The sequence below is a fragment of the Variovorax sp. P1_G12 genome, assembly GCF_056405555.1.
Genome location: NZ_JBFUBW010000005.1, coordinates 223,894 through 280,795, shown reverse-complemented (window position 1 = coordinate 280,795; position 56,902 = coordinate 223,894). Strand labels below are relative to the sequence as shown.

General features: G+C 67.6%; 47 protein-coding genes and 4 tRNA genes (1 of these 51 cut by a window edge). 24 read left to right on the top strand and 27 right to left on the bottom strand.

Annotation, left to right across the window (positions count from 1 at the left end):
* Positions 1-83: 83 nt before the first annotated feature.
* Positions 84-701: a YqhA family protein gene (locus tag AC1D2O_RS08340; RefSeq protein WP_478090567.1), complete on the top strand. Its 618-nt coding sequence runs from the start codon at positions 84-86 to the stop codon at positions 699-701.
* A 13-nt stretch (positions 702-714) separates the two neighbouring features.
* Here AC1D2O_RS08340 and fumC read toward each other — a convergent pair whose 3' ends face one another.
* Positions 715-2,118, bottom strand: a complete 1,404-nt coding sequence (fumC, locus tag AC1D2O_RS08335; RefSeq protein ID WP_478156701.1) for a class II fumarate hydratase — start codon at positions 2,116-2,118, stop codon at positions 715-717.
* Between the two features lie 499 nt (positions 2,119-2,617).
* Between fumC and proV the strand changes: the two genes are divergently transcribed.
* The 6 genes from proV (at position 2,618) to AC1D2O_RS08305 (ending at position 9,305) form a co-directional block, all read left to right on the top strand.
* Positions 2,618-3,859, top strand: a complete 1,242-nt coding sequence (gene proV / locus AC1D2O_RS08330; RefSeq protein WP_478156699.1) for a glycine betaine/L-proline ABC transporter ATP-binding protein ProV — start codon at positions 2,618-2,620, stop codon at positions 3,857-3,859.
* Between the two features lie 17 nt (positions 3,860-3,876).
* Positions 3,877-5,055: a glycine betaine/L-proline ABC transporter permease ProW gene (gene proW / locus AC1D2O_RS08325; protein ID WP_478156698.1), complete on the top strand. Its 1,179-nt coding sequence runs from the start codon at positions 3,877-3,879 to the stop codon at positions 5,053-5,055.
* Between the two features lie 35 nt (positions 5,056-5,090).
* Complete coding sequence (gene proX, locus AC1D2O_RS08320; protein WP_478093496.1) at positions 5,091-6,101, top strand: glycine betaine/L-proline ABC transporter substrate-binding protein ProX; 1,011 nt, start codon at positions 5,091-5,093, stop codon at positions 6,099-6,101.
* 71 nt (positions 6,102-6,172) lie between these two features.
* Positions 6,173-7,723: a fumarate hydratase gene (locus AC1D2O_RS08315; RefSeq protein ID WP_478093498.1), complete on the top strand. Its 1,551-nt coding sequence runs from the start codon at positions 6,173-6,175 to the stop codon at positions 7,721-7,723.
* Positions 7,720-8,532 (top strand): glutamate racemase, encoded by an 813-nt coding sequence (gene murI, locus AC1D2O_RS08310; protein ID WP_478093500.1) that lies wholly within the window; start codon positions 7,720-7,722, stop codon positions 8,530-8,532. The genes AC1D2O_RS08315 and murI overlap by 4 nt, the downstream gene beginning before the upstream one ends.
* A complete protein-coding gene (locus AC1D2O_RS08305) occupies positions 8,532-9,305 on the top strand; it encodes a PA3715 family protein (protein WP_478093502.1) in 774 nt (257 codons plus the stop codon). Before murI ends, AC1D2O_RS08305 begins: the two co-directional genes overlap by 1 nt.
* Positions 9,306-9,437: 132 nt before the next feature.
* On the opposite strand, the gene AC1D2O_RS08300 is transcribed toward AC1D2O_RS08305, so the two are convergent.
* From AC1D2O_RS08300 to AC1D2O_RS08240, 13 genes are all read right to left on the bottom strand, one after another.
* On the bottom strand, positions 9,438-10,736 hold the full coding sequence (locus tag AC1D2O_RS08300; RefSeq protein WP_478156696.1) for an MFS transporter: 1,299 nt from the start codon (positions 10,734-10,736) through the stop codon (positions 9,438-9,440).
* An 87-nt stretch (positions 10,737-10,823) separates the two neighbouring features.
* Positions 10,824-11,456 carry a DUF6806 family protein gene (locus AC1D2O_RS08295; RefSeq protein ID WP_478156694.1) on the bottom strand — a complete coding sequence of 211 codons (633 nt, stop codon included), beginning with the start codon at positions 11,454-11,456 and terminating at the stop codon, positions 10,824-10,826.
* 22 nt (positions 11,457-11,478) lie between these two features.
* Positions 11,479-11,571, bottom strand: a tRNA-Leu gene (locus AC1D2O_RS08290).
* An 86-nt stretch (positions 11,572-11,657) separates the two neighbouring features.
* Positions 11,658-11,731, bottom strand: a tRNA-Cys gene (locus AC1D2O_RS08285).
* 65 nt (positions 11,732-11,796) lie between these two features.
* A tRNA-Gly gene (locus AC1D2O_RS08280) sits at positions 11,797-11,872 on the bottom strand.
* A 54-nt stretch (positions 11,873-11,926) separates the two neighbouring features.
* The gene (gene lon, locus AC1D2O_RS08275; RefSeq protein ID WP_478156693.1) at positions 11,927-14,368 is read right to left on the bottom strand and encodes an endopeptidase La; all 2,442 of its coding nucleotides are present in this window, start codon (positions 14,366-14,368) and stop codon (positions 11,927-11,929) included.
* 122 nt (positions 14,369-14,490) lie between these two features.
* Positions 14,491-15,756, bottom strand: a complete 1,266-nt coding sequence (clpX, locus tag AC1D2O_RS08270) for an ATP-dependent Clp protease ATP-binding subunit ClpX (protein WP_478094807.1) — start codon at positions 15,754-15,756, stop codon at positions 14,491-14,493.
* 136 nt (positions 15,757-15,892) lie between these two features.
* Positions 15,893-16,501: an ATP-dependent Clp endopeptidase proteolytic subunit ClpP gene (gene clpP, locus AC1D2O_RS08265; protein ID WP_442282646.1), complete on the bottom strand. Its 609-nt coding sequence runs from the start codon at positions 16,499-16,501 to the stop codon at positions 15,893-15,895.
* A 92-nt stretch (positions 16,502-16,593) separates the two neighbouring features.
* Entirely contained in the window at positions 16,594-17,907 is a 1,314-nt protein-coding gene (gene tig, locus AC1D2O_RS08260; RefSeq protein WP_478094219.1) for a trigger factor, read from the bottom strand.
* 31 nt (positions 17,908-17,938) lie between these two features.
* Positions 17,939-18,025 (bottom strand) — tRNA-Leu (locus AC1D2O_RS08255).
* Positions 18,026-18,151: 126 nt separating this feature from the next.
* Positions 18,152-21,319 (bottom strand): efflux RND transporter permease subunit, encoded by a 3,168-nt coding sequence (locus AC1D2O_RS08250; protein ID WP_478156691.1) that lies wholly within the window; start codon positions 21,317-21,319, stop codon positions 18,152-18,154.
* Between the two features lie 10 nt (positions 21,320-21,329).
* Entirely contained in the window at positions 21,330-22,466 is a 1,137-nt protein-coding gene (locus AC1D2O_RS08245) for an efflux RND transporter periplasmic adaptor subunit (RefSeq protein ID WP_478094860.1), read from the bottom strand.
* A 259-nt stretch (positions 22,467-22,725) separates the two neighbouring features.
* Positions 22,726-24,564: a potassium transporter Kup gene (locus AC1D2O_RS08240; RefSeq protein WP_478090933.1), complete on the bottom strand. Its 1,839-nt coding sequence runs from the start codon at positions 24,562-24,564 to the stop codon at positions 22,726-22,728.
* Between the two features lie 120 nt (positions 24,565-24,684).
* On the opposite strand from AC1D2O_RS08240, the gene hpnC reads away from it, so the two are divergent.
* From hpnC to hpnE, 3 genes are all read left to right on the top strand, one after another.
* The gene (gene hpnC, locus AC1D2O_RS08235; protein WP_478090932.1) at positions 24,685-25,581 is read left to right on the top strand and encodes a squalene synthase HpnC; all 897 of its coding nucleotides are present in this window, start codon (positions 24,685-24,687) and stop codon (positions 25,579-25,581) included.
* 13 nt (positions 25,582-25,594) lie between these two features.
* A complete protein-coding gene (gene hpnD, locus AC1D2O_RS08230; protein ID WP_478090931.1) occupies positions 25,595-26,434 on the top strand; it encodes a presqualene diphosphate synthase HpnD in 840 nt (279 codons plus the stop codon).
* 268 nt (positions 26,435-26,702) lie between these two features.
* Entirely contained in the window at positions 26,703-27,983 is a 1,281-nt protein-coding gene (gene hpnE / locus AC1D2O_RS08225) for a hydroxysqualene dehydroxylase HpnE (protein ID WP_478090930.1), read from the top strand.
* Between the two features lie 18 nt (positions 27,984-28,001).
* Here hpnE and AC1D2O_RS08220 read toward each other — a convergent pair whose 3' ends face one another.
* Positions 28,002-29,510, bottom strand: a complete 1,509-nt coding sequence (locus AC1D2O_RS08220; protein ID WP_478090929.1) for a sigma-54 interaction domain-containing protein — start codon at positions 29,508-29,510, stop codon at positions 28,002-28,004.
* Positions 29,511-29,532: 22 nt separating this feature from the next.
* The gene (locus AC1D2O_RS08215; RefSeq protein ID WP_478090928.1) at positions 29,533-30,735 is read right to left on the bottom strand and encodes an acetate kinase; all 1,203 of its coding nucleotides are present in this window, start codon (positions 30,733-30,735) and stop codon (positions 29,533-29,535) included.
* 687 nt (positions 30,736-31,422) lie between these two features.
* Between AC1D2O_RS08215 and AC1D2O_RS08210 the strand changes: the two genes are divergently transcribed.
* From AC1D2O_RS08210 to AC1D2O_RS08195, 4 genes are all read left to right on the top strand, one after another.
* Positions 31,423-32,781 carry a hypothetical protein gene (locus tag AC1D2O_RS08210; protein ID WP_478156706.1) on the top strand — a complete coding sequence of 453 codons (1,359 nt, stop codon included), beginning with the start codon at positions 31,423-31,425 and terminating at the stop codon, positions 32,779-32,781.
* Between the two features lie 94 nt (positions 32,782-32,875).
* Entirely contained in the window at positions 32,876-33,247 is a 372-nt protein-coding gene (locus AC1D2O_RS08205) for a hypothetical protein (RefSeq protein ID WP_478093389.1), read from the top strand.
* Between the two features lie 12 nt (positions 33,248-33,259).
* The gene (locus tag AC1D2O_RS08200; RefSeq protein ID WP_478093390.1) at positions 33,260-33,940 is read left to right on the top strand and encodes a C39 family peptidase; all 681 of its coding nucleotides are present in this window, start codon (positions 33,260-33,262) and stop codon (positions 33,938-33,940) included.
* Entirely contained in the window at positions 33,940-34,470 is a 531-nt protein-coding gene (locus tag AC1D2O_RS08195; RefSeq protein WP_478093392.1) for a hypothetical protein, read from the top strand. Before AC1D2O_RS08200 ends, AC1D2O_RS08195 begins: the two co-directional genes overlap by 1 nt.
* A gap of 12 nt (positions 34,471-34,482) precedes the next feature.
* Here the strand turns inward: AC1D2O_RS08195 and AC1D2O_RS08190 are convergent, their stop codons facing one another.
* Positions 34,483-35,214 (bottom strand): HAD family hydrolase, encoded by a 732-nt coding sequence (locus AC1D2O_RS08190; protein ID WP_478093394.1) that lies wholly within the window; start codon positions 35,212-35,214, stop codon positions 34,483-34,485.
* Positions 35,215-35,229: 15 nt separating this feature from the next.
* Between AC1D2O_RS08190 and hemH the strand changes: the two genes are divergently transcribed.
* Complete coding sequence (gene hemH, locus AC1D2O_RS08185; protein ID WP_478093395.1) at positions 35,230-36,267, top strand: ferrochelatase; 1,038 nt, start codon at positions 35,230-35,232, stop codon at positions 36,265-36,267.
* Between the two features lie 79 nt (positions 36,268-36,346).
* On the opposite strand, the gene AC1D2O_RS08180 is transcribed toward hemH, so the two are convergent.
* The 10 genes from AC1D2O_RS08180 to AC1D2O_RS08135 all read right to left on the bottom strand — a co-directional run bounded on the left by AC1D2O_RS08180 (position 36,347) and on the right by AC1D2O_RS08135 (position 45,865).
* Positions 36,347-36,904: a thioredoxin family protein gene (locus tag AC1D2O_RS08180; RefSeq protein WP_478093396.1), complete on the bottom strand. Its 558-nt coding sequence runs from the start codon at positions 36,902-36,904 to the stop codon at positions 36,347-36,349.
* Between the two features lie 2 nt (positions 36,905-36,906).
* Entirely contained in the window at positions 36,907-37,611 is a 705-nt protein-coding gene (locus tag AC1D2O_RS08175) for a cytochrome c biogenesis CcdA family protein (protein ID WP_478156689.1), read from the bottom strand.
* A gap of 120 nt (positions 37,612-37,731) precedes the next feature.
* On the bottom strand, positions 37,732-38,238 hold the full coding sequence (locus AC1D2O_RS08170) for a DUF1993 domain-containing protein (protein ID WP_478094834.1): 507 nt from the start codon (positions 38,236-38,238) through the stop codon (positions 37,732-37,734).
* A gap of 51 nt (positions 38,239-38,289) precedes the next feature.
* Positions 38,290-39,165, bottom strand: coding sequence for an alpha/beta fold hydrolase (locus AC1D2O_RS08165; RefSeq protein WP_478156687.1), 876 nt, complete (start codon positions 39,163-39,165; stop codon positions 38,290-38,292).
* A gap of 144 nt (positions 39,166-39,309) precedes the next feature.
* Positions 39,310-40,374 (bottom strand): branched-chain amino acid ABC transporter permease, encoded by a 1,065-nt coding sequence (locus tag AC1D2O_RS08160; RefSeq protein ID WP_478094864.1) that lies wholly within the window; start codon positions 40,372-40,374, stop codon positions 39,310-39,312.
* 10 nt (positions 40,375-40,384) lie between these two features.
* Entirely contained in the window at positions 40,385-41,368 is a 984-nt protein-coding gene (locus tag AC1D2O_RS08155; RefSeq protein WP_478156685.1) for a branched-chain amino acid ABC transporter permease, read from the bottom strand.
* Positions 41,365-42,090 carry an ABC transporter ATP-binding protein gene (locus AC1D2O_RS08150; RefSeq protein ID WP_478094087.1) on the bottom strand — a complete coding sequence of 242 codons (726 nt, stop codon included), beginning with the start codon at positions 42,088-42,090 and terminating at the stop codon, positions 41,365-41,367. The genes AC1D2O_RS08155 and AC1D2O_RS08150 overlap by 4 nt, the downstream gene beginning before the upstream one ends.
* Positions 42,087-42,851, bottom strand: a complete 765-nt coding sequence (locus tag AC1D2O_RS08145; RefSeq protein ID WP_478094085.1) for an ABC transporter ATP-binding protein — start codon at positions 42,849-42,851, stop codon at positions 42,087-42,089. Before AC1D2O_RS08145 ends, AC1D2O_RS08150 begins: the two co-directional genes overlap by 4 nt.
* 137 nt (positions 42,852-42,988) lie before the next feature.
* Positions 42,989-44,179 carry a substrate-binding domain-containing protein gene (locus tag AC1D2O_RS08140; RefSeq protein ID WP_478094083.1) on the bottom strand — a complete coding sequence of 397 codons (1,191 nt, stop codon included), beginning with the start codon at positions 44,177-44,179 and terminating at the stop codon, positions 42,989-42,991.
* 150 nt (positions 44,180-44,329) lie between these two features.
* A complete protein-coding gene (locus tag AC1D2O_RS08135; protein WP_478156683.1) occupies positions 44,330-45,865 on the bottom strand; it encodes a sigma-54 interaction domain-containing protein in 1,536 nt (511 codons plus the stop codon).
* Between the two features lie 367 nt (positions 45,866-46,232).
* Between AC1D2O_RS08135 and AC1D2O_RS08130 the strand changes: the two genes are divergently transcribed.
* The 9 genes from AC1D2O_RS08130 to AC1D2O_RS08090 all read left to right on the top strand — a co-directional run.
* The gene (locus tag AC1D2O_RS08130) at positions 46,233-46,961 is read left to right on the top strand and encodes a glycosyltransferase (RefSeq protein ID WP_478093039.1); all 729 of its coding nucleotides are present in this window, start codon (positions 46,233-46,235) and stop codon (positions 46,959-46,961) included.
* 158 nt (positions 46,962-47,119) lie between these two features.
* A complete protein-coding gene (locus AC1D2O_RS08125; RefSeq protein ID WP_478093041.1) occupies positions 47,120-47,656 on the top strand; it encodes a glycosyltransferase family 2 protein in 537 nt (178 codons plus the stop codon).
* Between the two features lie 135 nt (positions 47,657-47,791).
* The gene (locus tag AC1D2O_RS08120) at positions 47,792-49,282 is read left to right on the top strand and encodes an MBOAT family O-acyltransferase (protein WP_478093044.1); all 1,491 of its coding nucleotides are present in this window, start codon (positions 47,792-47,794) and stop codon (positions 49,280-49,282) included.
* A gap of 62 nt (positions 49,283-49,344) precedes the next feature.
* Complete coding sequence (locus AC1D2O_RS08115; protein ID WP_478156681.1) at positions 49,345-50,472, top strand: hypothetical protein; 1,128 nt, start codon at positions 49,345-49,347, stop codon at positions 50,470-50,472.
* Positions 50,473-50,724: 252 nt separating this feature from the next.
* Positions 50,725-52,215 (top strand): efflux transporter outer membrane subunit, encoded by a 1,491-nt coding sequence (locus AC1D2O_RS08110; RefSeq protein ID WP_478156680.1) that lies wholly within the window; start codon positions 50,725-50,727, stop codon positions 52,213-52,215.
* Entirely contained in the window at positions 52,212-53,366 is a 1,155-nt protein-coding gene (locus AC1D2O_RS08105; RefSeq protein WP_478092776.1) for an efflux RND transporter periplasmic adaptor subunit, read from the top strand. Before AC1D2O_RS08110 ends, AC1D2O_RS08105 begins: the two co-directional genes overlap by 4 nt.
* 12 nt (positions 53,367-53,378) lie before the next feature.
* Positions 53,379-56,483 carry an efflux RND transporter permease subunit gene (locus tag AC1D2O_RS08100; protein WP_478092775.1) on the top strand — a complete coding sequence of 1,035 codons (3,105 nt, stop codon included), beginning with the start codon at positions 53,379-53,381 and terminating at the stop codon, positions 56,481-56,483.
* A 31-nt stretch (positions 56,484-56,514) separates the two neighbouring features.
* On the top strand, positions 56,515-56,868 hold the full coding sequence (locus tag AC1D2O_RS08095; protein ID WP_478092773.1) for a hypothetical protein: 354 nt from the start codon (positions 56,515-56,517) through the stop codon (positions 56,866-56,868).
* Positions 56,869-56,888: 20 nt separating this feature from the next.
* On the top strand, positions 56,889-56,902 hold the start of the coding sequence (locus AC1D2O_RS08090; protein WP_478156679.1) for a DUF2946 family protein. The gene runs 343 nt beyond the window's last position; the window shows 14 of its 357 coding nt (coding positions 1-14); it begins with the start codon at positions 56,889-56,891; its stop codon lies off the right edge, out of view.

Here is a 56,902-nt window from a genome sequence, read left to right as displayed (position 1 = left end):
ACCCCAGCCTGCACAAGGCCTCATGGGGCAGCCCCTAGAATCGCGCGTTTACAGTTGTTGGCAAGTCCCGCCGAAACCTTTCGATGTCAAACGACGACACCCTTCTTCCGAATCGCGGCAAAGTCTCGCCGCTGCGTCCGCTCCCCAACCTGATCTTCGCCAGCCGCTGGCTGCAGCTGCCGCTGTATCTGGGCCTGATCGTCGCCCAGGCCGTGTACGTGATGCATTTCCTGGTCGAGCTCACGCATCTGGCCGAGGCCGCCTTCGGCAGCACGGATGCGCTCGAAGCCCTGGTCACCAGCATCGGCTACAAGACCGCCGCGCCGGTCACGACGCTGAACGAAACCGTGATCATGCTGGTGGTGCTGGCGCTGATCGACGTGGTGATGATCTCCAACCTGCTGATCATGGTGATCGTCGGCGGCTACGAGACCTTCGTCAGCCGCCTGAACCTCGAAGGCCATCGCGACCAGCCCGAATGGCTGAGCCACGTCAACGCCTCGGTGCTGAAGGTCAAGCTGGCCACCGCCATCATCGGCATCAGCTCGATCCACCTGCTCAAGACCTTCATCAACGCGGACAACTACACCGACCGCGTGCTGATTGCGCAGACCGCGATCCACATCACCTTCCTGCTGTCGGCGATTGCGATTGCCTACACGGACAGGCTGATGTCCCGGACCCTCGAAGACGCCCACTGACCTGCGGGAGCGCTCACGGCAGGCGCCCCGTCATGTTCTCCGGCACCACCCACTGGTCGAACTGCTCGGCCGTGAGGTGACCGGAAGCGATCGCCGCCTCGCGCAGGCTGCTGCCTTCCTTGTGCGCCTTTTTCGCGATGAAAGCCGCCTTGTCGTAGCCGATGTGGGTGTTGAGCGCGGTCACCAGCATCAGCGAGCGCTGGACCAGTTCGCTGATGCGCTCGCGGTTCGGCTCGATGCCCACGGCGCAATGGTCATTGAAGCTCACCATGCCGTCGGCCAGCAGGCGCACGCTCTGCAGGAAGTTGTGCGCCACCATCGGACGGAACACGTTGAGCTCGAAGTTGCCGGAGGCACCGCCGAAGTTGATCGCGACGTCGTTGCCGAACACCTGGGCCGCGAGCATCGTGACCGCCTCGCTCTGCGTCGGGTTGACCTTGCCCGGCATGATCGAGGAGCCGGGCTCGTTCTCGGGAATGCTGAGCTCGCCGATGCCGCTGCGCGGCCCGCTGGCAAGCCAGCGCACGTCGTTGGCGATCTTCATCAGGCTCGCAGCGAGGGTCTTCAAGGCGCCGTGCGCGTGCACCAGCGCGTCGACGCTGGCCATCGCCTCGAACTTGTTCGGTGCCGTGACGAAGGGCAACCCGGTGCGCTTCGCCAGTTCGGCCGCCACCTGTTCGGCATAGCCCTTGGGCGCATTCAGCCCGGTGCCCACCGCGGTCCCGCCCAGCGCCAGTTCGCACAGGTGCGGCAGCGCGGCGCGCACATGCGCCTCGCCGTGCGCAAGTTGCGCGACATAGCCTGAGAACTCCTGCCCCAGCGTCAGCGGCGTGGCATCCTGCAGATGGGTGCGGCCGATCTTCACGATGTCGGCGAAGTCGGTCGATTTCTTTTCCAGCGTCCCGCGCAGCCTGGCGATCGCCGGCAGCAGCTTGTGCGTGATCGCCTCGACCGCCGCGACGTGCATCGCGGTCGGGAACACGTCGTTCGACGACTGGCTGCGGTTGACGTCATCGTTCGGATGCACGAGGCGCCCCTCTCCGCGCTCGCCGCCCAGCAGTTCGCTGGCGCGGTTGGCCAGCACCTCGTTGACGTTCATGTTCGTCTGCGTGCCCGAACCGGTCTGCCAGACCACCAGAGGGAACTCGTCGGCGTGCCGGCCGGCGATCACTTCGTCGGCGGCGGCGGCGATGGCCTGGGTCTTCCTTTCGTCCTGGAGGCCCAGCGCATGGTTCACCACCGCCGAGGCGCGCTTGACCTGCGCCAGGGCGCGGATGATCTCGCGCGGCTGCCGCTCGCCGGAGATGTCGAAGTTCTGCAGCGAGCGCTGGGTCTGCGCGCCCCACAGCTTGTCCGCAGGGACCTCGATCGGGCCGAAGGTGTCGCGTTCGACGCGGGTCTGAGGGGATGTCGTCATGAAGGAACTCCTCTGTCAGGGATAGGGGATCGGCCGTTCACCGGGCGCTATGCCGAGTATCGCCTCGAACAAGAATGGCTCGCATTTGATCTGGCTGCGCAGCCTTGACTCTTCATGTCAAAAAGTTATAATCCACCTTCCCAGACGATCAACAAGTCATGTTGATCAGCCTGCACTACTCGCGGATCTCCGAATCCCGTCGCGGTGCAGGATCCTCTTGCGCCGGGTCCAGCCCGGCAACCGGCCGGTTTTTTTCCGGCCCCATTGCTACGCCACGCTCATCCAGGCGGCGCCCCTCGACCAGGCCCGCTGTTCTGCGAATGAAGCATCCGGTGGGCACGGGTTTCGTCGCCATGTCGTCTTCAGTGCCCATCGGCAGCCCTTGAGGCTCGCCGGGCCGCTGCGCGCGCGCTCCGGGGGACCCATCGGCTGATGGCGCGGCCGCCGTCGCCCTCGTGGGCGACGCCCTGTCCACCCTTCCTACAAGGAGCCCCGGCGTATGGCCAAAGGAATTCTCATCGATCACGTGTTCAAGGTCTTCGGCGACGAGCCGGAACAGGCCCTGGACCTGGTCCGCCAAGGCCTTTCCAAGAAGGAGATCCTGGCGCGCACCGGCCAGTCGATCGGCGTGTTCGACGCCACCTTCGAGATCCAGGCTGGCGAGATCTTCGTCATCATGGGCCTCTCGGGCTCGGGCAAGTCGACGCTGGTGCGGCTGCTCAACCGGCTGATCGAGCCGACCGCCGGCCGCATCGTGATCGACGGCGCGGACATCAACGAGCATTCCGACGCGAAACTGCGCGCGCTGCGCCGCAAGGACATCAGCATGGTGTTCCAGTCCTTCGCCCTGATGCCGCACATGACGGTGCGCGAGAACACCGCCTTCGGCCTCGAGCTCGCCGGCACCGGCAAGAAGGAACGCCTCGACCAGGCCGACCAGGCGCTGGCGCAGGTGGGGCTCGCCGGCTGGGGCGACAGTTACCCCGACGAACTCTCGGGCGGCATGCAGCAGCGCGTGGGCCTGGCGCGCGCGCTGGCCTCGGATCCGTCCATCCTGCTGATGGACGAAGCCTTCTCGGCGCTCGACCCGATCATCCGGACCGAGATGCAGTCGGAGCTGCTGCGCCTCCAGCAGGCCCAGCGCCGCACCATCGTCTTCATCTCCCACGACCTCGACGAGGCCATGCGCATCGGCGACCGCATCGCCATCATGAAGGACGGCCACGTGATCCAGGTCGGCACGCCGGACGAGATCCTGCGCAGCCCGGCCGACGACTACGTGCGCAGCTTCGTGCGCGGCGTCGATGCCGCGGCGGTCTTCAAGGCCGCGGACATCGCGCGCAAGTCGCTCACCGTGGTCTCGGAGCACGCCGACCGCGGCGCACGCGCGGCGCTCAAGCTGCTCGAGGACCAGGACCGCGACCACGCCTACGTGGTGAGCGCCGGCAAGCGCTACCTGGGCACGGTGTCGGCCGACACGCTGCGCGCGGCCCTCGACGGGCATTCGGGCCCGCTGGGCCTGCAGCACGCGTTCCTGGATGCGCTGCCGCCGATCGCGGCGGATGCGCCCGTGGCCGGCCTGTTCGGGCAAGTGGCACAGGCGCCGTGCGCCGTGCCGGTGGTGGCCGGCGACGGCCGCTTCTGCGGGGCCATCAGCAAGACCACGCTGCTGAAGTTCCTCGACCGCGACACGCCGCCGATGGAGCCCGCGACTGCCGTCGCCATCGCCGAAACGCTCTGACCCCGAAGGACCTCTTGATGAACGACACCGCACTTCCTTCCGAACTCGCCCCGTTGAATGACGCCGTGGCGTCGCCGCCGTCGCTGCCGCCGCAGACATCCATCGACCCCTGGGCCAGCGTCTCCGCGACGCCCGATGCGTCGGCGACCAGCAACTGGCTCGATGCACCGGCCCCGATCGACGCGGCCCGGCAACTGGCCGGTTCGGCCGATCCCGCGGCCGGCGGCTTCCAGCTGCAACGCCTCTGGGATGGCTCCATGCCCGTCGAGTCCTGGATCAATCAGGGGCTCGGCTGGGTGGTCGAGCACTTCCGCCCCTTTTTCCAGACCGTGCGGCTGCCCATCGACGGCACGCTGACCTGGGTGCAGGGCCTTCTCAACGGTCTCCCGGCACTGGCCATGATCGCGCTGATCGGCCTGCTGGCCTGGCAGTTCGCCGGCCGCAAGCTCGCCATCGGCACCGCCGTGTCGCTGCTGCTGGTGGCGCTGCTCGGCATCTGGTCCGAAGCGATGGTCACGCTGTCGCTGGTGCTGACCTCGCTGGTGTTCTGCTTGGGTGTCGGCCTGCCGATGGGCGTGCTGCTGGCCAGCAGCGACCGGGCCCAGCGCCTGATGCGCCCGGTGCTCGATGCGATGCAGACCACGCCCGCCTTCGTCTACCTGGTGCCGGTGGTGATGCTGTTCGGCATCGGCAACGTGCCGGGCGTGATCGTGACCATCATCTTCGCGCTGGCGCCGCTGGTGCGCCTGACCAACCTGGGCCTGCGCCAGGTGCGGCCGGACCTGATCGAGGCCGCCCGCGCCTACGGGGCATCGCCCTGGCAGATGCTCGTGAAGGTGCAGTTGCCGCTGGCCATGCCCTCCATCATGGCGGGCATCAACCAGGCGCTGATGCTCTCGCTGTCGATGGTGGTGATCGCCTCGATGATCGCCGTCGGCGGGCTGGGCCAGATGGTGCTGCGCGGCATCGGCCGGCTCGACATGGGCCTGGCGACCGTCGGCGGCCTGGGCATCGTGCTGCTGGCCATCACGCTCGACCGCCTGACCCAGGCCATGGGCCGGTCGCGCCGCAGCAGCGCGCGCCGCTGGTGGCAGACCGGCCCGGCCGGCCTCGCGCTGCGCCTGCTGCATCGCCTGGTGCGCCCGTCGCGCGGCGAGAACGACCCCGTTGCGGCCTTGTCCACGCAAGTGCAGTGAAGGGCCTGGCCATGACCTTCGAAGGAATCCAACGCATGAGAAGAACCCGCCCCGTCGCACGCAGCCTGCTGGCCATCGGCCTGCTGGCCCTCGGCCTCGCCACCCAGGCCCGCGCCAACACTGATCTGCCGGGCAAGGGCGTCACGGTTCAGCCGCTCAAGAGCTCGCTGGCGGAAGAGATGTTCCAGACGCTGCTGGTGTCCAGGGCCCTGGAGAAGCTCGGCTACGCGGTCGAACCGATGAAGGACCTCGAACCCGCCACCGAGCACCTGGCGATCGCCAACGGGGACGCCACCTTCATGGCCAACCACTGGAACCTGCTGCACGCCGACTTCTACAGGAACAGCGGCGGCGATGCCCGTCTGTTTCGCCAGGGGGTCTATGCGGACGGTGCGGTCCAGGGCTACCTGATCGACCGGAAAACGGCCGACCAGTACGGCATCACCAGCATCGACCAGTTGAAGGACCCGGCGATTGCGAAGCTGTTCGACACCGACGGCGACGGCAAGGCGGACCTGACCGGCTGCAACCCCGGCTGGGGCTGCGAACTGGCGATCGAGAACCACCTCGCGGCCTACCAGCTGCGCGACAGCGTGACCCACAGGCAAGGCAGCTACGCGGCGCTGATGGCCGATACCATCGCGCGCTTCAAGCAAGGCCAGCCGATCCTCTACTACACCTGGACGCCCTATTGGGTCAGCGCCGTGCTGCGGCCGGGCACGGACGTGGTCTGGCTGCAGGTGCCGTTCTCGTCCTCGCAGGGCGACAGCGTCGACACCCGGCTCCCCAACGGCAGAAACTACGGCTTCCTGGCCAACCGGCAGCAGATCGTCGCCAACAAGGACTTCGTCGCGAAGAATCCTGCGGCCGGCCGCCTGTTCGAGACCATGAAGCTGCCGATCGCCGACATCAACGCCCAGAACCTGCGCATGAGCCAGGGCGCCAACACCCAGCGGGACGTCGAGCGCCATGTCGACGGCTGGATCCGGGTCCACCAGACGCTGTTCGACGGCTGGATCCAGGAGGCGCGGGCCGCGGCGAGGTGAGGCGCCCGCGGGTTTTTACCGGCTGAGATAATCGCGGGGCGTCCCCCCACTCACAAGAACGTTTCCCCACCATGACCACCATTCAGCAAGCCGACCTGATCGAGTCGGTTTCCGCCGCGCTGCAATACATCAGCTACTACCACCCGGCTGACTACATCGCCCACCTGGCCCGCGCCTACGAGCGCGAGCAGAGCCCGGCGGCCAAGGACGCGATGGCGCAGATCCTGACCAACAGCAAGATGAGCGCGACCGGCCACCGCCCGATCTGCCAGGACACCGGCATCGTCAACGTGTTCCTGAAGGTGGGCATGGACGTGCGCTGGGGCGGCTTCACGGGCAGCCTGGACGACGCCATCAACGAAGGCGTGCGCCGCGGCTACAACCACCCCGACAACACGCTGCGCGCCTCGGTCGTGGCCGACCCGCAGTTCGACCGCAAGAACACCAAGGACAACACGCCGGCCGTGATCTTCACCGAGATCGTCCCCGGCAACACGGTCGAAGTGACCGTCGCGGCCAAGGGCGGCGGCAGCGAGAACAAGAGCAAGCTCGCGATGCTGAACCCGGGCGACAGCATCGTCGACTGGGTGCTCAAGACCGTGCCGACCATGGGCGCCGGCTGGTGCCCGCCGGGCATGCTGGGCATCGGCATCGGCGGCACCGCCGAGAAGGCCGCGCTGATGGCCAAGCAAAGCCTGATGGACGACCTCGACATGCACGAGCTGCAGGCCAAGAAGGCCTCGGGCGCCGAGCTGACCAAGGTCGAGGCGCTGCGCATCGAGCTGTACGAGAAGGTCAACGCGCTGGGCATCGGCGCGCAAGGCCTGGGCGGCCTCTCCACCGTGCTCGACGTCAAGATCCAGATGTACCCCACGCACGCGGCCAGCAAGCCGGTGGCGATGATCCCGAACTGCGCCGCGACCCGCCACGCGCACTTCGTGCTCGACGGCTCGGGCCCGGTCTACCTCGAGGCGCCCTCGCTCGACCTCTGGCCGAAGATCGACTGGCAGCCCGACTACAACAAGAGCAAGCGGGTCGACCTCGACCAGCTCACGCCGGCCGAAGTCGCCAGCTGGAAGCCCGGCGACACGCTGCTGCTCAACGGCAAGATGCTGACCGGCCGCGATGCCGCCCACAAGCGCATCTCCGACATGCTGGCCACGGGCGAGAAGCTGCCGGTGGACTTCACCAACCGCGTCATCTATTACGTCGGCCCGGTCGACCCGGTCGGCAACGAGGCCGTCGGCCCCGCCGGCCCGACCACCGCCACCCGCATGGACGGCTTCACCGAGATGATGCTGGCCCAGACCGGCCTGATCGCGATGATCGGCAAGGCCGAGCGCGGCCCGGTCGCGATCGAGGCCATCAAGAAGCACCAGAGCGCCTACCTGATGGCGGTCGGCGGCGCCGCCTACCTGGTGAGCAAGGCCATCAAGACGGCCCGTGTGGTCGGCTTCGCGGACCTCGGCATGGAAGCCATCTACGAGTTCGACGTGGTCGACATGCCGGTCACGGTGGCAGTCGATGCCGGCGGCACCAGCGCCCACATCACGGGCCCGGCCGAATGGCAGAAGCGCATCGCCAGCGGCGAGTTCAAGACCATCACGCTGGAACCGGTTTGAGCCTGGCGCGCGTCGACGGGCCCGTGCATGCCGACGATCCGATCGGCGTGTTCGACAGCGGCGTCGGGGGCCTGAGCGTCCTCAACGCGCTGCGCGAGGCCTTGCCGCGCGAGCGCTTCGTCTACTTCGCCGACACCGCCCATGCGCCTTACGGCGAGCGCGGCGACGCCTTCGTTGCCGAACGCAGTGCCACCGTGGCGCGCCACCTGCTCGATGCGCACCGGATCAAGGCGCTGGTGGTGGCCTGCAACACCGCCACCGCGGCCGCGATCCACCGGCTGCGCGCCGACCACCCGGCGCTGCCCGTGGTCGGCGTCGAGCCCGCACTCAAGCCCGCGGTGGCGCTGAGCCGAACCGGGCACATCGCGGTGCTGGCGACCCGCGTGACCGTCGAGAGCCGCAAGTTCCAGACGCTGCTCGCCTCGCTGGCCGGACAGGCCACCTTCAGCATCGTGGCCTGCGACGGCCTGGCCGGCGCCATCGAGCGCTCCGACGCGGCGCGGATCTCGGCGCTGTGCGAACAGTATTCGGCCGCCGCAGGGCGCTTCGGCCGCGGCGACGGCCAGCTCGACACGCTGGTACTGGGCTGCACCCACTACCCCTTCATCGCCGACGAATTGCGCCGCCACACCGGGGAAGCGGTCCGCTTCATCGATACCGGCGCCCCAGTGGCGCAGCAGACGCTGCGCTTGCTTGCCCAGGCCGGCACGCAGCGCACCGAAGGCATCGGCGACCTGTGCCTGCTGAGCAGCGGCGCCCCCGAATCGCTGAACGCCGCGGCCGCCCGCTGGCTCGCGGCGCCCGCCTGATGCGCCGCCTGCGCCGCGCGCTGCTTCTTGGCGGGCTGCTGGGCAGCTTCGGCATCGCCTCCCAGGCAGCCTGCGACACCGGCCTGGCGGAGCGCATGCATGCCAAGCTGCATCCGAAGCGCACGCTCGACCACGAACGCGCCGTTTGCGAACCGTGGCGCGGCGTCCCGGGCCGCTTCATCGTCGTGCTGCCTCTGCCGCGCCCGTCGACAGAGCCCGGCCCCCGCCAGTTCGATCTCGACGTGCTCGTGGTCCAGCAGGCCGACAACGGCAACACCGAGCGCGCCAAGGTCGTGAGCCGGCTGTTCGAGGAAGACGTGCTGACCGAGGACGCGGTGCGCATCGGCGAGATCCGAGTCGACGGCACGCGCTATGCGCTGGCGCCCGACGCGCGCGCCTTCGGGCTGCGCATCCTGCGCCAGGGCTCCTCGCGCGCCAATCCCTATTCGAACGAGAGCCTGTCGCTCTATGTGCCCCAGGGGCCGAAGCTCGCGAAAGTGCTCGACGGGCTTGAACTCGTGCTCGAGCAAGGCGAATGGGACACCAGTTGCACCGGCAGCTTCGAGACCGTGCGCGGCAGCCTCTCCGTGGCCCGTAGCAGCACCGGCGGCTATGCCGACCTGCTCCTGCACCAGGCCCGCTCCGAAAGCCGCTCGAGCCCGCTGGGAGACGAATGCGTCACGCAGGCGCAGCGGCAGACCTTCAAGTCACGCGTGCTGCGCTACGACGGCACGCGCTACCGCCTGGCCAAGGGCGCCGCGCCGATGGATTGAGCCCCCACGCTCCCTCACTGCGTGTGGTCGCTGCCCCCCGAGAGGGACGCTGCAGGCCGCCCGTCCGTGCGAAGCGCGGACTTCGCCGCCCTGGCGGTCCGGCGCCGGCCTGGCCTCAGGCGCACGCGAAGCTCAGGCCCGCAGCGCCGCTTCCCGCCCGCGCCGCATGTCGATCGGCAGCAGAAGCAGCAGCCCCCCGATGAAAAGCACCGCCGTCGAGAGGATTGCGATCCGCTGGTTGCCGCCGGTCGCCCAGGTGATCGCGCCGTAGCTCAGCGGCCCCACGATGCTCGCGAGCCGGGTGGCGAAGGTCCAGAGACCGAAGAACTCGGCCAGTTGGCGCGGCGGCGCCAGGATGCCGGTCATGGCGCGCCCGGCCGACTGGCTGGACCCCATGGCCAGGCCGGCGATCGCGGCGGCCCACCAGAAGCCGCCCTTGGTGCTCACCGAGGCGGCGATCAGGCAGACCGCGATCCAGGCGACCAGCGTGCCCGCCAGCGAGCGCCGATGGCCGATCCGGTCCTGCAGGTAGCCGAAGCCGAAGGCGCCGAGCGCCGCCGCGATATTGAGCACGAAGATCAGCACCATCGTCTCGCTGGGCACGAAGCCGATCACCTGCTCGGCGTAGATCGCCGCCAGCGTGATCGCCACCGCCACGCCCCCCTGGTAGCAGACGGTGCAGGCCAGCAGCCACATGAAGTCGCGATAGGCGCGGGCCTCCCGGAAGGTGTCGCGCAGCTGCAGCCAGGCGCTCTGGTCGGGGCCGCGCTGCTGCGGCAGCGCGCGCTCGGGCAGCAGCGCGAAGGTGACGCAGGCCGCCGCGCCATAGATCGCTGCCGTGATCAGCATCGTGACCGGCACGAAATGCGCGGCCGGCAGTCCGCGCGCCTGGGCCGAGAGCACATAGGCCAGGCACAGGCCCAGCGCCAGCATGCCGCCGAGGTAGCCGAAGGCCCAGCCCCAGCCGCTGACCTTGCCCATGCCCTCGGCGGTGGCGAGTTCCGGCAGGAAGGCGCCGGTGAGCGACTCGCCGTAGGAATAGAAGGCGTTGGAGACGATCACCAGCGCCATCGCGAGCGCCACGGCGTAGGGCCCCGTCAGGCGCGGCGTCAGGGCCAGCGCCGCGGTGCCCGCCACGCAGGCCAGGGTCACGGTGACCAGCACCCGCTTCTTGGCCGCGTGCAGGTCGGCCCAGGCGCCGATCGCGGGCATCGTGACCATCACGATCGCGTACGAGATGCTGAGCGCCACGGTCCAGGCGAAGGCGCCCCAGGGCGCGCCCTGGGCGATGCCGCCGACGAAATAGGCGGCGAACACGGCGGTGATGACCACCGTGGTGTAGCCCGAATTGGCGAAGTCGTACATCGCCCAGCCGAACACTTCGCGCTTGCGCACGCCGGGCTGGAGGGCGGATTGGGGAAACAGGGCCAAGCGAGGACTCCGTGAAAGGAAGGTCGCCGAGCATAGCGGAGCGGCGTGGCCGCCCCGCGTCAGGAACGCGTGGGCCTGTGAACAGGCCTAGTGCAGGTGGCGCGGACGGCGGCCGCCGCCGTGGCCGCCGCTGCCGGGACCGCCGGTGCCGCCGCGCGGGCGCTTGCCGATCTCGAGCGAGTTCACCAGCGCGTCGAAGCGGTCGCCGAAGAGCTTGTCGATCTCGGCCACCACGCCGCCGAGCTCGGCGCCGTCGAAATGGCGTTCCATCAGGTTCACCACGTCCTCGACCAGCAGGTCGCGCTGAACTTGCATGATCGCCGCCGGATTCGGACCGACGAAGAGCATCAGGAAGTCGTCGCGCGACTCCTCGTCGGGGTCGCCCTCTTCCTCGTCGAAGTCGGTGTCGTAGAAGGTGACCTCGAGCGCCGCGCCCTGCTCGGACAACTCGTTGAGGGCCATGCACATCTCGTCGAGCGCCTGGCGGAAGTCCTCGTCGCCGGCCACGGTCCAGCAGATCTGGAGCATGTGCTCCTTCTGCTCGAAGCGGATGCCGGGCTCTTCTTCGTAGACGCTGGTGGCGCCATCGGCCAGCGACTTGGCGCCGGCGTATTTCCAGAGCGGGGCGAGCGCTTCCTGGATCTGCTCGAAGCTCACGTCGGAACGCAGCGGCACATCGCCGTGCACATGGATTTCGAACGGAGCGTTGTAGCGAGGCATGTCTTGCTCCCTTGTAGTGTGGTGGTGCCCGGAACCGGGGTCGAACCGGTATGCCCCTTATTCAGGAAGCGGCGGATTTTAAGTCCGATGTGTCTACCAATTTCACCATCCGGGCTTCCGGTCGGACAACGACGATACCGCAAACGAATACAGCCCCGGCAACGTGGGTTGGCGGGGCTGCATTTTCGGTATCGATGTCGGTGGAGGCGCGACCCGGAGTCGAACCGGGCTAGACGGATTTGCAATCCGTTGCATAACCGCTTTGCTATCGCGCCACGCTTTACTAATTCTTCTTGGACTCGAAAAAAAGGGAAGCTTGAAGCTTCCCTTTTCTTAAAACTGGAGCGGGAAAAGAGTCTCGAACTCTCGACCTCAACCTTGGCAAGGTTGCGCTCTACCAACTGAGCTATTCCCGCGTTTCGAGCCTCGAATTATATAGCAATTTTTCGAGGCCCCGCAACTCTCGAAGCTCAATGCTTCACTGAACCTTCCACCGGCGTCGCTGCGCGCTGCTTGGCCAGTTCGGCCACCGCAGCCGCAGAGGCGGCAACCTCCTCGTCGGACAACGGCGTCGGCATCTTCTCCAGGGCGATCTCGAGCACCTTGTCGATCCACTTCACGGGCACGATCTCGAGGCCGTTCTTCACGTTCTCCGGGATGTCCTGCAGGTCCTTGGCGTTCTCTTCCGGAATCAGCACCGTCTTGATGCCGCCGCGCAACGCCGCCAGCAGTTTTTCCTTCAGGCCGCCGATCGCCGTGACCTCGCCGCGCAGCGTGATCTCGCCGGTCATGGCGACGTCGCCGCGCACCGGGATGCCGGTCAGCGCCGAGACGAAGGCGGTGGTCATCGCCGCGCCTGCGCTCGGGCCGTCCTTGGGCGTCGCACCATCGGGCACGTGGATGTGGATGTCGCGCTTCTCGAACACTTCATCCTTGATGCCGAGCCGGCGGGCACGGCTGCGCACCACGGTGCGCGCCGCTTCCACCGATTCCTTCATCACGTCGCCGAGCGATCCGGTGCGGCTGATCACGCCCTTGCCGGGCATGGTCACCGCCTCGATCGTGAGCAGGTCGCCGCCGACCTCGGTCCACGCGAGGCCCACCACCTGGCCGACCTGGCTCTGCTTCTCGGCCAGGCCGAAGCTGTACTTGCGCACGCCGAGGAAGTCGTTGAGGTTCGCGCCGGTGACCAGCACCTTGGGCTCCATCTTCTTCAGCAGCAGGCCCTTGACCACCTTGCGGCAGATCTTCGAGAGCTCGCGCTCGAGCGAGCGCACGCCGGCCTCACGGGTGTAGTAGCGCACGATGTCGCGCACCGCTTCCTCGTTGATCAGCAGCTCTTCTTCCTTCACGCCGTTGTTCTTCATCTGCTTGGGCAGCAGGTACTTCAGCGCGATGTGGGTCTTCTCGTCCTCGGTGTAGCCCGCCAGGCGGATCACTTCCATCCGGTCCAGCAGGGCCGGCGGGATGTTCATCGAGTTCGAGGTGGCGACGAACATCACGTCGGAGAGGTCGAAGTCGACCTCGACGTAGTGGTCGCCGAAAGTGTGGTTCTGCTCGGGGTCGAGCACCTCGAGCAGCGCGCTCGACGGGTCGCCGCGGAAGTCGGTGCCCAGCTTGTCGATCTCGTCGAGCAGGAACAGCGGGTTGCGCGTGCCGACCTTGTTCAGGCTCTGCAGCACCTTGCCCGGCAGTGCGCCGATGTAGGTGCGGCGATGACCGCGGATCTCGGCCTCGTCACGCATGCCGCCCAGCGCCATGCGGGTGTACTTGCGGCCGGTCGCCTTCGCGATCGACTGCCCGAGCGAGGTCTTGCCGACGCCCGGAGGGCCGACCAGGCACAGGATCGGCGCCTTGACCTTGTCGACGCGCTGCTGCACCGCGAGATATTCCAGGATGCGGTCCTTGACCTTCTCGAGGCCGTAGTGATCCTCGTTGAGCACCGCTTCGGCGTTCGCGAGGTCGTGCTTGATCTTGGTCTTCTTGCTCCAGGGCAGGCCGATCAGCACGTCGATGTAGTTGCGCACCACGGTGGCCTCGGCCGACATCGGCGACATCAGCTTGAGCTTCTTGAGCTCGCTCTCGGCCTTCTTGAGCGCGTCCTTGGGCATCTTGGCGAGCTTGATCTTCTTCTCGATCTCCTCGATGTCCGCGCCCTCCTCGCCCTCGCCGAGCTCCTTCTGGATCGCCTTGACCTGCTCGTTCAGGTAGAAGTCGCGCTGGTTCTTTTCCATCTGGCGCTTCACGCGGCCGCGGATCTTCTTGTCGACGTTGAGGATGTCGACCTCGCGCTCGAGCTGGCCGAACAGGTTCTCGAGCCGGGCCTTGATGTCGTCCAGGTCGAGCACCGCCTGCTTGTTGTCGAGCTTGAGCGGCAGGTGCGCCGCGATGGTGTCGGCCAGCCGGCCCGGATCGTCGATGCTCGAGATCGAGGTCAGTATCTCGGGCGGGATCTTCTTGTTGAGCTTCACGTACTGGTCGAACTGCTGCATCACGGCACGGCGCAGCGCCTCGACCTCGGTGCCCTTCTGGGCCGCCGCCTCGGCCGCCTCGACCGGCGTCACGTTGGCCGAGAAATGGGTCTCGCCGTCGTCGATGCGGTTCACGCGGGCGCGTTGCTGGCCCTCGACCAGCACTTTCACCGTGCCGTCGGGCAGCTTCAGCATCTGCAGGATGGTCGAGATGCAGCCGACCTCGAACATGTCCTCGACCGAGGGCTCGTCCTTGGCGGCGGCCTTCTGCGCCACCAGCATGATGCGGCGCTCGGCTTCCATCGCCAACTCAAGCGCCTTGATGCTCTTGGGCCGGCCGACGAAAAGCGGAATCACCATGTGAGGGAACACGACCACGTCGCGCAGCGGCAACAGCGGCAGGTCGAGCTCGGAAGCAGGCAGGGGGGTATGACCGGACATGGAAATCCTTTACTTGATCATGGAAAGATGGTCGGCCGCGCGCACTTTTCAAGTGGGCGGGCACGGTCTTCGTCGAAGACGCCGGACGCCTGGCGGGAAGGGCGCGTCCGGTGCAGCTGCATTCAGGCCTTTTTGGCGGCCTCGCGATAGACCAGCAGCGGTGGCTTGTTCTCGTCGATGGTCGACTCCTCGACCACCACCTTGTCGACATTGGTGGCGTTCGGCAGCTCGAACATGGTGTCGATCAGCGACTGCTCGAGGATCGAGCGCAGGCCGCGCGCGCCGGTCTTGCGCGCCAGGGCCTTGCGGGCAATGGCCTTGAGCGCCGCCGGACGGATCTCGAGGTCGACGCCTTCCATCTGCAGCAGCTTGGTGAACTGCTTGACCACCGCATTCTTGGGTTCGGTCAGGATCTGCACCAGGGCGTCTTCGCTCAGTTCGGCCAGCGAAGCGACCACCGGCATCCGCCCGACCAGCTCAGGGATCAACCCGAACTTGATCAGGTCCTCGGGTTCGACCTCGCGGAACACCTCGGTGACGCTGCGCTGCTTCTTGCTCTTGACCGAGGCGCCGAAACCGATGCCGGAGGCCTCGGTGCGGTTCTCGATCACCTTTTCGAGCCCGGCGAAGGCGCCGCCGCAGATGAACAGGATGTTGGTGGTGTCGATCTGCAGGAAGTCCTGGTTCGGGTGCTTGCGCCCGCCCTGGGGCGGCACGCTGGCCATGGTGCCTTCGATCAGCTTCAGCAGCGCCTGCTGCACGCCCTCGCCCGAGACGTCGCGGGTGATCGAGGGGTTGTCCGACTTGCGCGAGATCTTGTCGATCTCGTCGATGTAGACGATGCCGCGCTGGGCCCGCTCGACCTCGTAGTTGCAGCTCTGCAGCAGCTTCTGGATGATGTTCTCGACGTCCTCGCCGACGTACCCGGCCTCGGTCAACGTGGTGGCGTCGGCCATCACGAACGGCACGTCGAGCATGCGCGCCAAGGTCTGCGCCAGCAGGGTCTTGCCCGAACCGGTCGGGCCGATCAGGAGAATGTTGCTCTTGCTGAGCTCGACGTCGTCGCCCTTGGACTTTTCCTTGTGGCGCAGCCGCTTGTAGTGGTTGTAGACCGCCACCGACAGCATCCGCTTGGCCGGCTCCTGGCCGATCACGTAATTGTCGAGGTTGGACTTGATCTCCAGCGGGGTCGGCAGGTCGTTGCGCGCCTCGCGCGCGTCATCGCCCGTCGGCAATTCGTCGCGAATGATCTCGTTGCAGAGGTCGATGCACTCGTCGCAGATGAAGACCGACGGTCCGGCAATCAGCTTCTTGACCTCGTGCTGACTCTTCCCGCAGAACGAGCAGTAGAGCGTTTTTTCGCTGGAGGAGCCTTTTTTCTCGGCCATGGGCAGATGCCTCGTAACAGGGGTTTAACAATGATAGCGAAGATGAAAGCCCACAAGCCCATCGCTGGCCTGAAGAAAAACGGCGCTTTCCCACAGGAAAACGCCGTTGTTGCGCGCTCGCCTCAGCGCGCGCCTTTCAGCTGCGCTTGGAGATGACCTGGTCGATCAGGCCGTACTCCTTCGATTCGTCGGCCGTCAGGAAGTAGTCGCGCTCGGTGTCGCGGGCAATCTTTTCGAACGACTGGCCGGTGCGCTCGGCCAGGATGCGGTTCATCTGCTCGCGCGTCTTGAGGATGTCGCGGGCGTGGATCTCGATGTCCGTGGCCTGGCCGCGGGCGCCGCCGAGCACCTGGTGGATCATGATCTTCGAGTTGGGCAGCGAGAAACGCTTGCCCTTCTCGCCGGCCGCCAGCAGGAAGGCGCCCATGCTGGCCGCGAAGCCGATGCACAGGGTCGACACGTCGGGCTTGATGAACTGCATGGTGTCGTAGATCGCCATGCCGGCGCTGACGCTGCCGCCCGGGGAATTGATGTAGAACGAAATGTCCTTGTCGGGATTCTCGCTCTCGAGGAACAGCAGCTGCGCCACCACCAGGTTGGCGGTCTGGTCGTTGACTTCGCCGACCAGGAAGATCACGCGCTCCTTGAGCAGGCGCGAATAGATGTCGTAGGAACGCTCGCCGCGGCCCGATTGCTCGATGACCATCGGAACCATGCCGAGGCCTTGAATGTCCTGTGCGCTCATGTTTGCTCTCCAGAGGGGTTTTGTACCGTACCCAGACGAAATGGGGCTCGTGCCACAAAGCACAAGCCCCATGGCCGCGGAGCCCGGAGGGATCAGCCCTGCTGGGCCATCAGTTCGTCGAAGGACACCGACTTGGCATTGACCTTGGCCTTGCCGAGCACGAAATCCGTGACATTGTTCTCGATCACCACCGCCTCGACCTCCGCCAGGCGGCGGTTGTCGCTGAAATACCAGCGCACCACGTCGGCCGGCTTTTCGTAGCTGGCGGCGAGTTCGTCGATGTGGGCCTTGATCTGCTCCGGCTTGGCTTGCAGGTTGTTGGCGCGCACCAGCTCGGCCACCACCAGGCCCAGGCGCACGCGGCGCTCGGCCTGGGGACGGAACACGTCGTCGGGGATCGGCGCCTTGTCGGCGTCCTTGATGCCGCGCTGCTTGAGCTCGGCGCGGGCACCTTCGATCATGCGGTCGACTTCGGCCTGGACGCTGGACTTCGGCAGGTCGAGTTCGGCGTTGGCGATCAGGGCGTCCATCACGGCGTTCTTGTTGCGCGCCAGCAGGCGGAACTTGACCTCGCGCTCGAGGTTGCGCTTGATGTCGGCGCGCAGGCCCTCGACCGTGGCGTCGGCGATGCCGAGCGACTTGGCCAGCTGTTCGTTGATTTCGGGCAGGTGCGAAGCCTCGATCTTCTTCACGGTGACCATGAAGTCGGCCTGCTTGCCGGCCACGTCCTTGCCGTGGTAGTCGGCCGGGAACGACAGCGGGAAGGTGCGGCTGTCGCCGGACTTCAGGCCGCGCACGGCGTCCTCGAACTCCTTGAGCATCTGGCCTTCGCCGACGATGAACTGGAAGTCCTCTGCTTTGCCGCCCTGGAAGGTCTCGCCGTCGATCTTGCCCTCGAAGTCGACCGTGACGCGGTCGCCGTCGGCCACCGCGGCGTCTTGCGCGCGCTGGGCGAAGGTGCGGCGCTGCTTGCGCAGGATATCGAGGGTCTTGTCGATGGCGTCGTCACCGACTTCGGCGTCGATCTTCTCGACTTCGGCGCCCGACAGGTCGTTGATCTTGACGTCCGGGAACACCTCGAAGACCGCGTCGAAAGCCAGCTGGCCTTCGGGCGACTCTTCCTTCTCGGTGATGCGCGGCTGGCCGGCCACCCGCAGCTTGGCCTCGTTGGCGGCCTGCGAGAAGGCCTCGCCGACCTTGTCGTTCATGACCTCGTAGTGGACCGAGTAGCCGTAGCGCTGGGCGACCACGTTCATCGGCACCTTGCCGGGACGGAAACCGTCCATCTTCACGGTGCGGGCCAGCTTCTTGAGGCGCGAATCGACCTCGGACTGGATGGTGCCGACCGGCAAGGTCAGCGTGATCTTGCGTTCGAGCTTCTCGAGGGTTTCAACGTTCACGGTCATTTCAGTCTTCCTTTTGAGGGGTCTTTTTTGCTGGTGCGCGGGGCCGGACTCGAACCGGCACGTTCTTGCGAACGTCAGGACCTAAACCTGGTGCGTCTACCAATTTCGCCACCCGCGCAGTTCCAGTTATCAGTTTTTCAGGTGCTTGCCGAGGATGGCCTGGCGCGCTTCGCGCCCTGCCTTCGGTAAATTGCGGCGGATGGGGCCTTCGCTCCATCCGCCTGAAATCGGTCAACCGCGTATTTTAAACGCTAACCGGAACCGTTCCTGGCGCCTCGCCCGTCTCGCGCTTGACGCCGAAGCAGGCCGCGTACATCGCCGGCAGCGCCAGCAGGGTCAGCACCGTGGCGACGATCAGGCCGCCCATGATCGCCACCGCCATCGGGCCCCAGAAGACGCTGCGCGACAGCGGGATCATCGCCAGCACCGCGGCCGCCGCGGTCAGCACGATGGGCCGCAGGCGCCGCACCGCCGATTCGACGATCGCGTCCCAGGCCGGCACGCCGGCGGCGCGGTCGCTCTCGATCTGGTCGATCAGGATCACCGCGTTGCGCTGGATCATGCCCATCAGCGCGATCACGCCCAGCAGCGCGACGAATCCGAAGGGCCGGTTCGAGACCAGCAGCGCGCCGGCCACGCCGACGATGCCGAGCGGCCCCGTGATGAAGACCAGCAGCGAGCGGCTGAAGCTGTGGAGCTGGAGCATCAGCAGCGTGAACACCAGGAACAGCATGATCGGCACGCCGGCCACGATCGAGGCCGAACCCTTGCTGCTTTCTTCCACCGCACCCGCCACCTCGATGCGGTAGCCGCCCTGCCCGGCCGCAAGCCACCTGGCCTCGAGTTCGCGCAGCTTCGGCAGCAGTTCGCTGGTGACGGTCGCACCTTGCAGGCCTTCGACGATGTCGCCCTGCACCGTGATCGCGTAGTCGCGGTTCCAGCGCCACATCACGCCCGGCTCCCAGGTGAACACCGGCCTGGCGATCTGGGTCAGCGGGATCGAGCGGCCCGAACTGGTGGGCAGGTAGGCGTTGCCGATGTCCGAGATCGCCTCGCGCTCGTCCGGCGACTGGCGCAGCACGATGTCGATCAAGAGGTCGTTCTCGCGGAACTGGCCGACCGTGGTGCCGCTGAACATGGTGCGCGAGGCCTGGGCGATGGCCTGGCTGGTGACGCCCAGCGCCCGCGCCTTGTCCTGGTCGACCTCGAGCCGGATCACCTTGACCGATTCGTTCCAGTTGTCGTTGACGCCGCGCATGTGGGCGTTCTCGCGCATCAGCGCCTTGACCTCGTCGGCGTGCACCCGCAGCTGCGCGGGGTCGGCGCCGACGACGCGGAACTGCACCGGGTACGGCACCGGCGGGCCGTTGGGCAGCAGCTTGACGCGGCCCCGGGCCTCGGGAAATTCCTCTGCCAGCACGGCCGGCAGACGCAGGCGCAGCCTCTCGCGGATCTTGAGATCCTTGGACAGCAGGATCAGCTGCGCCACGTTGGTCTGCGGGAACACCTGGTCCAGCGGCAGGTAGAAGCGCGGCACGCCGGAGCCGATCCAGCTCGTGACGGTCGAGATGCCCTCTTCCTGCTGCAGGCGCTGTTCGACCCGTTTCACGACGTCCTCGTTGGCGGCGAAGGAGGTGCCCTCGGGGAACCACAGCTCGACCAGGATCTCGGGCCGGCTCGAATCCGGAAAGAACTGCTGCTGCACGCGGCCCATGCCGACGATGCCGAGCGCGAACATCAGCACCGTGGCGCCGATGGTCAGCCATCGGTGCTCCACGCACCAGTTCACCGACTTGCGGAAGGCGTTGTAGAAGGGGGTGTCGAAGAGCTCGTGCGGCGGCGCGTCGGGGTCGTGAGGCTTGACCTTGAGCAGCAGCGTGCCGAGGTAGGGCACGAAGTAGACCGAGACAAACCAGCTCAGCACCAGCGCGATCACGGTGACCGCGAAGATCGCGTAGGTGTATTCGCCGGTGACCGATTTCGCCAGCCCGATCGGCAGGAAGCCGGCTGCGGTGATCAGCGTCCCGGTGAGCATCGGCTTGGCCGTGACGTCGTAGGCGAAGGTGGCGGCGCGCACCTTGTCGTAGCCCTCCTCCATCTTGCGCACCATCATCTCGACCGCGATGATCGCGTCGTCCACCAGCAGGCCGAGCGCGATGATCAGCGAGCCCAGCGATATCTTGTGCAGCCCGATGCCCAGGTAGTTCATCGCCAGGAAGGTCACGGCCAGCACCAGCGGGATCGTGATCGCCACCACCAGCCCGGGACGGATGTCCACGTGCCAGCCGAAGCGCCCGCCCTTGTGCAGCCCGAGGGCGATGAAGCTGACCGCCAGCACGATCGCCACGGCCTCGATCAGCACGCTGACGAATTCGTTGACCGAGCTGGCGACCGACACCGGCTGGTCCTGCACCTGCACCAGCTTGACGCCGAGCGGCAGCCGCTTGTCGATTTCGCCGGTGGCCGCGCGCAAGGCCTTGCCGAGCGCGATGATGTCGCCGCCCTTGGCCATCGAGACGCCCAGCGCGATCACCTCGCGGCCCTGGTGGCGTACCTTGATCGCCGGCGGATCGACATAGGCGCGGCGGATCTCCGCGATGTCGCCCAGGCGCAGCTGGCTGCCGGAGCTGCCGCGAATCGGCATCGCGCGCAGTTGCTCGACGCTGGTGAACTGGCCGGCCACGCGCACCTGCACCACGTCCTGCGGCGCCTGGATGGTGCCGGCGCTCTCGACCGCGTTCTGCGAACCGATCTGGGCCAGTACGGCATTGAAGTCCAGGCCCAGCTGCGCGATGCGCTTTTGCGACACTTCGATGAAGATCTTCTCGTCCTGGACGCCGAACTGCTCGACCTTGGCCACGTCCTTGACGCGCAAGAGCCGCTGGCGCACGTCGTCGGCGAAGGTCTTGAGCTCGGCGTAGCTGAAGCCGTCGCTTTCGAGCGCATAGATGACGCCGTAGACGTCGCCGAAGTCATCGTTGAAGAACGGCCCCTGCACGCCGGCCGGCAGGGTCGAGCGCATGTCGGCGATCTTCTTGCGCACCGTGTACCAGACGTTCGCCACCTCGCCGGGCTTGGAGGAGTCCTTGATCTCGAAAATGATCTGCGACTCGCCGGGCTTGGAGTAGCTGCGGATCTTGTCGGCGTAGGGCGCCTCCTGCAGCGTGCGCTCGAGCTTGTCGGTCACCTGCTCGGCCACCTGCTGGGCAGTGGCGCCCGGCCAGTAGGTGCGCACCACCATCGCCCGGAAGGTGAAGGGCGGGTCCTCGTCCTGGCCGAGCTGGAAGTAGGACGCGAAGCCCAGCAGCATCAGCACCAGCATCAGGTAGCGCGTGAGCGCCGCGTGTTCGAGGGCCCATTTCGAGAGGTTGAAGCCGGCCTTGCCGGGTTCGGCGTTCTGCTGCGACGTCATGGCGGCGTCCTCAGCGCGCGGCCACGGCCGGGCGCACCGACGCCTGCGCAGCCGCCGACTTGTCGCGGTAGATCGACACCTTCTGCCCCGGCGACAGCACATGCACGCCGGCCGCCACCACCAGCATGCCCGGCGCCAGGCCGGAAGCGATCACCGCCTCGTTGCCGTCGGCGGTCGCGATCTGCACCGGCTGCAAGCGCACCGTCAAGCTGGCAGGGTCGAGCACCCAGACCGCGGTGCCGCTGCCTTCCTGGCGCAGGGCGCTGGTCGGCAGCTTGAGCACGGGCGCGCCGCTGTGCGACAGCGCCTTCGGCCGCGCGTAGACCGTCGCGCCGAGCGCCGGCGCGGTGGCGGCATCGATCGCCACCTTGACCGAATAGGTGCGCGTGACCGCATCGGCGCTGGCCGCGACCTCGCGCACCTTGCCCTCGAATTCGCCGCCTCCGGACCAGCCGCGCACCGTGACCGCCGACCCCGGCTTGATCAGGCCCGCGCGGTCTTCGGGCACCGCGAAGACGACATCGCGCGCGCCGTCCTGCGCGATGCGCACCACCGGCGCGCCGGCGGCGACCACCTGCCCCGGCTCGGCCTCGATCGCGGTGACGATGCCTGGCACGTCGGCCACCAGCGAGGTGTAGCTGGCCTGGTTGCCTTGCGCGGACAGTTGCGCCTGGGCCTGCTCGAGTTGCGCCTGGGCGGCCTTGTAGGTGCTCTCGCGGCGCTCCAGGTCGGCGCCGCTGATGAAGTTCTGCTCGCGCAGCTCGCGATAGCGCTTGAGATCCGCCAGCGCCAGGTCGCGATTGGTCAGGGCCGCGGCATGCTGCGCCCTCGCCCCCTCGGCGGCCAGGCGGAAGTCCTGCGGATCGAGCTGCGCCAGCACCTGGCCGGCCTGCACGTGCTGGCCGAGTTCGGCCTGGCGGCGAGCGATCTTGCCGGCGACGCGGAAGCCGAGCCGGGACTCGACCCTGGCCTTCACCTCGGCCGAGAACTCGGGCTCGGTGTCGTAGGTGCTGGCGCCGACCTGGATGACCTTGACCGAACGCAGCGGTTCTTCGGCCGCGGGCGGACGCGAGCAGCCGGCCAGTACGAGAGCGCCCAGCAACAGCCAGGCACGGCCACGAAGGGAAATGAAGGACGACGCGGTCATGGAGCACCCTTGAAGGAAGACGGGGTCATTAATGACCGGCCGGTTAGTAATCTAGGGTAAACACGAATCGATGTCAAACGAAAACAGCGCCGGCATCGCGGCTACGAGAAGGCGCACGGCGGTCTTCTCGACGCGCGGCAACCCCACGAAGTGAGAGCGCGTGGGGGCCACCCAGGCCGGCGCCGGGCCGCCCCAAGGCGGCCTGCGCCCCCCTCGGGGGGGCAGCGACCACACGAAGTGAGGGAGCGTGGGGGGCCACCTACCCCCGCTGGCCCATCTCCACGAGCCGATTGCCCGGCAACTCGAAGTAGTCGGAGGCCCGGCCCGCGTTGCGCTGCAGCCAGCTGAACAGGGCGCGGCGCAACGGGTTCATGCCCGGCAGGTCGACGATCGCGGCCCGCGAGACGAAGTACGAGGTCGTCATCGACTCGCAGGCCAGGCCCCGCTGGTAGGCCAGGATGCGGATGAATTCGGGCACGTCGGCCCGCTCCATGTAGCCGTGGCGCGCGGTGACGACCCACACGCCGCTGCCGAGCGACTCGGCCTCGATCCGCTGGCGCGCATCGATGCGCGGGGTGTTGCAGGCCAGCACCCGGAGCACGATCACCTGTTCGTGCAGCACCTGGTTGTGCTTGAGGTTGTGCAGCAGCGCATGCGGCACCGACTCGGCATCTGCGTTGAGGAACACGGCGGTGCCCCGGACCCGGTGCGGCATGTGGGTCTCGAGCGACTGGACGAAAGGTACCAGCGGCAGGCGCTCGGCCTCCGCCGCCGCCAGTCCGAGCCGCCGGCCCTTGCCCCAGGTCGTGAACAGCAGCATCACCGCCACCGCCACCGCCAGCGTGAGCCAGCCGCCCTGCATGACCTTCAGGCTGTTCGCCACCACGAACGTGAGATCGACCACCGCGAAGACCAGCACCCCGGCCACCACGGCCGCCCGGTTCCAGCGCCAGAGCCGCCAGGCGACCACACCGGTCAGCAGCGTGGTCGTCACCATCGTGATCGAGACCGCGATCCCATAGGCCGCAGACAGGGCGCTCGAGCTTTGGAACCCCAGCACCAGCAGAAGCACACCGACCATCAGCAGCCAGTTGATGGTCGGCACGTAGATCTGGCCGATGGTTTCGCCGGAGGTCTGGATGATCCGCATGCGCGGCAGATAGCCCATGCGCATGGCTTGCGCCGTGATCGAGAAGGCGCCCGAGATCACCGCCTGCGAAGCGATCACGGTGGCCATCGCGGCCAGCACCACCATCGGCACCACGGCCCAGGACGGAAAGAGCCTGAAAAAGGGGTTGTCGATGGCGGCCGGATTCGCCAGCACCAGCGCGCCCTGGCCGAAATAGTTCAGGACCAGCCCTGGCAAGGCGATGAAGAGCCAGGCCAGCCGGATCGGCCCGGCGCCGAAATGACCCATGTCGGCATAGAGCGCTTCGCCCCCCGTGAAAGCCAGGAAGACCGCGCCCAGCACCCCCAGCGACTGGGCGCGGTGGACCACCAGGAAGCCGAGCGCGCGGCGCGGGTCGAGCGCCGCCAGCACCTGGGGCTGCTGCAGCACCTGCCACAGCCCCGCCAATGCGATCAGGACGAACCACAGCAGCATCACCGGCCCGAAGATCTTGCCGACCACGCCGGTGCCCTTGCGCTGGACCGCGAAGAACGCGAGCAGGATCGCGACCGTGATCGGAATCACGAACGGCTGCAATCCCGGCGCCTGGACTTCGAGGCCCTCGACGGCCGACAGGACGGAGATGGCCGGCGTGATCAGGCTGTCGCCATAGAAAGTGGCGGCACCCACCAGGCCCAGCAGGCCGATCACATGCACGACCCAGCGCCGGGCCGGCGGATCGGACACCGCGTTGCCGGCCAGCGCCTGCAGCGCGAGGATGCCGCCTTCGCCGTCGTGATCGGCGCGCAGCACGAACACCACGTATTTCAGCGTCACGACGAACATCAGCCCCCAGAAGATCAGCGACAACAGCCCCAGCACCGCGTCGGGCGTGAACGGCACGCCGTGCTCCGGGTTCAGGGTTTCCTTGAAGGCATAGAGCGGCGAGGTGCCGATGTCGCCGAAGACCACGCCGAGGGCGGCGACCATCAGCAGCGGCCCGCCCGCTCGATGCGCCGCGGGGTCGGAGGGATTCGGCTTCTGAGTCGGTGTGTTCATGGTGGCGGGCCCGTTGGCGCTGCGATCGTAGCCTGCGGGACAATCGGCCGCGTGCCATCCACATCTCCCCCCCTGCTCGCAGCCGCGCCGACGCACTACGAGAACTTCCCCGTCGCCTCCTGGTTGTGCCCTCCCCGGCTGCGGCCGCCCATCGCGGCCATCTATGCTTTCGCGCGCACCGCGGACGACATCGCCGACGAGGGCGACGCCCATCCGGCGGCCCGGCTCGACGCCCTGCAGGCCTTCCGCGCCGATCTTTCGGCGGCCGCCCGCGGTGCCGCGCCCTCGGCCCGCTGGCCCGAGGTGTTCGGGCCGCTCGCCGGTTCGATGCGCGATTTCGCGCTGCCGGAAAACCTGCTCGCCGACCTGCTGTCCGCCTTCAGGCAGGACATTGCGAAAACCCGCGACCGCGCCGGCTATGCCGATCGCGCGGAATTGCTGGACTACTGCCGCCGCTCGGCCAACCCGGTGGGGCGCTTGCTGCTTCACCTGTACGGCGTCGACGATGCCCGCTCGCTGGCCCAGAGCGACGCCATCTGCAGTGCGCTGCAACTGATCAATTTCTGGCAGGACCTGAGCGTCGATCTGCCGCGCGGCCGGCGCTACCTGCCGCAGGAGGACTGCCGCGCCCACGGGCTCGCCACAGGCGATTTCGAGACCTTCGTACCGCTCGGGCGGGCGGCGCCGCCCGGCCAGGCGATCGCCTTGGTCGCGAGCCAGGTCGCCTGGGCGCGTGCGCTGATGCACGAAGGCGCGCCGCTCGTGCATCGCCTGCCCGGTCGCGCCGGCTGGGAACTGCGCTTCGTGGTCCAGGGCGGCAGCCGCATCCTCGACAAGATCGAGGCCCAGGGCTGCGACAGTTTTTCGCAACGCCCGACCATCGGCCGCGCCGACGCGCCGCGGCTCGCCTGGCGGGCCCTGCGGATGCGGAGACAATCAGCCGCATGAAGAGGCCCGCACGATGACCCCCGAGCAGTACGTCCAGGACAAGGCCGCTGCATCGGGCAGCAGTTTCTATTACGCATTCCTGTTTCTCCCGAAGCCGCGCCGCGCGGCCATCACCGCCTTCTATGCCTTCTGCCGCGAGATCGACGACGTGGTCGACGAGGTCAGCGACCCGGGCGTGGCGGCGACCAAGCTCGCCTGGTGGCGCACCGAAGTGGCCCAGGCCTTCGCCGGCCAGCCGCACCATCCGGCGACGCAGGCGCTGATGCCGCATGCGGCCGCCTACGGCATCGAGGAACGGCAGTTGCAGCAAGTGATCGAGGGCTGCCAGATGGACCTCGACCAGACCCGCTATCTCGACTTCCCGGCGCTGCGCCGCTATTGCCATCTGGTGGCCGGCGTGGTGGGCGAAGGCGCGGCGCGGATCTTCGGCCAGACCGATCCGCAGACCACCGACTACGCGCACAAGCTGGGCCTCGCGCTGCAACTGACCAACATCATCCGCGACGTCGGCGAGGATGCGCGGCGCGGTCGCATCTACCTGCCGGTCAACGAGTTGCAGCAGTTCGACGTCAAGGCGCACGAGATCCTGAACCGGGTGCACTCCGAGCGCTTCGTGGCGCTGATGAAGTTCCAGGCCGAGAGAGCGCTGCGTGCCTATGACGAAGCCCTCTCGCTGCTGCCGACAGCCGACCGGCGGACGCAGAAACCCGGGCTGATGATGGCCAGCATCTACCGAACCCTGCTCGAGGAGATCGCGCGCGACGACTTCAAGGTGCTCGACCAGCGTGTGAGCCTGACGCCGGTGCGCAAGCTGTGGCTGGCGTGGCGCGTGCAGGCGCTCGGAAGGCTGTGACTCGCCCCCAGGTTGGCTCACTTCGTGTAGCCGCCCACCCCCTACCGGGGGCGCAGTCAGCGGCCCGGCAAAGCCGGTTCCGCGACTGCCCACGAACGGGCGCGCTACGCGCAGCCGAAAGACAAAACTCAGCGCCTGCTTTTGACCCGGCCGGCGCAGCCAGGCCCGTTGGTGAAACACCGTGGAACCGGCTTTGCCGGGCCACTGGTGTTGCCCCCGGTAGGGGGTGGGCGCCCGACACGAAGTGCGGGCAACCTGGGGGCGAGCCATGACCCTTGCCGTGGTCGGCGGTGGGTGGGCCGGCATGGCCTGCGCGGTCGAGGCGACGCTGGCCGGGCATCAGGTCAGTGTCTTCGAGGCTGCCCGCCAATGGGGTGGGCGCGCGCGCGCCGTGCCCGCCACGCTGCCCGATGGAGAGCAGGTGATGCTCGACAACGGCCAGCACATCCTGATCGGCGCCTACACCGAGACGCTGGCGATGATGGCGCGGGTCGGCATCGAGGAAGGCCCGGCGCTGCAGCGCATCCCGCTGGCGCTGCGTTTTCCCGATGGCGGCGGCCTGTCGCTGCCGCAGTTGCCGCGCTGGCTCGACCAGGCGACGCGGCGCCTGGCGCCGCTCGACGTGCTGGCCGGCGTGCTGGGCGCGCGTGGCTGGTCGTGGCGGGACAAGCTGTCGCTGCTGCGGACAGCGATGTGCTGGCAGCGGCAGGGCTTCGCCTGCGCCGAGGCCGAGACGGTCGCCGGCCTGTGCGCCACCCTGACGCCGCGCGTGCAGGCCGAACTCACCGAGCCGCTGTGCCTGTCGGCCCTCAACACGCCGCCGGCCGAAGCCAGTGGCCAGGTGTTCCTGCGGGTGCTCGACGACGCACTGTTCAAGGCGCCGGGCGGGTCGGCGCTGTTGCTGCCGCGGCTCGACCTCGGCGCGCTGTTCCCGGATGCCGCCGATCGATGGCTCAGGCAGCGCGGGGCCCGGACCGAAGCGGGCTGGCGGGTGCGCACCCTGGCGCGCGAAGGCGCCGGCTGGCGGGTCGACGGCCAGCCGTTCGATGGCGTGGTGCTGGCCTGCGCGCCATGGGAGGCCGCTCGGCTGGTCGCCGATGAGGCTCCGCGCTGGGCCGACTCGGCCAATGCCCTGCAGCATGAAGCCATCGCCACGATCTACCTGCACGGCGATGCAGCGCTGCCGGCGCCGGTGCTGGCGCTGCGCAGCCGGCCGGAAGCGCCGGCGCAGTTCGTCTTCGACCGCGGCCAGCTCGGCGGCCCGCATGGCCTGCTGGCCTTCGTGGTCAGCGCCAGCATCGCCGATCGCGAGACGCTGCAGCGGCAGGTGTTGGCACAGGCCCACGCGCAGCTCGGCCTGGCCGCACTGCAACCTGTGCTGACGGTGGTCGAGCGGCGCGCCACCTTCGCCTGCACGCCGGGGCTGAGTCGACCGCCGCAGCAGGTCGCACAGGGCCTGATCGCCTGCGGCGACTATGTCGAGGGCGCCTATCCGGCCACGCTCGAAGGCGCCGTGCGCAGCGCGATCGCCGCCGCGCGGGCGATTTAGGGCCGGCCGAGGGCCGGCCTAGGCCCGGCTCGCCGGCTTGCCGGCGCCGGTCCAGTCGGATCGGTAGCCGGCAGCCGCGGTCTTCTTGAGCATTTCGTCGACCGGGTCGGCGTCCCGGATCGCTGGCGCCATGCGGATCGGCGGCGTCGCGGCCGGCCACGAAGGCGCCGCCTGAGGACGCGACTCCGACTCCAGCGCGATGCCATGCTTGTCCATCAACCGGTACAAGGTCATGCGCGACACGCCGAGTTCGCGCGCGGCATGCGTGACGTTACGGCCGACCCGGGTCAGCGTGAGGCAGATGACGTCGCGCTCGGCCGTCGTGCGCGCGGCATCCAGCCCCGTGCCGACGGCGTTCTCGATCGCTTCGAGGCCCAGGTCCGTCGGCCCGATCAGGCGACGGTCGGTCATGACGACCGCGCGCTGCACCCGGTTGAACAACTCGCGGACGTTGCCGGGCCAGCCGTGCGCGAGCATCGCGGCCAGCGCCTGTCGGCTGAATCCGCGCACGCGGGTGTGGCTCTTGGCGACGCAGAGCTGGAAGAAGTATTCGGCCAGGATCGGCACGTCCTCCATCCGCCTGCGCAGCGGCTCGACGTCGATCGACAGCACGTTGAGCCGGTAGAACAGGTCTTCCCGGAACTGCCCCACCGCCACGGCTTCGGCCAGGTCCACGTGGGATGCGGCCACCACCCGCACGTCGACATGCAGGTTGCGCACGCCGCCCACGCGGCTGATCGTCTTCTCCTGCAGGAAACGCAGCAGATTGGTCTGCAGTTCAAGCGGCAGGTCACCGATCTCGTCGAGGAAGATGGTGCCGCCGTTGGCCGCCTCGATCAGCCCGCGTCGTTCCGACGAGGCGCCGGTGAAGGCACCCCGCTCGTGGCCGAACAGTTCGGACTGGATCAAGGTCGGCGATATGGCGCCGCAATTGACGGCGACGAACGGCCCGCCCGAACGCTGCGAGCACTGGTGGATGGCGCGCGCGGCCAGCTCCTTGCCGCTGCCGCTTTCGCCGCCGATCAGAACCGGCGCCTCGGTCGCCGCGACCTTGCGGATCTGCTCGCGCAGCCGCGTGATCGCGGGCCCCTGCCCGACCATGCCGAGTGCGTCCACCGCGGACCGGCGCTCGGCCTCGTTGCGATGCCGCAGGATGGCCCGCTGCGACGCGTGGCCGAGGATCATCTCCAGTTCGCGGAGGTCGAGCGGCAGCAGCATGTGATCGAAGAAGTGCCCCAGGACGAGCTCGCGAAAGGCCGGCGATTCGAGCGCCTGGGCCTCGCAGACAGCCACCCATTCAGCCCCTGGGGAGGCCGCGACGCAAGCCTCCATCGCAGCCTCGGTCACGCTCGCTTCCGCGCCGACCACCAGCAGCCCGAGCGTGAAATGACGATGCGCCTGCAGCCGCCCCGCGGCCACCAGGTCCATAACGGGACTGAGGTTCCAGCCCCTCGCGAGCAATTGCTCCGCCACCCGGCTGGATTGGCCGCCGAGCGTCACGCAAAGAATGCTCCCTGGCTGCTGCATGGCGAGATCACCTGTGCTGTGGCTAGAACGACATGGGCACCCGGACCGTCAGCTGCAGGTCGGGCGTGTCGCGCGTCAATCCCGCGCCCACGGTCACGTTGAGGGTGGTCTTCGGGCTGTAGCGGTACGAGTAGCCGAGCAGCAACGAGCCGAGCTGGGTGCGCACCGAGCCCAGCACGCGCTGGCCGTTCTGCTCGGTCGGACCGATCGAGTACATCTCCATGCCAAGGCTGAACGACGAACGGTCGTTGATCGACAGGCCCATGCCGAAATTCAGGCCCCACACATTGCCGGGCTTCACGTCGCCGATGAACTCTCTTTCGCCGTTCAGCACCAAGCGGCTGACTCCGCTGCGGGAGAAGTTGTAGGTGAAGTTGAAGCCGCCGAAGAACACCGCGGGGTCGGAAGGCAGCAACCAGGTGATGCCCGGCTGCAGCGAATAGAAGCCCGAGCCGGTCGCCAGGTCCAGCGGCAGACCGGTGCCCGTGGCGTTGCCGATGCAGCGCGTCACGCAATCGGTGGCGACCTCGAACGGATCCGTGCCGGTCTTGGACTTGAAGCGCAGGCCACCGATCACATAGGGGTTGCCGTCCTTGCCATCGGTGATCTGGTAGCGGGCCGCGAACTCGGCATCGCCGACGCCGTTGCCCTTGGTGTTGAAGACGTTGTCGAAGGCCGAACCGGTGAATATCTCGCGGCTGATAGTGGAGTCCGAGCGCGCGACATAGGGCAGCTTGGCTTCGAACTCGAGCCGGTTGGTGGCGCCCCAGCGTCCGGTCAGCGTGCCGATGAAGGTGTTGCGCTTGAACTCCCGCACATCGACCAGGCCGATCAGCAGCGCCGGGATCACCGTGTAGCCCACCAATGCGACGCGGTTGCTCGACGAATAGCCGTAGAACATCGAAGGCTCGAAGACAAACTTGCCCTTGGGCGTGAGGACGCCGGGCTCGTCGAACAGCTGTGCGTATTGCGGCGGCTGCGGACTCTCGTCGCCTGGCGCGACACCCACCTGCACCGGCCTCGAGCCGGAGTCGGGGCCTTCGCCTTCCGCCGCCGCCTTCTTGTTTGCAGTCTGCGTGCCTGCCGGGCTTGGTGCGCCGCGTGCCTCCTGGGTCGCGAGCCGTTCCTGCAGTTCGCGGTAGCGGGCTTCTTGTTGGTCGGACTGTTGCTTCAGCGCGTCGATCTGTCGGCCCTGCTCCTGGACCTGCTGCTGGAGTGCCTCCATGCGCTTGTTGGCATTTCGACTCGAAGAAGCACTCTGCGCCTGAGCCGTCGCACCCGACCACGCCAGTGTCGAACAGGCCAGCAATGCCAGCGCCCTGTGCGGACCGAAGGTCTCCATAGGTGTTCCCTCTCTCTTTGGCTTCTTCGTGGGAGCGTTTCACGCAGCAGCCTAAGCGTAAAGAACAAGCACACCAAGCTACAAGTTGCAATCAAAGGTAAGCATCTTGTAGCAATTTTCGGGGGTGTCTCAGAACTGTTGCGCTTCTGTCCCGCGGCTCCGCGCTGTGCGCGCGGCGCGTTCCGTCAAGCCTGGCCTCACGGCGTCGGGAGCAGGCCCTGAGCGAGGCCTTGCTTCCACGACTTCGACTGTCACGTGCGTGAGACGGAATGGGCGACTTGCGGGAGGCCGGAGTCGATGCAAGGGGTGTCGGCCCCTCGACGCGCAGCCGCGGCGCTACATCGAACGGCCGTCAAGCGAGTGTGACAAAGCAGGTGCTGGTTCGCCTGCGCAGACCTGCTCTCAGCGACCTGCGTTCATCGTGCGGAACGCCTGCAAATCGGGCCTTCGCCTCTGAGCGCAAGGCTTCGCGAAACAAGCCGTAATTTGCTGGCATTGAAGTTGCACATGGCCCATCGATTTGCGGCAACGCACGTCATTACCAAGCTTGTTCAACTTTCTGGAGGGTTCATGAAAAAGACACTTCTGGCTTCGGCCATTGCACTAGCCTTCGGCTTCAGTGGTTCGGTGTTCGCCAATGACACGGATCAGGACACCCATCAACGGACCGTGGCGGGCAACAACACCAGCACGAGTACCAGCACAAGCACGAGTACCAGCTCGCGCACGAGTTCACGTACCAGCGACAGCACCAACAAGAACTCGGGTGCTGCCGAGGCCAGTGCCGAGCGTTCTGCGGCCGTCAACAATGGATCCACCGCGAACTTCACCAACGCCTTCAACACAGCGAAGGCGACAGCGGTGAGCAAGCTGGAGGGCTATGTGTCCGGCAACAGCGTGTCCAACATCGGCAACTACGCCACCAACAATGGCTCTGTCGCGGGCGGCAACGGCTATGGCGGACGTGGCGGCACGGGCAAGGGCGGCGCAGCCTATGGCTCGGGCACGGGCGGCAACGGCGCCACGGGCACCGGTGCGGTCGGCGCGGTGGGTGGCAGCGCATCCAACGGCGCCATCACGCATGGCAGCGCCACGATCGGCGATTCCACGGCAGGTGAAGGCGGCAACGGCCTCGGCGGCATCGCCGCAGGCCTGACCGGCAGCGGACGCGCCTCGTCCAGTGGCGGCGACGGTGGACGCGGCGGTTCGAGCGGTGACAGCGGACGCGGCGGAAGCAGCGGAAGTCTGTCCGCGGCTCTGGGCGGCCGGACCGGCGGCGGCGGCGGCGGCGGCAGTTCCGGTGGAACGTCGGCAGGCTCAGGCGGTTCAGGTGGCGACGGCGGCCTGGCCGGTTCCCCGGGCGGCGCAGGCGGCAACGGCGGCACAGCCGGTTCGAGCGGCACGGCAGGCGCGGGTGGCGCGAGCGGCGCGGGCGGCACAGCCAGTTCGAGCAGCACGGCAGGCGCAGGCGGCGCGACCGGCGCCACCGGTGCCGGTGGAGCGGGCGGTGCGGGCGGCGGCGGTGGTGCGGCCACCAGCACCGCGACCGGCACCCAGACCGGCGGCGCGGGCACGGGCGGTGCCGGTGGCTCGAGCACTGTCGGCAGCGCCACCAACGGCAGCGCCAGCAACGGCAGCAACTCCGCAGGCGCCGGCGGCGCGGGCGGTAGCGGCACGGGCGGCTCAGGCGGTGCGGGCAACGGCGGAACCAATACCGGCAACGGCGGAACCGGCGGCACCGGCAACGGTGGCACGGGCGGCGCAGGCGGCACGGCAACGGTCAACGCCGGCACGTTCAACATGTCCAACACCATGACCAGCGTCGGCCAGACGGCGGCGGGGATCATGGTCGCGAACCAGAACAGCGGCATCGCCTCGATGGTTCAGCAAAGCGTGAACGTGCAGGCCAACCTGTCCGTGGGACGCTGATCGAAGCATGAGACCGATCGTCACCGTGCGGCCCGGGTCACCGGGCGTATGGCGGCGATCGGCTCGCTATCACCGCTGGCCAAAGGGAGACGCCATGACATTCATCACCCGCTTCGGGCCCATTTGCATGGCCCTCGGGATCCTGCTGCCGGCGACGGGGGCGGCGCAGACTTCGCAGTCGACGCGCGACGCACCCGGCACCGTCGCCCGAGGCGTGGCCTTCGTCGCCCAGCCGGCCGACGCGGACACGCTGGCCAACACCCGCGGCGGCGCCGAAGTCGTGAACAACGACATGACCCTGCACGGCGTCACCGCTGGCAACTCGGCGCGCAACGTCACGACGGGCGACAACACCATCAGTGCCGGTTCGTTCTCCAACATGAGCGGGCTGCCGACCGTGATCCAGAACTCCGGCGCGAATGTGCTGATACAGAACGCGACAATCCTCAATCTGCAGATGAACTGAGGGGCAGCCACCATGCGCCGCCTGTTGCTCTGCATCGCGTTGTTGGCGACGGCCGACCTGGCCGCCGCCGACGGCGCCTACATGCCGTCGATCGCCATGGGCGACGTCGTGCTTCCATTGACCAGCCTGAAGCAGGCGCGCACGGGACGCACGCTGATTCAGAAGTACGACTTCAGCTGCGGTTCGGCGGCCCTGGCCACGCTGCTCACCCACCACTACGGTTTTCCGGTGACCGAGGAGACGGTGTTCCAGCAGATGTACGAGCATGGCGACCAGAAGAAGATCCACACCGAAGGCTTCTCGCTGCTCGACATGAAACGCTTCCTGGCGGCGCAGGGCTTCGAGGCCGATGGCTTCGAGCAGCCGCTGGACAAGCTCAACGAGGCCCGCATTCCGGCCATCGTGCTGATCAACACCGACGGCTATCACCACTTCGTCGTCATCAAGGGCGTGCAGCAGGACCGGGTGCTGTTGGGCGACCCCGCCCTGGGGACGCGCGCGATGCCGCGCAAGACCTTCGAGCAGATGTGGCAGAACGGCCTGCTGTTCGTGATCCACAACCGCATGGAATCGGCCCGCTTCAACCTCGCGGCGGACTGGCGCGCGGCGCCGAGGGCACCGGTGAGCACCGGCATTGCACGCGACGGCATGACCGACATCACGATGCCCAAGTTCGGCCCGGGAGACTTCTGATGCGCCCCCGCCGCGCCCCGGTGCTTCGATCGGCCCTGATCCTGTCGGTGCTCGCGGGCGCCTTGAGCGCATCCGCCTGGGCCGGACCGCTCGATCCCATCGAGCGGCACGCCGAGACCTGGATGGCGGTCGGCGACAGCAGGCTGGACAATCTGCGCGGCGGCTTCGATCCCGGCAACGGCCTGCTGGTGACCTTCGGCATTTCGCGCGCGGTCTACATCAATGGCAGCCTGGTGACGCAGACGACGTTGAACTTCGGGCAGCTGAACACGCTGAACGCCGCGCAGGCCGCACAGCTCGGCAAGCAGATGGCCGCCCTGAACCTGGTCCAGAACGGCCCGGGCAACCTCTTCGAGCCGCAGCAGGCCGGCACCTCGGGCACCGTGATCCAGAACACCCTGAACAACCAGCACATCGTGAACCAGACCGTGATCGACGCCAGCAGCAATGGGCTCGGGATGGTCAAGAACTTCAACCTCCAGTCCACGGTGAACGAAGGCGTGGCACGCGCGATCGGCGGGCCCCGGTAGAGAACGCCCGGATCAGTTTCGCGTGGTGTTCAGCGCCACGCACAGGGCGTGCAGGTTCGGCACGATCAGCTGCGGCCGGGCACCGTGCTCCCAGGGCCGCTCCTCGCGTACCAGCCAGGCCGCCTGCATGCCCGCATCGAGCGCGCCCACCACATCGAGCGCGGCATCGTCGCCGACATGCAGCATGTCCCTGGGCAGCAGCCCGACCGACGCCGCGGCGGCGTGGAAGATCGGCGCATGCGGTTTGCCGCTGCCGAAGGCCTGCGCATTGAAGGCGGTACGAAACCAGCGTCCGACGCCGGTGCGATGGATGTCGGCATTGCCGTTGGAGACCGCCACCAGCGGATAGCGTTCGCTGAGCCACTTGAGCGCCGGCAGCGCGTCGTCATAGAGCGTCACGCGCTGTCGCTCGGCAAAGAAGACGTCGAAGGCCGGCTCGGCCAGCGCCGGGTCCTCGCCGGCGCGCCGCAGCGCCCCGCGGATCGACTCGCGGCGCAGCGCGCTCAGGTCGTGCGCGAGATCCGAACGCTCCTTGGCCGTGGCCTCCCGCAGCTCGCGCAGCATGCCGGGGGTCAGCAGCAGGTCGGCCGTCTTCGGCGCTTCGCGCAGCAGCCATTCGTGCAGCACGCGTTCGGCGCGTTCGATGGTCGGCCAGATCGGCCACAGGGTGTCGTCCAGATCGAGCGAAATCGCGGCGACGCGCTTGACGTCGAGGGTCAGGGAATCGGGGGTCGCGTGGGCCATGACAGAGAATATCGCATGCCCTTCAGAGACGAACCGCCCGCCCCAGACATCGCCGAGGAACGCACCGCGGTGCTCTGGTGCAACCTCGGCTCGCCCGACGAACCGACGGCGAAGGCGGTACGCCCCTATCTCGCCGACTTCCTCGGCGATCCGCGCGTGGTCGAGATTCCGCGCCTGCTGTGGGCGCTGATCCTGCACGGCATCATCCTGCGCACGCGTCCGGCCAAGTCAGCCGCCAAGTACGCCAGCATCTGGACGCCCGAAGGCTCCCCGCTCAAAGTCTGGACCCGCAAGCAGGCCCTGCTGCTGGCCGGCTGGCTCGGCGAGCGCGGCCATCGGTTGCAGACGCGCGATGCCATGCGCTACGGCAAGCCCTCGATCGCCGCCCGGCTCGATGAATTCAAGGCCGAGGGCGTGACGCGCGTGCTGCTGCTGCAGGCCTACCCCCAGTACTCGGCCACCACCACCGCGAGCGTGATCGACGCGGTCAATGCCTGGAGCGCGCGCGTGCGCCGGCTGCCGGAGTTCCGCTTCGTCAACGACTACCACGACGACCCGCTCTACATCGACGCACTGGCGCAGAGCGTGCAGCGCCACTGGCAGCAGAACGGCCGCGGCGACCAGCTGGTGATGAGCTTCCACGGCATCCCGGAGCGCAACATCCGGCTCGGCGACCCCTACCAGGCGCAGTGCCTGGCCACCGCGCGCCTGCTGGCCGAGCGGCTCGCGCTCGCGCCGTCGCACTACCGCGTGACCTTCCAGTCGCGCTTCGGCCGCGCCAAATGGCTCGATCCCTATACCGAGCCGACGCTGCGCGAACTCGGCGCGGCGGGCGTCGCGCGCGTCGACGTGATGTGCCCGGGCTTTCCGGCCGACTGCCTGGAGACGCTCGAGGAAATCGCGATGGAGGGCCGCGACGCCTTCCTGCATGCGGGCGGCAAGGAATTCCGCTACATCGCCTGCCTCAACGACAGCCCGGCGTGGATCACGGCGCTGGCCGACATCGCCGAACGCCATCTGGCGGGGTGGCCGACCCGAGCGCCGACGGCATGAAGACAGCGCGGCACGCAGCCACGCGAACGGTTGGAAGCCTGACGAACGCATGCGCCGCATCGGCGGCCGGCCCGCAAGCTCAAGCTTGCGGCTTCTGCGCCAGCACGGCCTGGATCGCGGCCTCCATCTCGGCGTATTCGCCCTCGCCGAAGTGTTTCCGCATCACGCGGCCCGACCTGCCGACCAGGTAGAACGCGGGCCAGTACTGGTTGCCGTAGGCCTTCCAGGTCAGATAGCGGTTGTCCTGGGCCACCGGATAGCGGATGTTGAAGCGCTGCAACGCGGCTTCCACGTTCGAGGCCGATTTCTCGAACGCGAACTCGGGCGTGTGCACGCCCACCACGACCAGCCCCTGGTCCCTGTACATCTCGTGCCAGCGCACCACGTGCGGCAAGGTGTTGATGCAGTTGATGCACGAGTAGGTCCAGAAGTCGACCAGCACCGCCTTGCCGGCCAGTCCCTGGATGCTCAGGGGTGCCGAGTTGAGCCACTTCTCGATGCCGGCGAACTCGGGCGCGGCGCCCTCGTCGCGCAGCAGTTGCGAAGGCGCGGCCCGTACCGGCCAGGGCGCGGTGGCGATGCCGATCGCAGCGCCCAGCGCGGTCGTGGAGAACTGTCGCCTGGAGATCGTGGTCATGGTCAGAGTCCTTGCGAGAGTGAAGGCAGAAAGCCCGACAGCCGCGCCGTGAGCAGCACGTCGACCTGGAAGAACATCGCGACGGCAACCCCCACGACGAGCGCGCCGAACACCCGCTGCACTGGCGCGAGATGCGAGGCGACCCAGCGGATTCGCCTGCCGGCCCACTGGCCGCCGTAGGCGATGCCGACCATCGGCAGGCCCGCGCCCAGCGCATAGCAGCACAGCAGCAACATCGCGCGTCGCGGGTCGGGCGCCGTGGCCAGCAGGGTCAGCGCCGCGCCGAGCACGGGGCCGGCGCAGGGCGTCCACACCGCACCCAGACTGAGGCCGAGCACCAAGCCGCCGAGGCGGCCGCCCAGAGGCCGCCCGCTGCGCACCGCGCCGAGACGCTGCAAGGACCCGCCGGTGCGCTGCCACAGCGCATCAAAGGGCCTGCGCCACAGCATGGCCAGGCCGAACAGCAGCAGCCCTGCGATGGCCGCATGGCGCAAGGCCTCGGCCGAGAGCCCTGCCACCTGCGAGAAGAGGCTGAACGCCACCGTCACGCCAGCGAACGCCGCGACGAATCCGGCCGTGATGAAGAGCGGCCGCACGCGATCCGGCGCATCGATCGATGCGCCCAGCACGATCGGCAGCATGGGCAGCACGCAAGGCGCCGCCACCGTCAGCACGCCGGCCGAGAACGCCAGGGCGAGATCGATCACAGGCACCGCCCGCGCAACGAGCCATACATTCGCAATCCTCGGAGGAAGTCCGGACTGGAATTCGTTGGCGCGGTGCGGCTCAGACCTGGTGTTTACCCTTAGTTCTGCGGCGCAGCGCGCTCAAAAGCGCCCGAGGTAGTCGAGCTTGCTGAGCGCCACGCCCCTGTGCCGCAGCACGTCGTAGGCCGTGGTGACGTGGAAGAAGAAGTTCGGCAGCGCAAACTGCAGCAGGTAGCGCTCGGCCGTGAACTTCAATTCATTGCCGCGCACCTTCATCGTGATCTCGCGCGCCTCGGCGCCGTCGATCAGCGTGCGGTCCACGCCCTGGAGAAATTCGATGGTCTTCGCGACCCGCGCCTGCAGCTCGGCATAGGTGGTCTCGGTATCGGGAAAGCTCGGCGCCGTGATGCCGGCCAGCCGCGCCGTACCGAGCTTGGAGGCGTCGCTCGCGCTCTGCACCTGCCCCGCCAGCGTGAACATGTCCGGCGCCAGCCGCGCATTGACGAGTTCGACCGGATCGATGCCCGAGGCCTGCGCATGCGCGAGGCCCTTGTCCAGCACATGCGAGAGCTGGCCGAGTCCGCGGCTGAACACCGGGACGGAAATGTCGTAGAGAGATAGCGCCATGAAGGAGGACTCCGTGTTGAGTGGGCGGCCCGATTGTCGGACCACCTTCGATCACGTGCCGGCAGCTCGGACAAAGGCCTCGATCGGGTCCAGATGGGCAGGCACGTTGAGCGCAGGCGCATGGCCGCAGCCCGGAACCTCGATCACCTGCAGGCGGCCCGCCGCACCGGGGCCGCGCCGGCGCATCTCGTCCAGCGTGTCCGGCAGCACCAGGTCGGATTCGGCGCCGCGCAGGCACAGCATCGGCGCCTCGATGGCGTCGTAGTGCGCCCACAGCAGGTAGTCGTCGGGATGGGCTTCGAACTGCCGCACCATCGCCGGGTCGTAGTGCGGCGTCACGCGGCCGTCGGGCAGCCGGCAGGTCGAGGTCTCGGTGAGCCGCCGCCATTGGGCATCGCTGAGCCAGCCATAGGGCTTGTAGACCGTGCGGAAGAACTGCTCGAGTTCGACCACGGTGTCGAAGGCCGGCGGCTGGCCCGCATACGAGCGAATGCGCGCGATCGCGGCCGCCGCGATCTGCGGCGCGTTGTCGTTGAGCACCAGGCTCGCGATGCGCGGCTTCATCGTCGGCTCGAGCAGGCCCGAGGCCGACACCATGCCGATGGCACCCCCCATCGAGGTCCCGACCCAGTGCACGCGCGTGAGCTTCAGTTCATCGAACAGCCCGAGCGCGAGCCGGCCGTAGAAGGACAGCTGGTACTCGTCGTCCGGCACCGGGCTCCACTGGCTCAGCCCGCGGCCGATGGTGTCGGGGCAGATCACGCGAAAGCCACGCTCGGCGAAATGCGAAGCGAGTTCATCCATGTCGCGGCAGGTGCGCGCGAGGCCGTGCCAGGCCACCACCACCGGGCCGTCGCGCGGGCCCCAGTCGAGCCAATGGACCTCGCGGCCGGCGAGTTTCAGGTAGTTCGAGCTCGGAAGATTCATCTCAGTGCTCCACGACGCGATCGCGTAACCCGCGACACATGAAACCGGCGCAGCCAAATGCCAGGGATACCGCGGAACCGGCTTCGCCGGGCCGCTGGTATCGCCCCCTTGAGGGGGAGGCGCCGAAGGCGCTTCGGGGGTGTTTCACTTCAATGCCCTCGCGCGCAAACGGCCGACGATGCCGGTCGGGAAGTAATAGACGGAGAGCACGAACAGCACCCCCAGCCACAGCAGCCAGCGGTCGGGCGACAGCAGTGCCGACAGCCAGCCGAGGCCGCTGGCCGCTTCGCTGGCAATGCGCAGCAGGTCCTGCAGGTAGCTCTGTGCAATGACGAACAGCACCGCCCCGACCACCGCGCCGTAGATGGTGCCCATGCCGCCGATCACCACGATCAGGAGCACGTCGACCATGATCTCGAAGCTCAGCGAGGTGTCGGGCCCGTTGTAGCGCAGCCAGATCGCGAGCATCGCGCCGGCCAGCGTCGCGAACAGCGCCGACAGCACCGAGGCCGTGGTCCGATAGACCACCACGCGGTAGCCGATCGCCTCGGCGCGGAACTCGTTCTCGCGGATCGCCTGCAGCACACGGCCGAAGGGCGAGTTCACGATCCGCAGCAGCGCAAGAACCAGCAGCACCGTGGCGACGAAGAGCAGGTAGTAGCACAGCAGCCGGCCGTCGAGCGAGACGCCGAGGAAGGGCTCCTCGGCGAACTCGAAGCTCGACGAGATCAGCTCCGGCAGCTTGAAGGTCAGGCCGTCCTCGCCTCCCGTGAAGTCCGACAACTGCGAAGCCAGCGTCTGGAAGGCGGAGGCGACCGCCAGCGTGATCATCGCGAAGAAGATCGCCCTCACGCGCAGCGAGAACAGTCCGATCGCGAGCGACAGCACCAGCGAGACCGCGAGCGCGGCGCCGAGGCCGACCGCTACCGCGCCCCAGCTGGCGCCCAGGCGGCTGGCCGAGATCGCGATGCCGTAGGCGCCGATGCCGAAGAACATCGTGTGCGCGAAGCTCACGATCCCGGTATAGCCCAGCAGCAGGTCGAAGCTCGCCACCAGCACGATGAAGACCAGGATCTTGGCCGCGACGCTGAGCGCCTTGACGCCCGGGAACAGGAAGGGTGCGAAGGCCAGCGCCAGCACCAGGGCCGCGAGCAGCAGCGCCAGCAGGCGGCTGCGCGGCAGGTCGTTGGAAAGAAGACGGGACAGCATGGGTTTCTCTTCAACGATTGGCCACGGGGTACACGCCCTGCGGACGCCACAGCAGCACCGCCACCATCAGGAAGATGCTCGCGAACTGGGTCAGCGTCGGGACGATGAAGCCGATGTAGTTGGTCATCAGGCCGACCAGCAAGGCGCCGATCAGTGCGCCGGCGGTCGAGCCCAGGCCGCCGATGATGATCACGATGAAGATCAGCACATTGACCTGCGCGCCCATCTGCGGAATCAGGTTCTGCTGGAACAGGCCCCACATCACGCCGCCCAGGCCCGCGAGCGCACTGCCGACCACGAAGACGCCGACAAAGAGGCGGCCGATGCGGTAGCCGAGCGACTCGACCATCTCGCGGTCCTGCACGCCGGCGCGGATCAGGAGGCCGATCTTGGTGCGGCCCAGCGTCCAGGCCAGCAGGCCGAAGACGAAGACGCCGATCACCACCGCGAGGATGCGGTACTTGCTGATCGCGGCATCGCCGATGAGCAGCGAACCGCGCAAGGCTTCGGGCAGCGGCAGCGGGATCTGCGCCGGGCCCCAGATGACCTTGATCAGCTCCTCGCCGATGATCATGCCGCCCATCGTGATGAGGATCTGCTTCAGGTGCTGGCCGTACACGGGCCGCACGATGAAGCGCTCGAAGGCCAGGCCGACCGCCCCGGCGACCGCCATCGCGACCAGCATCGCGGGGAACACGGCCACGAGATTGCGCCACAGCGCGCCCGAGCCGGTCCAGTCGCCCATCAGGCCGAGCACGCTGCTGGCCACGAAGGCGCCGAGCGCGATGAACACGCCGTGGCCGAAGTTGAGCACGTCCATCAGGCCGAAGATCAGCGTCAGGCCCGAGGCGATGATGAAGATGATCATGCCCATTGCAAGGCCGGCGACCGTGAGCGTGAGCCAGGTCGAGGCCGAGCCCGTGAGCGGCAACGCGATCAATGCAAGCACCGGCACCAGCAGCAACGGCTTCCAGTCAAAGTCCAGGTTTTTCATAGCGCCAGTCCCAGCAGGGATTGCTGCAATTGTTCGTCGGCCGAGAAGGCGGCCATGGGGCCGCTATGGACCACGCGGCCGTTGTCCATCACGGCCACCGTGTCGCCCAGCCGCTGCGCGAAGCTGATGTTCTGCTCGACCAGCAGGATCGTCACGCCGCTGCGCTTGAGTTCGCCGAAGGCGTCGATCATGTTGTTGATGATGGCCGGCGCCAGACCCTTGCTGGGCTCGTCGATGACCAGCAGCTCGCGCGGCTCGACGATCGCGCGCGACACCGCGAGCATCTGCTTCTGTCCGCCCGACAGCTTGCCCGCCGGGTGGTTCCAGAACTTCTCGACCGCGGGGAAGAGCTTGAAGATCCACTTGAGCCGCGCATCGTCCATCTGCTCGGCGTTCTTGGCGCGGCGCGCGGCCAGCAGCATGTTCTCCTTGACCGTGAGGTCCGAGAAGATGCCCATGTTCTCGGGCACGTAGGCGATGCCGAGCTCGGCGATCTGCGGCGTGTGCAGCGCGGTGATGTCCTTGTCGCCGAAGCGCACGCTGCCTTGCGAGGCATGCCACAGGCCCATCAGCGTGCGCAGCGTGGTGGTCTTGCCGGCCCCGTTGCGGCCGAGCAGCATCGTGAGCTGGCCGCGCGGCACGGCCAGGTCGACGCCGTGCAGGATGTGGTACGCGCCGATGTGCGTGTGCACGCCCTTCATCTCGAGCAGATTCGTGCTCATGCCGCCTCCTTCGCGACGCCCAGGTAGGCCTCTTGAACGATGGGCGAGGCGATGACCTCCGCCGGCTCGCCGTCGGCCACCAGTTGCCCGTTGTGCAGCACGATGATGCGGTCGGCGAGTTCGCGCACCACGTCCATCTTGTGCTCGACCAGCAGGATGGTCTTGCTCTTGTCCTGCTTCAACTTGCGGATCAGGTCGAGGATCACGGGGGCCTCGGCCGCGTTCATGCCCGCCGTGGGTTCGTCGAACATGAAGACCTTGGGCTCGAGCGCCATCAGCAGCGCCACTTCGAGCTTGCGCTGGTCGCCGTGCGGCAGGCTGGCGACGGTCGCGTGTTCCTTGGTCTTGAGCGCCACGTCGGCCAGGATCCGGTCGGCGCGCTCGGTCAGCGCGCGATGGTCGCTCCAGATGCTCCAGAGGTTGAGGCCGCGCCGGTGCGCGCCCTCGCGCGTCGCCTGCACCGCGAGCCGCACGTTCTCGAGCACCGTGAGGTTCGGGAACAGGTTCGTCAACTGGAAGGCGCGCCCGAGCCCCGCATGCGTGCGCGCCGAGGCCGGCAGCCCCGACAGCAATTGCCCGTCGAGCGACACCGTCCCCGCGGACGCCTTGAGCTGCCCCGAGATCAGGTTGAAGTACGTGGTCTTGCCGGCCCCATTGGGACCGACGATCGCAGTGAGCGTGCCCGGCGCGAACGCGCACGAGACAGCATTCACCGCCACGTGTCCGCCGAAGCGAATGGTGAGATCTTTGGTTTCGAGCATGAATTGAACCCGGCCGGCGCAGCCAGGCCCGTTGGTGAAACACCGAGGAACCGGCTCTGCCGGGCCTCTGGTGTTGCCCCCGGTAGGGGGTGGGCGCCCCGACACGAAGTGCGGGGCAACCTGGGGGCGAGCTTTTTTTAGCGCTTGTTTTTTATGGGGATGTCCATCTCTTCCGGCTTGATCTCATGCACCAGCTCCGGCACGCCCCAGGCGAACGCCGGATCGACCTTGATCTTGAAGTGGTACATGCTCTGCATCGCCTGGTGGTCTTCCTTGCGGAAGGTCATCTTGCCCTTGGGCGTGTCGAAGCTCATGCCTTCCATGGCGGTGATCAGCTTGTTGGTGCTGGTGTCGCCGCCGGTCTTCTTGAGCGCCGTCACCACCGCCATCGCGGCCGAGAAGCCGCCGGCCGTGAAGAAGTCCGGCGGGGTCTTGAATTCCTTGTAGTGCATCGCGACCATGGCCTCGTTGACCGGGTTCTTCGGAATTCCGAAGTAGTAGTAGGCCGCGCCTTCCATGCCCGGCAGCGCCTTGTAGGCCGCCATCGCCGGCAGGATGTTGCCGCCGGTCGCGATCTCGATGCCATAGCGCTTCAAGTCGAGGTCGACGATCTTGAACGGGTTGCCGGCACCGGCCCAGACGATCCAGATGATCTTGCGGCCCGGCTGGTCCTTGAGCTTGTCGATCAACCGCTGCGCGCCGGCCGTGAAGTCGGTGGTCGCCGGCGGCAGGTATTCCTCATGGACCAGCTTGGCCTTCTTCAGCGCGGTGCCGAAAGCCTTCACGCCGTCGCGGCCGAAGGCGTTGTCCTGGGCCAGCGTGGCGACCGTGACGCCGGGCTTGTCGATCGCCACCGCGTTGCTGATCGCGTCCTGCGAGCTGTTGCGGCCGGTGCGGAAGATGTACTTGTTCCACTTGTCGCCGGTGATCGAATCGGCCACGGCGGGCTCGACCAGCAGGATCTTCTTGTATTCCTCGGCCACCGGCAGCATCGCCAGCGCCACGCCCGAGGAGGTCGGGCCGACCGCGAGCGCGGCCTTGTCGTCGGCGTAGGCCGCGGCCAGCAGCGACTTGCCAAGGTCGGGCTTGCCCTGGTCGTCCTTCTCGATCACGACGATCTTCTTGCCGTTGACGGTCATGGTGCCGCCGGTCGCGTAGTCCAGGCCCATCATGAAGCCGGTCTGGGTCTGCTTGCCGTAGGCCTCGAGCGGGCCGGTCTTGCTGTAGACGTGAGCGATCTTGATCTCGTTGGACTGGGCCCAGGCCGGGACGGTCAAGGCGCCAGCGGCAGCCAGGGTGGCCAGCGCGACGAGGTAGCGACGTTGCATTCTTTGTCTCCTGAAGGTGATGGCTGAATATTGCACAGTTCATGCCAGCTTCCATCACATTGAAAACAAAGGACTTTCCCTTGCATCACCCCTGAATCGCCTGGAATCAGGACAGTTGTGTTGTCCGTTTTTCAGGCAATTGCATGTTTTTTATTCAGGGTTTTCCAGACGTTCGTAGAGGGTCGCGCGCGAGATGCCCAAGAGACGCGAGCTCGCCAGCTTGTTGCCGCCGGTCGCGGCCATCGCGGCGGCGATCGCACGGCGTTCGAGTTCCGCCACCTGCTGGGCCAGCGGCCGCAGCAGCGCCACGCCCTCGGCCGAATCGGCGGCCGCACGCGGCAGCGGCTCGGCCGCCGCGATCTGCTCCTGGCCCGCCTCGCGCAGGATGCGCTCCAGCTGCGCGGCGTCGATGCGCTGCGAGTCGCTGCGCATGGTCACCTGCTCGAGCACGTTGCGCAGTTCGCGGATGTTGCCGCGCCAGTGCTGGGCCGCGAGCAGGGCCAGTGCTTCGGGCGTGAGTTCGGGCGGTGCCTCGCCGCTGCGCAGCGCCATGTCCTCGCCGAGTGTCTCGACCAGCGCGGGAATGTCGGCGCGCCGCTCGCGCAACGGCGGCACCCGCACCGGCAAGACATTGAGGCGGTAGTAGAGGTCTTCGCGAAAGCGCCCTTCCCGCACCAGCGCCGCCAGGTCGCGCGAAGTGGCGGCGATCACCCGGGCATCGAAGGGGACCAGCTTGTTGGAGCCCAAGGGCTCGATCTCGCCCTCCTGCAGCGCGCGCAGCAGCTTGGCCTGCAGGCCGAGCGGCATGTCGCCGATCTCGTCGAGGAACAGGGTGCCGCCATCGGCCAGCTTGAACTTGCCTTCGCGCGCCTTGCGGTCGGCGCCGGTGAAGGCGCCGGGCGCGACGCCGAAGAACTCGGCCTCGAGCAGGGTGTCGGGCACGGCCGCGATGTTGACGCTGACGAACATGCCGGCGGCGCGCGCCGAGGCGGCATGGATCGCGTGCGCCAGCAGTTCCTTGCCGGTGCCGGTCTCGCCGAGCAGCAGCACCGGGCTCGACGACTGCGCCGCGCGCCGCGCATGGCGCTTGACCTCGACCGCCGCCGGGCTGCTGCCGATGAAGCTCGCGAAGGTGTACTTCGATCGGCGCTGGCCGTCGGCCGACTGCTGGTACAGCGGGTTGTTGCGCTGGCTCGCGAGTTCGCGCCGCGCATCGTCGAGGTCGCGCTGCAGCAGCGCGAACTTGCTGATCAGCGGCTGCAGCGTGGTCTCGGGGTGGTCGAACAGCACGATGCCGATGGCGCCGATGACCTCGCCAGGCGCGGCGCCGGCATCGCCCTCGCGCTCCTCGCGCAGCGGGATGCGGCTGACCACGAAGGTGCCGGCCTTGTTGGTCAGCAGATCGATCAGGATCGGCTCGCCGGTGTCGAGCACGCGGCGCATCTGGGTGTTGGGAATGACGTCCTCGACCGGATGGCCGAGGAACTGATCGATCGACGAGAAGCCGAGTGCGGGCAGGAAGCGGCGATAGCCCTCGTTGACCCAGACGATGCGCCCGCCCCGGTCGACCAGGAACATGCCCTGGCTGATGCTGGAGAACAGATGGAACATCGAGCGCGCAGCGAGCGCGAGGATGCCTTCGGCGTCGAGCGGCAAGGCGGGGGGTGCGGCGGGGGCGGAGGGCATGGCGGGGATCGTAGCGTGCGCGGTCCAACGCGCGGAAAACGCGTTTACCCGGTCGTCGCGCTTCCTGCCACTGGCAGCCCGAGCGGCCGTTCACATGGACAACCAGCAAGCCTGGCTATGACCCCGCCAATTTTGCGACGAGTGCAGACCAGCGCTTTCTCAAACAAAACAGCCGCATGCAGAGCGAAGAATCAGATTTCTCTCATGGATGCCCGCCCTCACCGAGGGCAAACTCGTCCGCCTCCTTCCAACGAGCCAATGGATTTCAACGCGATCGAAGCGGTGCGCTGCCCATACACGCGCGTCCAGCAATTGCCTGAGGACGGCGCTCACCCATCTCCTCGACCACAACGAACAAAAAGAGTGCATGCAAAAAATGATTTCTGATCTGTCCAGGTTGCGCGCCGTGTCTGCCAAGTTTGGGCCACGGGTGGCCGGAAATCTCGTTCGCCGCCGGATCTACCGGAAGTTGGGATACCCCTTCCCGATCGGCCATCGGTCCGCATCCAGCCCCTGGGGCAACGACTATCGCATGTGGGTGAAGAACCATGACACGCTGACGCGCAGGCAGCGGAACAGCATCGGCGATCGAATCGAAAAGATGGAACGGCGGCCGCGCTTTTCGGTAGTGATGCCGGTCTACGACCCCGCCCCGAACTTTCTGCGAGAGGCCATCGAATCGGTCCGGAGTCAGCTGTATCCCGACTGGGAGCTGTGCATCGCCGACGACGCATCCACCGACGATGCAATCCAGGACGTCCTGCGGGAATACCTCGCGCTCGATCCGCGGATCAAGGTCGACTTTCGCGCATCGAACGGCCACATCTGCGCCGCGTCCAACAGCGCGGTGGCCTTGGCTACGACCCCCTGGATCGTCCTGATGGACCACGACGACGTGCTTGCGGAAGAAGCACTTTTCTGCGTCGCACAATGCATCTCGGAGTGTCCGGATGCAAGGCTCATCTATTCCGACGAGGACAAGATTGACGAAAAGGGGCAACGTTCCGGCCCCTACTTCAAGCCCGACTGGAACCTGGACTTGTTCAGGTCACACAACATTACGGCTCCGACGAAGCTTCCACGCTGTCCTTTCTGAAGAGAATTGCCAGGCGACCAAACGTTCGGGTCCTTCGGGACGACCGCCCATTCAACTACTCCGCCCTCAACAATGCGGCGGTTCGCATCTGTCAGGGCGAAATCATCGCACTGTTGAACAACGACATCGAAGTGGTGTAGGAAGATTGGCTCTCGGAGATGGTCAGCCTCGCTGCGCAATCGGACATCGGCTCAGTCGGGGCGCGACTCTGGTATCCGGACCTGACCCTCCAGCACGGCGGCGTGGTCCTGGGGCCGGGCGGTCTGGCGGTTCATGCGCACAAGGGCCTTTTACCCAGCCAATTGGGGCACGCCGGTCGCGCCGCCTTGACGCAATCTTTCTCCGCGGTCACGGCGGCGTGCCTGGTGGTTCGCAAGGCGCTCTACGAGCGCGTCGGTGGCCTCGATGAGGTCAACCTCGCGGTGGCGTTCAACGATGTCGATTTTTGTCTGCGACTGGGCGAATTGGGCTATCGCAGCGTCTGGACGCCCTATGCGGAACTGCTGCATCACGAGTCGGCGACGCGGGGAGATGATCTCGCGCCCCAGCAACGCCAGCGCTTCGAGAAAGAGATCGACTACATGCGCGACCGCTGGGCGCCGGTGATCGCGCACGACCCCGCCTACAGCCCCAATCTGACCGTCGACGCCGAGGACTTTTCCTACGCCTGGCCGCCCCGGACCGAACTGATCTGACGGGCTGGCGCCACCGCTTCGCGTCTGTGCGCATCTTCGCGCGCCGGAAGGTGCCGCCTCTGCCCCGGTGCACCTCGCTTCCTCAGCCCTCGGACGAACAACCCATGCCACGCGCCGGCTCGGCCAACGTCTCTCATGCTTTTCAACTCCTACCCCTTCCTGTTCTTCTTCTTTCCGTTGGTGCTGGGAGGATTCTTCCTGATCGCGCGCTCGCATGCGCGCGCAGCAATCGCATTCCTGGGCCTGGCTTCGTTGTTCTTCTATGGTTGGTGGAGCATCAAGGCCCTGCCGCTGCTGGTCGCATCGATCTGCTTCAATTTCTGGATGGGCGCGCACCTGACACCTGAGTCGGGCCGGAGCACGCCGGCACGACGTCGGCTGCTGATCGCGGCCTTGGGGGTGAACCTCGGCGTGCTCGCAATCTTCAAGTACGCGAACTTCTTCATGAGCAACGTCGACGCTGCGTTCGCGTCGGCCGGCTTCTCCCCGGTCGGGATGGCACAGATCGTGCTGCCGATCGGGATATCGTTCTACACCTTCACCCAGATTGCATTTCTGGTCGATTGCTGGGCCGGCAAGGTTCGGGAGCGGGAGTTCGGACCGTACCTGCTTTTCGTGACCTACTTTCCCCATCTGATCGCGGGGCCGGTGCTCCACCACGCGCAAATGATGCCCCAGTTTGCGGATGCTGCGACCTACCGTCCGCAGGGCAGAAAAATTGCCATCGGGATCACGATCTTCGTCATCGGACTGAGCAAGAAAATCCTCGTCGCCGATCGACTGGGCCTCTATGCCGACATGGTCTTCAACGGTGTGCACGGCGGAGCCGCGCCATCGTTGCATTCCGCATGGATGGGCGCCATTGCCTATTCCTTACAGATCTACTTCGATTTCTCGGGGTACTCGGACATGGCAGTTGGCATTTCCCTCTGCTTCGGCATCCACCTGCCTCAAAACTTCTTCTCCCCGTACAAGTCCACCAGCATCATCGAATTCTGGCGGCGCTGGCACATCTCGCTGTCCACGTTCCTGAGGGACTACCTCTATGTTCCCTTGGGCGGCAATCGCAAGGGGCCTGGCCGCCGCTACCTGAATCTTTTCGCCACGATGCTTCTGGGCGGGCTCTGGCATGGCGCCGGATGGACCTTCGTGATCTGGGGGGCGATGCACGGCGCCTTCCTCACTGTCAATCATCTCTGGAAGACGAAACTCGGCGCCCGGCTGCCTGTCAGCCGCATCTATCGCGTCTTCGGATGGTCTCTGACCGTCCTGTGCGTGATTGTTGCTTGGGTGGTGTTCCGCGCCGAGAACATCGACGACGCATTGGTTATCTACAAGGGGATGCTGGGCTTGAACGGGACTGGCAGCAGCAGCTTCAGCGAGTTCTCCATCCCCTACGAGAAGAGCCGTTTTTACAAGATGGTGCTGGGCGCGATCCTGATCTGCGTTGCGCTGCCTCCCGCGATCTCGGTCGCGCGATGGGTTCCATCCCCAGCTGCGTTGATGAACCGCCCTGTGCTGACGAACCTGTTTGCGCTCTCATCCGCGCTCGTGGTTTTTGCCCTGCTCTGGCGATGCGTTTCCAAGTTCGGCTCCTACAGCCCTTTCATCTACTTCCAGTTCTAAGCATTCAGATCGACACTGCGCACGCGATGTAGCGTCCGACGCCACTGCACAACCCGTTGCCCATGAACACCACGCCACAACCCACCGGGTCGATCGATGCAACGTTGCAATGTTCGACCGCGATCCATGCGCCGCAGCGATCCTCAGGCAGAGGCCGCTTTTCATTCCTGACCCCCGCGCGATCGTGGCTGACATGCTTCCTGGCGTGCTTCCTCGCTGTCGAGTTCCTGCTGATCGCGTCACTCCTGACACCGGCCCCATACGGCGATCTCACCCGGCTCGGATTGCTTTCTGACAGGCAATTCGGCTGGACGAAATCTCCCCCGGTCGTGGCGGCCGAGCATGCGAAGAGTTGGCCGCTCGAAGAGGCCGACATCCTGGTCGTCGGTGACAGCTTCTCGATGACGCTGCGTTGGCAGTCGGAACTGATCAAGAGCGGCTACAAGATCTCCACCATCTACTGGGGGCAATCGGGCCCGCTGTGCGCGGACTTCTCGAAGTGGGTCCGGCAGGCTGGCTTCAAGGGTGATCTCGTGATCGTGGAAAGCGTCGAACGATTGCTGGGTGACCGTCTGTTCGAAGGCCGATATTGCGAATCGATGCCGGGCACTCCGGTGGTCAAGTTGGAGCCCTTCGTCGAGCCCCTCGCGAAGCGGCCTTCCTTTGCGCTGAACTGGGAAGCTCCGCTGTCGACCGGGTTGAGGGTCTTCAAGAGCGGCCGGCGCGCCGCTGGTTCGAGCGACACATTGCTCCACAACCGCACCTGGGTGCGCCGCGTAGCCGAGGGCTGTACGAAGTTCAGCCACCGGCTTTGCGACCGTGCGCTGTTCTTCATTGACGACGTGACGAATCCACCGCTGGATGCCGCCTCCGCCGGCATGATCAGTGAGTTCAACGCCTCGCAACCCGAACTCGAGTTCATCTGGATGGTCATTCCCGACAAGACGACGGTGTACGCCGAGCCCGACCGTGCGGCATCCTTCGTCGAGCAGTTCAAGCGCACGGGCTTGGGGCCGGACTTGTTCGAGTTCGCAGCGCACGGCGCGGAGACCGTCGACTTTTACCTGGGCAACGACACCCACATGTCCATGCAGGGTCAGCTTGATCTGGGCCGACACATCCTCAAAACGGTTCAGGGGCGCGCGCGGCCGGGCGCGCCCCGCAACGCCGAAGTGCCGTCCCGGTCGTAGACAGCGCCGACTTGCAGCACTCGCAGACGGGACGCCGCCCGTGGGCCTGATCGCAAGAGTGCCCCCGCTTCGGCGATTGCCGAAGCGCTCCGATGGCCGCATGACTTTTCCCGGTTCGCGCGATCCCGCGGGCGGGGCGGGACGCTTCCCTTGCTATGCTTCCATATTGCACATCCAGCGCCTGCCCCTTGTCGGCGTTCGAGCGAAACGATCCGTTCGCCAAGGCACGCCTCTCCTTTATTGCGGAATCTCATGAGGAACTCCCGGCTCCCCGCGCTTTGCCTCGTCGCTCCCCTGCTGCTCGCTGCCTGCGCGGTCCCGCGCCCGCCCGAGCAGGTGGCCGCACCGACGCCCGCGCAATGGCAGACGCCGCTGCCCGCCGGCACCGCCGCCCTGCCCCACGGCGGCTCGATGCCGTCGCTGGCCGAGTGGTGGCGCCAGCTCGACGATCCGCTGCTGGTCGAACTGATCGTCGCCGCCGAGGCCGCAAGCCCGACCGTCGCCAGCGCGCAGGCGCGCATCGGCGAAGCCCGCGCCGCGCGCGTCGCGGCCGGCGCGGCGCTGGTGCCGAACCTCAACGGCTCGCTGTCGGCCAGCCGCGGCAATTCGCCGACTTCGGGCTTCTCGACCGGCGCCACCAGCGGCACCAGCACCGACATCCCCCCGATCACCACGCAGCAGGCCGGCCTGCAGTCGAGCTGGGAGATCGACCTGTTCGGCGGCCTGCGCGCCAGCCGCGACGCCACCCAGTCGCGCTACGCGGGCGCCGACGCGCGCTGGCACGACGCGCGGGTGTCGGTGGCGGCCGAGACCGCCAACGCGTACCTGGCCGAGCGGGCCTGCCGGCGCCAGCTGGTGGTGTCGACCTCCGACGCGCAATCGCGCGCCGAGTCCGCGCGCCTGACCGAGTTGTCCGCGCAGGCCGGATTCACGGCGCCCGCCGATGCCGCGCTGGCTCGCGCCAGCGCCGCCGAGGCGGCAGGCAGGCTGACCCAGCAGCGGGCGCTGTGCAGCGTGCAGCAGCAGGCGCTGGTGGCGCTGACCGGCATCGAGGGAACGGTGCTGGCGCCCAAGCTGGCCGCTGCCCCGATCGATGTCACGTTGCCCGCGGTGCAGGCGGTCTACAGCGTGCCGGCCGAGGCGCTGGCGCAGCGGCCGGACGTCTACGCGGCCGAACTCGACGTCGCCGTGGCCAGCGCCGAGGCCGGCGCGGCGCTGGCCCAGCGCTTCCCGCGCCTGTCGCTCCAGGGATCGATCGCCGTGCTGAAGGTGCGCGGCGGCGGGTTCAGCGAAACCCTGGACACCTGGACCCTCGGTCCGCTGGCGCTCAACGTTCCAATCTTCGACGGCGGCACGCTGGCGGCGAACTACGACGCCGCCAAGGGCCGCTACGACGAATCCGTGGCGCTCTACCGCGCCAACGTGCGCCGCGCGGTGAGCGAAGTCGAACAGGCACTGATCAACCTGCAGAGCACCAACGACCGTGCGGCCGATGCCGACACCGCGGTGCGCAACTACCAGATCTCCTTCGACGCCACCCAGGCCCGCTACACCACCGGCCTCGCGAGCCTGTTCGATCTCGAGGATGCGAGGCGCACGCTGTTCGTCTCGCAGACCGCCCGCGTCGCATTGCAGCGCGAGCGCGCCGAAGCCTGGGTCTCGCTCTACCGCGCCATGGGCGGCGGCTGGACGCGGCCCGAATCCCTGGCCTCCACGGCCCCAGCCTCCGCACCGTCGCCATGAAAAGAATGAAGCGTTCCACCCTCCTCGCCGTGCTGGCTGCCGTGCTGGTCCTGGCCGCCGGCGCCTTCTGGCTGCTGCGGGCCAAGCCGGCCGCCGCGCCCGAGAAAAAGCCCGAAGCCGCCGCCCGCCCCTCGCTGACCGTCACGGTCGCCAGGCCCGAGACCAGCGAACTGACCGTCACGCTGGCCGCCAACGGCAATGTCGCCGCCTGGCAGGAGGCCAGCATCGGCTCCGAATCGAACGGCCTCAAGCTGGCCGAGGTGCGCGTCAACGTCGGCGACGTGGTGAAGAAGGGCCAGGTGCTGGCCACCTTCTCGGCCGAGTCGGTGCAGGCCGACGTGGCGCAGGCCAGGGCCTCCCTGGCCGAGGCCCGCGCCACCGCCGCCGATGCCACCGGCACCGCCGCGCGGGCCCGCACGCTGCAGGCCACCGGCGCGATGAGCCAGCAGCAGATCAACCAGTACCAGACCGCCGAGCAGACCGCCAAGGCGCGGGTCGAGGCGGCCGAGGCGGTGCTGGCCGCGCAACAGGTGCGCGGCCGCAACACGCAGGTGCTGGCGCCCGACGACGGCGTGATCTCTGCCCGCACCGCCACCGTCGGCAGCGTCGTCAATGCCGGCACCGAGCTGTTCCGCATGGTCCGCCAGGGCCGGCTCGAGTGGCGCGCCGAGGTCACCTCGTCCGAGCTCGGCCGCATCGCGGCCGGCACGCCCGCGGTGATCACCAGCGCCGGCGGCGCCCAGGTCAGCGGCAAGGTGCGCAGCGTGGCGCCGACGGTCGACCCGCAGACCCGCGCGGCGCTGGTCTATGTCGACATCCCGAACGTGCTGCAGAACACCGGGCTCAAGGCCGGCATGTTCGCGCGCGGCGATTTCCAGCTCGGGCGCACCAGCGCGCTGACCGTGCCGCAGGCCTCGGTGGTGCCGCGCGACGGCTTCAACTACCTGCTGCTGCTGCAACCCGACCACCGGGTCGCGCAGCTCAAGGTCGAGACCGGCCGCCGGGTCGGCGACCGGGTCGAGATCACGACCCCGCTGCCGGCCGATGCGCGTGTCGTGGTCCAGGGCGCCGGCTTCCTGAACGACGGCGACCTGGTGCGGGTGGTCGATGCGCCCGCGGCCGCCAAACCCGCCGTCGAGGCCATCAAGTAAGGAGCAGCGCCCATGAACGTCTCGGCCTGGTCCATCCGCAACCCGATCCCGGCGGTGATGCTGTTCGTGCTGCTGAGCTTCGCAGGGCTGCTGTCCTTCAATGCGATGAAGGTGCAGAACTTCCCCGACATCGACCTGCCGACCGTCACGGTGTCGGCGGCGCTGCCGGGTGCCGCGCCCTCACAGCTCGAGAACGACGTCGCGCGCAAGCTCGAGAACGCGATCGCCACCATCCAGGGCCTCAAGCACATCACGACCAAGGTGCAGGACGGCGCGGCGACGCTGATCGTCGAGTTCCGGCTCGAGAAGCCGGTGCAGGAGGCGGTCGACGACGTGCGCTCCGCGGTGCAGCGGGTGCGCTCCGACCTGCCGGCCGATGTGCGCGATCCGGTCGTCACCAAGCTCGACTTCGCGGCCCAGCCGGTGCTGGCCTTCACCATCGCGTCCTCGAAGATGGACGACGAGGCGCTCTCGTGGTTCGTCGACAACGATGTCACCAAGAAACTGCTGGCGCTGCCCGGCGTCGGCGCGGTGAACCGCGTCGGCGGCGTCACGCGCCAGGTGCATGTCGACCTCGACCCGGCCAAGCTGCAGGCGCTGGGCGCCACCGCGGCCGACCTCTCGCGCCAGCTGCGGCTGGTGCAGACCGAGAGCGCGGGCGGCCGCACCGATGTCGGCGGCAGCGAGCAGCCGGTGCGCACGCTGGCCACGGTGCAGTCGGCCGACCAGCTGAACGCCATGCAGATCGCGCTGCCCGACGGCCGTCGCATCCGCCTCGACGAGGTGGCCCGCATCCGCGACACCATCGCCGAGCCGCGCGCCGCCGCCCTGCTCGACGGCCGGCCGGTGGTCGGCTTCGAGGTGGCGCGCAGCCGCGGCGCCAGCGAGGTCGAGGTCGGCGCCGCGATCCAGAAGGCGCTGGCCGAGATGCGCGCGCAGCGGCCGGACATCGAGCTCACCGAGGCCTTCAACTTCGTCGCCCCGGTCGAGGAGGAATACCGGGGCTCGCTGAACCTGCTCTACGAAGGCGCGATCCTGGCCGTGATCGTGGTCTGGCTGTTCCTGCGCGACTGGCGCGCCACCTTCGTCTCGGCGGTGGCGCTGCCGATGTCGGTGATCCCGGCCTTCGCCGGCATGTACCTGCTGGGCTTCTCGGTCAACGTGATCTCGCTGCTCGCGCTCTCGCTGGTGGTCGGGATCCTGGTCGACGACGCGATCGTGGAGGTCGAGAACATCGTGCGCCACCTGCGCATGGGCAAGTCGCCCTACCAGGCCGCGATGGAGGCGGCCGACGAGATCGGACTGGCGGTGATCGCCACCACCTTCACCCTGATCGCGGTGTTCCTGCCGACCGCCTTCATGAGCGGCGTGGCCGGCAAGTTCTTCAAGCAGTTCGGCTGGACCGCGTCGCTGGCGGTCTTCGCCTCGCTGGTGGTGGCACGGATGCTGACGCCGATGATGGCGGCCTACATCCTGAAGCCGATCGTCGACGCCGAGAAGGAGCCGCGCTGGCTCTCGATCTACATGCGGATGGCCGAGTGGTGCCTGAAGCACCGCTTCACGACCATGGTGCTGGCCACCCTGTTCTTCTTCGGCTCGGTGGCGATGATCCCGCTGCTCAAGACCGGCTTCATCCCGCCGGACGACAACTCGCAGACCCAGGTCTACCTGTCGCTGGCGCCCGGCGCCACGCTGGCCCAGACCACGGCCGCGGCCGAGGAAACGCGCCGCCGCGTGATGGCGATCGACCACGTGTGCAGCGTCTACACCACGGTCGGCGGCGGCAGCGCGGGCGGCGACCCCTTCGCCAACTTCGGCACGCCCGAAACGCGCAAGGCGACCCTCACGATCCAGCTCGACCCGCGCGGCGACCGGCCGCGCAAGCAGGTGATCGAGAACCAGATCCGCGCCGCGCTCGAAACCCTGCCCGGCGTGCGCAGCACGGTCGGCCTCGGCGGCTCGGGCGAGAAGTACATCCTGGCGCTGAGCGGCGACGACGCGGCCGCGCTGACCACCGCGGCCCGCGCCGTGGAGCGCGACCTGCGCACCATCCCGGGCCTGGGGAACATCACCTCGACCGCGAGCCTGATCCGGCCCGAGATCGCGGTGCGGCCCGACTTCGCGCGCGCCGCCGACCTCGGCGTGACGAGTTCCGCGATCGCCGAGACGCTGCGCGTCGCCACCCTCGGCGACTACGACCAGAACCTGCCCAAGCTCAACCTGGCGCAGCGCCAAGTGCCGATCGTGGTCAAGCTGGAGGATTCGGCGCGCCAGAATCTCGCGCTGCTCGAACGCCTGGCTGTACCCGGCGCGCGCGGCCCCGTGATGCTGGGCCAGGTGGCCGCGCTCACGGTCGAGGGCGGCCCGGCCGTGATCGACCGCTATGATCGTTCGCGCAACGTCAACTTCGAGATCGAGCTGTCGGGCGTCGGCCTTGGCGACGCCAAGGACGCGGCGATGAAGCTGCCCTCGATCCGCAGCCTGCCGCCCGGCGTGCGGGTGGCCGAAGTCGGCGACGCCGAGGTCATGACCGAGCTGTTCGCGAGCTTCGGGCTGGCGATGCTGACCGGCGTGCTGTGCATCTACATCGTGCTGGTGCTGCTGTTCAAGGACTTCCTGCATCCGATCACGATCCTGTGCGCGCTGCCGCTGGCGCTCGGCGGCGCCTTCGTCGGCCTGCTGATCGGGCAGAAGGCGCTGTCGATGCCCTCGCTGATCGGGCTCATCATGCTGATGGGCATCGCGACCAAGAACTCGATCCTGCTGGTGGAGTACGCGATCGTGGCGCGCCGCGAGCACGGCCTCTCGCGCTGGGACGCGCTGCGCGACGCCTGCCACAAGCGGGCCCGGCCGATCATCATGACCACCCTGGCGATGGGCGCCGGCATGCTGCCGATCGCGGTCGGGTTCGGTACGGCCGACTCGAGCTTCCGCTCGCCGATGGCGATGGCGGTGATCGGCGGACTGATCACCTCGACCGTGCTGAGCCTGCTGGTGGTGCCGGCGGTGTTCACCTATGTCGACGATGTCGAGGGCTGGATCCGGCGCACCGTGCGGCGTCTGCGCGGCAAGCCGGCGGCGCCCGAGGCGAAGCCGGACGCGGTGCACGGCGCGTAGACTCTGCACCGTCCACCGTCGGAGCCACCCCATGACTCGAACCGTTTTCCGTGCCGCCATGTGCGGCGCGTTGCTGGCCACCGCGCTCGGCGCCGCCGCCCAGGCGCCGACCAATCTGCAGCAGGCCCAGGAGCGCCATGAGCGCCAGTTGGCCGTGTGCAACAGCGGCAAGCTGGCGGCGCCCGAGCGCGAGGCCTGCGTGCGCGATGCCGGTGCCGCGCTGGACCGCGCGCGCGGCGGGCCGCCGGCCAACGTCACGACGCGCACGCCCGACCGCCGTGCCACGGTGGTCACGCCGGCCGGCGAGCCGGTGCCGGGCGCGACCGAGACGGTGCGCTCGCAGCGCTCGACCACCGTGGTGCCGGTCGACCCGCCGTCGCGCTGAGAACCCGCATAATCGCGCCCATGCCCGCCCTTCG

What these genes read in the sequence shown, in the direction of transcription:
- AC1D2O_RS08340 (WP_478090567.1), top strand. Translation starts at nt 84, where the DNA reads ATGTCAAACGACGACACCCTTCTTCCGAATCGCGGCAAAGTCTCGCCG.
- fumC (WP_478156701.1), bottom strand. Translation starts at nt 2,118, where the DNA reads ATGACGACATCCCCTCAGACCCGCGTCGAACGCGACACCTTCGGCCCG.
- proV (WP_478156699.1), top strand. Translation starts at nt 2,618, where the DNA reads ATGGCCAAAGGAATTCTCATCGATCACGTGTTCAAGGTCTTCGGCGAC.
- proW (WP_478156698.1), top strand. Translation starts at nt 3,877, where the DNA reads ATGAACGACACCGCACTTCCTTCCGAACTCGCCCCGTTGAATGACGCC.
- proX (WP_478093496.1), top strand. Translation starts at nt 5,091, where the DNA reads ATGAGAAGAACCCGCCCCGTCGCACGCAGCCTGCTGGCCATCGGCCTG.
- AC1D2O_RS08315 (WP_478093498.1), top strand. Translation starts at nt 6,173, where the DNA reads ATGACCACCATTCAGCAAGCCGACCTGATCGAGTCGGTTTCCGCCGCG.
- AC1D2O_RS08305 (WP_478093502.1), top strand. Translation starts at nt 8,532, where the DNA reads ATGCGCCGCCTGCGCCGCGCGCTGCTTCTTGGCGGGCTGCTGGGCAGC.
- AC1D2O_RS08295 (WP_478156694.1), bottom strand. Translation starts at nt 11,456, where the DNA reads ATGCCTCGCTACAACGCTCCGTTCGAAATCCATGTGCACGGCGATGTG.
- lon (WP_478156693.1), bottom strand. Translation starts at nt 14,368, where the DNA reads ATGTCCGGTCATACCCCCCTGCCTGCTTCCGAGCTCGACCTGCCGCTG.
- clpX (WP_478094807.1), bottom strand. Translation starts at nt 15,756, where the DNA reads ATGGCCGAGAAAAAAGGCTCCTCCAGCGAAAAAACGCTCTACTGCTCG.
- clpP (WP_442282646.1), bottom strand. Translation starts at nt 16,501, where the DNA reads ATGAGCGCACAGGACATTCAAGGCCTCGGCATGGTTCCGATGGTCATC.
- tig (WP_478094219.1), bottom strand. Translation starts at nt 17,907, where the DNA reads ATGACCGTGAACGTTGAAACCCTCGAGAAGCTCGAACGCAAGATCACG.
- AC1D2O_RS08250 (WP_478156691.1), bottom strand. Translation starts at nt 21,319, where the DNA reads ATGACGTCGCAGCAGAACGCCGAACCCGGCAAGGCCGGCTTCAACCTC.
- AC1D2O_RS08245 (WP_478094860.1), bottom strand. Translation starts at nt 22,466, where the DNA reads ATGACCGCGTCGTCCTTCATTTCCCTTCGTGGCCGTGCCTGGCTGTTG.
- AC1D2O_RS08240 (WP_478090933.1), bottom strand. Translation starts at nt 24,564, where the DNA reads ATGGTCGCCGCCCTCGGCGTGGTCTTCGGCGACATCGGCACCTCGCCG.
- hpnD (WP_478090931.1), top strand. Translation starts at nt 25,595, where the DNA reads ATGACCCCCGAGCAGTACGTCCAGGACAAGGCCGCTGCATCGGGCAGC.
- hpnE (WP_478090930.1), top strand. Translation starts at nt 26,703, where the DNA reads ATGACCCTTGCCGTGGTCGGCGGTGGGTGGGCCGGCATGGCCTGCGCG.
- AC1D2O_RS08220 (WP_478090929.1), bottom strand. Translation starts at nt 29,510, where the DNA reads ATGCAGCAGCCAGGGAGCATTCTTTGCGTGACGCTCGGCGGCCAATCC.
- AC1D2O_RS08215 (WP_478090928.1), bottom strand. Translation starts at nt 30,735, where the DNA reads ATGGAGGCACTCCAGCAGCAGGTCCAGGAGCAGGGCCGACAGATCGAC.
- AC1D2O_RS08210 (WP_478156706.1), top strand. Translation starts at nt 31,423, where the DNA reads ATGAAAAAGACACTTCTGGCTTCGGCCATTGCACTAGCCTTCGGCTTC.
- AC1D2O_RS08205 (WP_478093389.1), top strand. Translation starts at nt 32,876, where the DNA reads ATGACATTCATCACCCGCTTCGGGCCCATTTGCATGGCCCTCGGGATC.
- AC1D2O_RS08200 (WP_478093390.1), top strand. Translation starts at nt 33,260, where the DNA reads ATGCGCCGCCTGTTGCTCTGCATCGCGTTGTTGGCGACGGCCGACCTG.
- AC1D2O_RS08195 (WP_478093392.1), top strand. Translation starts at nt 33,940, where the DNA reads ATGCGCCCCCGCCGCGCCCCGGTGCTTCGATCGGCCCTGATCCTGTCG.
- AC1D2O_RS08190 (WP_478093394.1), bottom strand. Translation starts at nt 35,214, where the DNA reads ATGGCCCACGCGACCCCCGATTCCCTGACCCTCGACGTCAAGCGCGTC.
- hemH (WP_478093395.1), top strand. Translation starts at nt 35,230, where the DNA reads ATGCCCTTCAGAGACGAACCGCCCGCCCCAGACATCGCCGAGGAACGC.
- AC1D2O_RS08180 (WP_478093396.1), bottom strand. Translation starts at nt 36,904, where the DNA reads ATGACCACGATCTCCAGGCGACAGTTCTCCACGACCGCGCTGGGCGCT.
- AC1D2O_RS08170 (WP_478094834.1), bottom strand. Translation starts at nt 38,238, where the DNA reads ATGGCGCTATCTCTCTACGACATTTCCGTCCCGGTGTTCAGCCGCGGA.
- AC1D2O_RS08165 (WP_478156687.1), bottom strand. Translation starts at nt 39,165, where the DNA reads ATGAATCTTCCGAGCTCGAACTACCTGAAACTCGCCGGCCGCGAGGTC.
- AC1D2O_RS08160 (WP_478094864.1), bottom strand. Translation starts at nt 40,374, where the DNA reads ATGCTGTCCCGTCTTCTTTCCAACGACCTGCCGCGCAGCCGCCTGCTG.
- AC1D2O_RS08155 (WP_478156685.1), bottom strand. Translation starts at nt 41,368, where the DNA reads ATGAAAAACCTGGACTTTGACTGGAAGCCGTTGCTGCTGGTGCCGGTG.
- AC1D2O_RS08150 (WP_478094087.1), bottom strand. Translation starts at nt 42,090, where the DNA reads ATGAGCACGAATCTGCTCGAGATGAAGGGCGTGCACACGCACATCGGC.
- AC1D2O_RS08145 (WP_478094085.1), bottom strand. Translation starts at nt 42,851, where the DNA reads ATGCTCGAAACCAAAGATCTCACCATTCGCTTCGGCGGACACGTGGCG.
- AC1D2O_RS08140 (WP_478094083.1), bottom strand. Translation starts at nt 44,179, where the DNA reads ATGCAACGTCGCTACCTCGTCGCGCTGGCCACCCTGGCTGCCGCTGGC.
- AC1D2O_RS08135 (WP_478156683.1), bottom strand. Translation starts at nt 45,865, where the DNA reads ATGCCCTCCGCCCCCGCCGCACCCCCCGCCTTGCCGCTCGACGCCGAA.
- AC1D2O_RS08130 (WP_478093039.1), top strand. Translation starts at nt 46,233, where the DNA reads ATGCAAAAAATGATTTCTGATCTGTCCAGGTTGCGCGCCGTGTCTGCC.
- AC1D2O_RS08125 (WP_478093041.1), top strand. Translation starts at nt 47,120, where the DNA reads ATGGTCAGCCTCGCTGCGCAATCGGACATCGGCTCAGTCGGGGCGCGA.
- AC1D2O_RS08120 (WP_478093044.1), top strand. Translation starts at nt 47,792, where the DNA reads ATGCTTTTCAACTCCTACCCCTTCCTGTTCTTCTTCTTTCCGTTGGTG.
- AC1D2O_RS08115 (WP_478156681.1), top strand. Translation starts at nt 49,345, where the DNA reads ATGAACACCACGCCACAACCCACCGGGTCGATCGATGCAACGTTGCAA.
- AC1D2O_RS08110 (WP_478156680.1), top strand. Translation starts at nt 50,725, where the DNA reads ATGAGGAACTCCCGGCTCCCCGCGCTTTGCCTCGTCGCTCCCCTGCTG.
- AC1D2O_RS08105 (WP_478092776.1), top strand. Translation starts at nt 52,212, where the DNA reads ATGAAAAGAATGAAGCGTTCCACCCTCCTCGCCGTGCTGGCTGCCGTG.
- AC1D2O_RS08100 (WP_478092775.1), top strand. Translation starts at nt 53,379, where the DNA reads ATGAACGTCTCGGCCTGGTCCATCCGCAACCCGATCCCGGCGGTGATG.
- AC1D2O_RS08095 (WP_478092773.1), top strand. Translation starts at nt 56,515, where the DNA reads ATGACTCGAACCGTTTTCCGTGCCGCCATGTGCGGCGCGTTGCTGGCC.